The following is a 49,144-nucleotide window of genomic DNA, read 5'->3' as shown; positions in this document are numbered from 1 at the left end:
AGCGGGTGTCGCGGGCTCGGTGATCGAGTGCCCGTGAGGGACGAGCGGGTGTCGCGGGCTCGGTGATCGAGTGCCCGTGAGGGACGAGCGGGTGTATCGAGATTCACCACCACTCGCTGTCGAGCTTGCCCTCCATCGACCGCAGGTGCTCGCGGGAGCAGGTCGGGCAGAAGGTCCGGGTCCGGCCGCGCTCGACGGCCGTGGTCCAGGTGAGCGCGGTGGCCGGGTCGTCGTCCTCGCTCTCCCGGCGGCCGCAGAAGTCGCAGGTCCGCATACCGCCACGGTAGTCCGCCGAGTCAGCACCGCCGGCGCTGACTCGGCGGGAGACGACAGGAGCCGGGCACGACCTCGGTGGTCGTGCCCGGCTCCTGCATCAGACACCCGCGATCAGGGTGCGTCGGGTGGTCGCGTCACAGCGCCCGGGCGAGGGCGAGCCGCGCCTGCTGCGCAGCCTGCTCCGCCTTGCGGGTGAGGCGAGCCGCGCGAGCCATCTGGTGGCCGCGCCGAAGGTGCTGCGCCTCTCCCAGGCGCGCGGACATTTGTGCGCGGGCCAGGTCTTCGTTCATGAGACTCATGTCGGTGCTCCGGTTCAGGTAGGTGAACATGTCGGGTGATGGTCCTTCGGTGGTCAGGCGCTCAGAGCGCGCGGGCGAGGGCGGTACGAGCCTGCGACGCGGCGATCTCCGCGCGGCGGGTCATGCGGTGCGCACGGGCCAGCTGGTAGCCGCGACGCAGCTGCTGCGCCTCTCCCAGGCGCGCGGACATCTGCGCGCGGGCCAGGTTCTCGTGCATGAGGTTCATCTCGGTGGTCCTTCTCGGAGGTGGTACGTCGGGTGGATGGTGGTGCGGATGGTGCTGGCGCCGCTCAGGCGGCGGTCTCGTTCTTGCGGGGCCGGCCCCGGGGCCGCTTGCGCGGGATCACCGCGCCCTGGAGGAAGAGCTGGCCGCCCCAGACCCCCCACGGCTCACGCCGCTCGAGGGCGCCGTCGAGGCACAGGGACCGGACCGGGCACTCCTGGCAGAGGGCCTTCGCGAACTCCACGTCGGCCGGCGACTCGGCGAACCACAGCTCCGGGTTCTTCACCCGGCACGGAAGCAGCTCCTCGTCGACCCGCTCGGCCTCGTCGTGCAGCTGGCCCAGGCTGGCCGCTTCGGTGCGGTCGAGAACACTGATGGTCATGTTTCACCTCCTTCGAATCTGATCGCGTGCGTCTGATGGACAAACAGAAAGGCCGCGTATCCCGGTGTGGGATCCGCGGCCTGGAGGCGAACGACGCAGTGTGTCTCAACTGGTCGGTGGACTCCAGGCAGTGGTCCCCGGGACGTAGGCCGTGGCGAAACCCAGGCCGCCCTTGATCGGGGTGGCGGTGCGCTCGCGCTCCACGGACGTGCCGATGCCGGCAAAGCCGAGATCGGTGCCCCGCACGGACGCGTCGAAGGCGTGGCCGCAGGTGGGCAGGGCGAAGCGCGACGGGGTCTGGACCGTCGTCATGAGCTTGTTGCTGGCCATCGGGAGCCACCTCCTTCGGTGCGTGTCGTGCGCCGGTCTTGCCGGGACCGTGGTGCGCGGTTTGCTTGGTGAGGGAAAGTTACCGTGGGCGCTCGGTAAGGAGCAAACGATTTTATGACTATTTCTGGATTTCTTTTTCAACCGCTCCGACGCAACCTCGCGAGGCCTTCCGGCGTGCGGTCCAGCACGGTCCGGATCCCGCTCAACCACGCGGGATCCAAGGCTCAGACGACCAGCTCGAGGACGTCCTCGCCGTAGCGCTCGACCTTCGAGCGGCCTATACCACTGATGCGCTGCAGTGCCTGGGGCGTGCGGGGCTTGTGCTCGGCGATCAGCTGCAGCGTGGCGTCGGTGAAGATGACGAACGCGGGCACGCTCTCCGCGCCGGCACGGGTCGTGCGCCACTCGCGGAGTCGCTCGAACAGCTCCTCGTCGTACGACGCCGGACAGTCGTCGCAGCGCCCCCGCTTCTTCTCCGCCCCGGTGTCGAGCGGCTTGCCGCACTCGCGGCAGCCCGCGACCTTGCGACTGCGCGGGCGGGCCCGGTCGGCTGTGGCGTCCTCGGGCAGCAGCGGGTCCAGGAAGCGCGAGGGCTTGCGGCCGGCCCGGCCGCCGGGGTTGCGGGCGAGCGCCCAGGAGAGCCCGAGGTCGAGCCGCGCACGGGTCATGCCGACGTAGAGCAGGCGGCGCTCCTCCTCGACCGCGGCCGGGGTGTCGGCGTAGGTGATCGGGAGGGTGCCGTCCTGGAGCCCGCACAGGAACACCGAGTCCCACTCGAGGCCCTTGGCGGCGTGGAAGGTCGCCAGGGTGACGCCGTCGGCCACTGGCGCGTGCTGCTCGGAGGCGCGGCGGTCGAGATCGTCGACGAAGCCGCCCAGGTCGCCTCCTGCCCCGGCGTACTCGATCGCCTGGGAGACCAGGGCCTGCCAGGACTCCCACCGGTCGCGGGTCTGTCCGCGGGTGGTCGGGGCCTCGGAGGTCCACCCCATGCCGGCGAGGGTGCCGTGCACCGTCTCCAGCAGCTCGTCGCCGGTCGCCTCGCCGAGCCCGGAACGGGCGGCTCCCCGGATCCGGGTCACCGCCTCGCGGACCTCGGGACGGTCGAAGAACCGCGCCGCCCCGCGCACGACGTAGGGGATCCCGCGCGCGGCGAGGGCCTCCTCGAACGACTCGGACTGGGCGTTGATGCGGAACAGCACCGCGACCTCGCTGAGCGGCCGGCCCTGCTCGCGCAGGGTCCGGATCCGCGAGGCCACCGACTCGGCCTCGGCCACCTCGTCGGGGTACGGCGTGTAGTTGACCGTCGGCCCCGACGGTCGCTGGGCCTGCAGCCTGACCCCCTGGCTCGACGAGCCGGCCAGCAGCGAGTTGGCCGCCCCCACCACCTCGGGCGACGAGCGGTAGTTGCGCACCAGCTCGACCGAGGTCGTCCCGGGGAACTTCTTGCCGAAGTCGCGGAGGTAGTCGGCGTTGGCGCCGGCGAAGGAGTAGATGGTCTGGGCGGGATCACCCACGACGCAGAGCTCGTCGCGGCCGCCGAGCCAGAGGTCGAGCAGGGCCGACTGCAACGGCGAGACGTCCTGGAACTCGTCGACGACGAACCATTTGTACTGCCGGCGGACCTGGGCCGCGACCCGCTCGTCGTCGGCGAGCAGGCCGGCGGTGAAGAGCAGGACGTCCTCCATGTCCATCCGGCCCTGGGTGCGCTTGACCTCCTCGTAGCTGCCGAAGACCCGCCCGACCGTCTCGGGGTCGTGACCGGTCACCGAGCGGCCCCGCGACGCGGCCACGCGGGCGTAGTCGTCGGGGTGGACGTTGCTGACCTTGGACCACTCGATCTCCGAGGCGAGGTCGCGCAGCAGTGCCTGGTCGGCGGAGATCCGCTGGCGCCGGGCGGCGGAGGCGAGCAGCCCGATCTTGGACTCGATCAGCTGGGGCAGCTCGGTGCCGTGCACCGTCGGCCAGAAGTAGCGCAGCTGGCGCAGCGCGGCGGAGTGGAAGGTCCGGGCCTGGACTCCCCCGGCTCCGAGCTGGCGCAGCCGCCCGCGCATCTCGCCGGCCGCCCGGGTCGTGAACGTGACCGCGAGGACCTCGGTCGGAGCGTAGACGCCGGTCGCGACGCCGTGGGCGATGCGGTGGGTGATCGCCCGGGTCTTGCCGGTGCCGGCTCCCGCGAGGACCCGCACCGGACCGCGCAGCGCCTCCGCGACCCGGCGCTGCTCGGGGTCGAGGGCGGCGAGGAGCTCGGCGGGCGCGGGGGGCATCGAGGGAACATCTCCTGGGGACCGGTGGTTGGATCTGATGGCAGCTCCAGACCCTAGACGCCGGAGGCGACAGTTCGAATGGCCAGCACGTTCACGATGTACTCGACCCCCTGGTGCGGCTACTGCCACCGACTCAAGAGCCAGCTCGACCGCGAGGGCATCGCCTTCGACATCGTCGACATCGAGCAGGTCCCGGAGGCCGCGGCCATCGTCGAGGCGGCCAACAACGGCAACCAGACGGTGCCGACCCTGGTCTACGCCGACGGCACCGCCCAGACCAACCCGAGCCTGATCCAGGTCAAGGAGAAGCTGGCCTCGCTGGCCTCCTGAGCGCTACCACTGGCCGGGCAGCGGCCCGCCGTACCAGTGCTCGACGAGTGAGCGGCTGATCGAGACGCCGCGCGGCAGCACCACCCGACCCGACTCCGCCTCGGCGCGGAGCTCGGCCCGGGTGAACCAGCGCGCCTCCTCGATCTCGTCCTGGTCGACCTCGATCTCGGTGGAGGTCGCCCGGCCGATGAAGCCCAGCATCAGGCTGGCGGGCAGCGGCCACGGCTGGTTGCCGAAGTACTCGACGTCGCCGACGAGCACCCCGGTCTCCTCGGCGACCTCGCGCCGTACGGCGTCCTCCAGCGTCTCGCCCGGCTCGCAGAAGCCCGCCAGCGTCGAGAACCGGCCCGCGGGCCAGACCGCCTGGCGGCCGAGCAGGCAGCGCTCGTCCTCGGCGCCGGGCTCACCCGCGGCGACGATCATGATCACGGCGGGGTCGGTGCGAGGGAACTGCGTGCGGCCGCACTGCGTGCACCTCAGCTCGTGCCCGGCGGCCCGCGGCTCGAGCCCGCCGCCGCAGCGGGGGCAGAAGCGGGTCACGAAGAGCCATTCGGCCAGGCCGATCGCGTGCAGGAGCAGGGCCCCGTCGCCGAGCGTCCCGTCGGCCAGCGGGGCGAGCAGGTCGCGGACCCCGAACCAGTCCCCGCCCTCCTTGGCCAGGCCCGCGTCCGTGACCACGGCGAACCACGCCTGCCCGTCACGCTCCCCCAGCAGCACCCGGACGCCGTCCGGCGCCTCGTCCGGAGCGACCCAGTCGAGCCGCCCGTCGCGCGGCTGCACCCGGGTCCCGGCGACGACGAGCACCCGGGTCGCCCGGTCGGCCCAGCGCTCCTCGAGCCAGGCCTCGTCCTTGCGTCGTACGCCGATGCGGTCGTGGGGGTTCTCGACGATCCGGAGGTGGGGCTGGGTCACGTCCCGAAGGCTATGCCGAGCCCCTGTGGAGAACTCCGCCGAGTCGGCGCACAGGTGCGCCGACTCGGCGGGATCATCCACAGGCAGCCAGTCTTTTTGACAATCGTTCTCATTTTTGTTGAGAATCGTTCGCATGTTGAGAGCGCTGAGCACCCTGCCCCTGGCCGCCCTGCTGCTGACCGCGTGCGGGACCGAGGACGACTCCTCCTCCCCCGCCACCGCCCCCTCGTCGGCCCCCTCGGCCTCCTCGGACGCCGTCGAGACCGCGGGACCCGAGGAGCGCGTCGCCGTGACGTACGACGGCGGCGTGCTCGTGGTGCGCGCGGAGGACGGCGAGGTGCTGCTCGACCAGCCGGTCGAGGGCTACCCGCGGCTCAGCCCCGCCGGCGACGAGCGGCACGTGATGGTCAGCGCGGCCGGCGGGTTCACCGCCCTCGACCTCGGCGCCTGGACCGAGGAGCACGGCGACCACGGGCACTCGTTCACCGTCGACCCGACGCTGACCGACTTCGTGGTCGCGGCCGAGGAGCCTGGACACGTGGTCCCCCACCACGGCCGGACCGCGCTCTTCGACGACGGCACCGGCACCATCACCGCCTTCGACCCGCACGACCTGGCGGACCTCGCCGACGGCGAGCCCGCGCTCGACACCTGGGAGCTGCCCGAGGCCCACCACGGGGTCGCCGTGCAGGACGGCCACGGCAACCTGACGCACACCGTCGGCGACGAGGAGTCGCGCTCCGGGATCCGGGTCACCACCGCGGCCGGGGCCGAGCTCGCGGCCAGCGACGAGTGCCCCGGCGTGCACGGGGAGGCGTTCGCGGGCGACGTCGCCGTCTTCGGCTGCGAGGACGGCGTGCTGGTCGTCGAGGGGCGGGACATCCGCAAGGTCGCGAGCCCGGACGCGTACGGCCGGATCGGGAACCAGGCCGGGCACGAGACGTCGCCGTACGTGCTCGGGGACTACAAGTCCGACCCCGACGCCGAGCTCGAGCGGCCGACACGGGTGTCCCTGATCGACACCCGCGACGCGACGCTGCGGCTGGTCGACCTGCCCGCCAGCTACACCTTCCGGTCCCTGGGTCGCACGCCCGACGGCGACGGGCTGGTCCTCGGCACCGACGGGGCACTGCACGTGGTCGACGCCGAGCGCGGCCGGGTCAGCGCGTCCCTGCCGGTCGTCGACGCCTGGGAGGAGCCCATCGAGTGGCAGGAGGCCCGGCCGACGCTGCGCGTCGCCGGCGACACGGCGTACGTGACCGAGCCCGCGACCAGCGAGCTGCACGTCGTCGACCTGACCACGATGAGGACGACGGCCACCCACGCGCTGCCGGTCGTCCCGGACGAGCTGGTCGCCGTCACGGGCTGACCCTTCCTAGGGTGGGCGTCATGAGCACGCACCTCGGCGCCCACCCCGGCGACATCGCCCCCCTCGTCCTGATGCCCGGCGACCCGCTGCGGGCCCGCTGGATCGCCGACACGTTCCTCGACGACGCCCGGTGCTACACCGAGGTGCGCGGGATGTACGGCTTCACCGGCACCTGGCGCGGCCAGCGGGTCTCCGTGCAGGGCTCCGGGATGGGCCAGCCGTCGCTGGCCATCTACGCCCACGAGCTCTTCAAGGAGTACGACGTGCAGCGGGTCGTCCGCGTCGGCTCCTGCGGGGCGATGACCGAGCGGGTCGCCGTACGCGACATCGTGATCGCGTCCGGCGCCTGCACCGACTCGTCGATGAACCGGCTCCGCTTCGAGGGCCTCGACTACGCCCCGGTCGCCGACTTCGGGCTGCTCCGCGCGGCCCACGACGCCGCGCTGACCGTCGCCGGTGACGCGGGCGTGCACGTCGGGCTGATCTACAGCAGCGACTCGTTCTACCCGGCCCGGCCCGAGCTGTCGGCGCGGCTCGTCGAGCACGGCGTGCTGGCGGTCGAGATGGAGGCCAGCGCGCTCTACACGATCGCGGCATCGTACGGCCGGAAGGCGCTGGCCGTCTGCACGGTCTCCGACCACCTCGTGACCGGCGAGGAGACGACCGCGCAGGAGCGCGAGCAGACGTTCGGGGCGATGGTCGAGATCGCGCTGACCGCGGGCCTCTCCCCCGACCTCAGTCCTGCGTGAACGCCTTGCGGCCCAGCACGACGACCCCGGCGCCGAAGAAGCCCAGGCAGGCGAAGCCGATCCCCTGGTAGTCCTCGTCGCCGACGGCGACCCAGAGACCGCCGACGACGGCGGGGATCGCGCACATCAGCGCGAGCAGGAGCAGCGGCCAGGAGACACGGGAGCGCACGTGTCGAGGATGTCACTCGCCCCGGCGGAAGGCACAGGCGGTCCGGCGCGTTCTCCCGACGTGTCCGATCTGCCCGACGTCCTCGACTCGCTCGTCATCGGCGCCGGCCAGGCCGGGCTGTCGGCGTCGTACCACCTGCAGCGGCGGGGCCTGCAGCACGTGGTCCTGGACGCGGACGCCGCCCCGGGCGGGGCCTGGCAGCACCGCTGGGACTCGTTGAGCATGCACGACGTGCACGGGGTGGCCGCGCTGCCGGACGCGGAGCCGCCCGGGGAGGACACGGGGCGGGCCAACGTCGCCGTACCGGCGTACTTCGCGGCGTACGAGCGGGAGCACGGGCTCCCCGTCGTCCGCCCGGTGCGCGTCGACCGGGTCACCGAGGACGACGGCCTGCTCGTCATCCGGGCCGGCGAGCGGAGCTGGACCTCGCGCACCCTGGTGAACGCGACCGGCACCTGGACCCAGCCGTTCGTCCCGCGCTACCCCGGCATGGACACCTTCGTCGGCGAGCAGCTGCACACCCACGACTTCCCGGGCGCCGAGCACTTCCGCGGCCGGCGCGTCGTGGTCGTCGGCGGCGGCGCCTCCGCGGTGCAGTTCCTCGGCGAGCTGGCACCGCTCACCGACACCCTCTGGGTCACCCGCCGCGCGCCCGTGTGGCGCACCGACGACTTCAGCCCCGAGGCCGGCCGGGCCGCCGTCGCCTTGGTCGAGGAGCGGGTACGGCGGGGGCTGCCGCCGGCCAGCGTCGTGAGCGTGACCGGCCTGGCCCTGCGACCGCAGGAGCGCGAGGCGGAGCGGCTCGGCGCCTACGACCGGCAGCCGATGTTCGCGTCCGTGGAGCCGGACGGGGTGCGCTGGGCCGACGGGCGGTTCGAGCACGTCGACGTGATCCTGTGGGCCACCGGGTTCCGGCCGGCCATCAGCCACCTGGCCCCGCTGCGGCTGCGCTCGCCTGCGGGCGGCATCCAGCTGGACGGCACCACGGCCGTCGCGGACCGCCGGGTGCAGCTGGTGGGCTACGGTCCCTCGGCCAGCACCATCGGCGCGAACCGGGCCGGACGTGCGGCGGCCCGCGGCGTCGCCGAGTGGATCGGCGACACCGCGGGCCTGCGTCCGACTCCGGGCGGAGCCTGAGCTACTTGCCGCCGACCTTCTTGGCCACCAGGCCACCGAGGGCGACGACGGCGATGACGAGGACGAGCTTCTTCAGCATGGCGATTCTCCGATCGGCTGGGGTCAGGTGTGCGGGCCCATTCAACCGGTCGTGAGCAACCGCTCCAGCGCGGCGCGCCCGGGCAGGTCCGGCGGCTCGACCAGCTCGCCGGTGCGGACGTGGAAGAAGGCCGCCCGGACCTGCTCCAACGGGACGCCGTGCAGCTCGGCCCAGGCCACCCGGTAGATGGCCAGCTGGAGCGGCTCCGGCTCCAGGTGACGCCCGGTCTTCCAGTCGACCAGGAGGTAGCCGTCGCCCTCGCGGTAGACCGCGTCGATGCGCCCTCGGACGACCTGGCCGGCCAGCACCAGGGCGAACGGGGGCTCGACCGCGTGCGGGACCCGGTCGGCGAACGGCCCTGCCTCGAAGCTCGCGACCAGCTCGGCGAGCTCCGCGTCGTCGGCGATCCCGGTGTCGGCGCGGCCCGGGAGCTCGTCGGGGTCGAGCAGCAGCTGCTGGCCGAAGCGACTCTCCACCCAGGCGTGGAAGCGGGTGCCGAACCTCGCGGCCGACGACGGGCGCCGCGGCATCGGCCGGGCCAGGTCGCGGGCGAAGGCCTCCGGATCGTCACGCAGCCGGGCCAGGGAGGTCGCGGAGAGACTCGACGGCAACGGGACCTCGACGACCGTGGAGCGGTCGCGGGCAGCCTCCTCGAGAAGGCGGTCGATCTCGGTGTCCCACTGGGCCACCCGGTCGAGGAGGAGCACGTCCCCCAGGTCGTCAGCCGCGGCAGGGTCGGCCGCGCGCACCCGGGCCGCCGCCTCGACCCGGCGCTCGACCTCGCGGGTGTGGTGGGAGATCGGCCAGGCCAGGTCGGTCGCGGCCTCGGCGTACGGGTTCGGGTCGTCCTTGGCGGGCTTGTCGCGCCACGCGTCGGGCACGGCGCCCCAGGTCTCCATCGCCTCACGGGTGAGCTGGAGGTAGCGCGACGGGCCGAGGGCGCCCTTGCGCTGCGGCGCCCAGCAGTACGCCGACACCCAGTGGGTGTGGCGCGCGCGGGTCCAGGCGACGTAGCCGAGCCGGAGCTCCTCGAGCGCCTCGTGCTCCTTGGCCCGCGCGCTCAGCGCCTTCAGGTCGTCGGGCGTGTGACCGGTGAGCGCCGGCAGGTCGCGGGCGTCACCCCGCAGCGCGGTCGGCATCACGAAGGGCACCGTGAGCCAGCTGGACCGGCTGCGGTTGGTGGGGAACTTCTGGTCGACGACGCCGACCAGGAAGACGACGTCCCACTCCAGACCCTTGGCCCGGTGGACGGTCAGCAGCTTGACCGAGTCGGCCTCCGAGGGCGTGGCGACGTCGAGGCCCTGGCCGAACTCGTCCTCGGCCTCCAGCCACGCGAGCAGGGCGGCGAGGGTCACCTGTCCGTCGACGGCCTGGAACTCGGCGACCGCCTGGACGAACAGGTCGAGGTTCTCGCGCCGGGCCGCCGCGGCCGGGCTCACCGAGGCCGCGAGCTCGACGTCGATGCCGGTCACGTCGACGATCCGGCGGACCAGGTCGAGCAGCGGCTCCCCGATCGAGCCGCGCAGGCGGCGCAGCTCGCCGGCGAGCAGCCCGAACCGTTCCCGGGCCTCGGGTGAGTAGTCGAGGTCGCCGGGGTCATCGAGGGCGTCGCAGAGCGCCGCGATCTCGGTCGGGTCGGCCCCCTCGACCGCGGCTCCCAGCTCGGCCTGCAGGTCGCTCAACGTCGTGGCCCGCACCGACGGTCCACCGCCCGCGAGCTCACGGGCGCGGCTCCCCAGCAACGCGAGGTCGCGCAGCCCGATCGCCCAGCGCGGGCCGGCGAGCACCGTCAGGAGGGCGGCGTTGGCCGTCACGTCCTGGACGAGGGTGAGGGTGGCGACCACCTCCGCCACCTCGGGGAGCCGCAGCAGGCCCTTGAGCCCGACGATCTCGACGGGGACCTCCTGGGCGGAGAGCGCGTCGAAGACCGCGGCCGCGTGGGCGTTGTCGCGCACCAGGACGCCGATCTCCTTCCAGGTGGGCTCGTCGCTGCGGGCGGCCAGGGCTCGGTGGGTCGCGACCACCTCGGCGGCCAACCACCCGAGCTCGTCGTCCCAGGTCTCGTGGACGACGGCACGGACCTCGCCCGGGTCGGCCCCGGGCTTGGGCTCCAGCGGGCGCAGCTCGGGGCGGTCGGCGTACAGGCCCTCGGCGAGGTGGTTGGCCGCGGCCAGGATCCGCTCGTCCGAGCGCCGGTTGACGGTGAGCGGGTAGGTGCGGGTCGCCCCGACGGACGACGGGAAGTCCTGGCCGAACTCCAGGATGTTCGACACCGAGGCGCCCCGCCATCCGTAGATGGCCTGGTTGGGGTCGCCGACCGCCGTCACCGGGTGGCCCAGCCCCTGCTCGGGGTCGGGACCGCTGAACAGCCGGCTCAGCATCAGCGCCTGGGCGACCGAGGTGTCCTGGTACTCGTCGAGGAGCACCACCTTGAACTTGCCGCGCTCGAGCTCGCCGACCTCGGGGCAGTCCTGGACGAGCCGGGCCGCCAGGGCGATCTGGTCGGAGAAGTCCATCAGCCCGTGGTGGGTCTTCAGCCGGCGGTAGGCGTCGACCAGCCCCAGCAGCTCGCCCCGCTTGTCGATGGCGGCGATCGCCTTCTCGTTCACCGCGCGGTAGGTCTTGCGGTGCTCGGTGGCGATCCCTGCCTCGAGCAGCGGGCGCTGGACGGCGTCGTGGGCCCGCACCTGGTCGGGCGTCACGAGGTGCTCGCTCATCTCGCCGTCGAGGGCGAGGAGGTACTGGACGACGTGGCTGGGTGAGTCGGTGAGCTGGTCGACGGCCGAGGTGTAGCGCTGCACGGCCCGCGCCGCGAGCTGGTAGCGGCTGGCGTCGGCGATCAGCCGGGTGTCGGGCTCGTGCCCGATCCGCAGGCCGTGCTCGGAGAGCAGGGTCGAGGCGTAGGCGTGGTAGGTCGCGACCGTGGGCTCCTCGAGCTCCTCCGGTTCGTCCTCGGCCGACCCTGGCTGGACGAGACGTACGCCGCGCTCCGGGAGCAGGCCGGCCTGGCGCAGGCTCTCGCGGATCCGGCTCTGGAGCTCGGCGGTGGCCTTGGTGGTGAAGGTCAGGCCCAGGACCTCGTGGGGGCGCACCCGGCCGGTGGCGACCAGCCAGACGACCCGGGCCGCCATCACCGTGGTCTTGCCGGAGCCGGCCCCGGCGATCACGACCACCGGCTCCAGCGGCGCCGTGATCGCGGCGAACTGCTGGTCGCTGAAGGCCCACTCGGCCCCCATCAGCTCGCGGAGCTGCTCGGGGGTGGTGATGTCGTGCACCGGTGGTGCCTGCGTGGCGGTCACGAGAGCACCGATCCCGCCGTCTTGTCGGGGCACAGGGCGTGGAAGGTGCAGCGGTCGCAGTGGGCGCCCGGTCGCGCGACGAAGTCCTCGTCGCGCAGCACGGTCGCGGCCGCCACCAGCTGGTCCTCGACGAAGCCCGGCCCCTCGACGGGCGGCGCCTGCCGCTGGACCTTCGGCAGGTCGGCGCCGTGGCGCAGCTGCACCAGCTCGGCACCCCCGGGCCGACCCGGGCGGTCCGCCTCGGGCAGCCAGGCGTCGGCCGCGCCGTGCTCGACGGCCAGCTGGTAGAGCCCGAGCTGGCTGTGCCGTTCGACTTGGGGGCCGGTGGGCGGGTACTTGCCGGTCTTGAGGTCGATGACGACCACCCGGCCGTCCTCCTCCACCTCCAGCCGGTCGGCGTAGCCGTGCAGGCGGACCAGTTGACCGTCGGGGAGGGTGACCTCGGCCTGCATCCGGGGCTCGGTGGCCAGCACCGGCCGGGCGCCGGGACGCTCGTGCCAGGCCACGAACCGGGCCAGGGCGTCCCGGACCGCGGCGCGCTCCCGGGCGCGCGACCAGGGGGTGCGGAACTCCAGCCGCTCCCAGACCTCGTCGACCAGCGGCATCAGGTCGCCGTCGACGTCGACCGGTGAGGCGATCTCGCCCTTCGCGACCCGGTCGGCCACCGCGTGCACGACCTTGCCGAAGCCCTGGCTGGCCGAGCTCACGACCGCGCCGCCGGCCTCCCGCGTGAGGAACCACTGCGCCGGACAGGTGATCAGGCCCTCCAGGGTGCTCGCCGAGATCGTCAGCGGCCGGTCGGTGGGCCGCACCGGCTGGGCCGCCCGGGTCGGCGCCCGCAGCCCCCACCACGAGGCCGGGTCGGCGGCCGCAGCCACCGCACGGCCCTGCACGTCGGTCGCGGCCAGTCGGCTCAGCCGCCGGGCCGCGGCCGCCCGCAGCGGCTCGGGCTGCTCGGGGTCGGCGAGGGTACGACGAAGCTCCGCGACCAGCCCGCTCATCGACAGCGGACGACGGGGCCGGCCGACCAGGTGGACCGGGTCGCGGCCGAGCTCGTGGAGGAATCGCGACGGCTGCTCGCCCTCGTCGTCGGCCGAGGCGACGGCGGTGACGACCAGCCGCTGACGGGCCCGGGTCGCGGCGACGTAGAAGAGCCGACGCTCCTCGGCCAGGATCGCGCCGCGAGTGAGCGGCGGCAGCAGGCCGTCGCGGCTGATCCGGTCGGCCTGGAGCAGGGTGTCGCGCCGCCGCAGGTCGGGCCAGGAGCCCTCCTGCACGCGGGCCACGACGACCAGGCGCCACTCCAGGCCCTTGGACCGGTGGGCGGTGAGCAGGCGTACGGCGTCACCGCGGACCCCGCGGTCGGCCAGGGTGTCGGCCGGGATCTCCTGCGCGCTGAGCGTCGCGACGAAGGCCCGGACGCTGGTGTGGCCGCGCTGCTCCTCGGCCCGGGCCGCGGTCTCGAACAGCGCGCAGATGGCGTCGAGGTCGCGGTGGGCGAGCCGGGCGCCGTGCCCACCGCCGCGGGTGGCGTGGCGCAGCCGGCGCCCCCAGTCGGAGCCCTCCCAGAGCGTCCAGAGCACCTCCTCGACGGTCGCCCCGCCCGCGAGCTCGGCCCGGGCGCGGGCGACGAGGACCGCGAGCCGCCGGGCCCGGGTGGCCGCGTCACCGGGCAGGTCGGCCAGCAGGCCCGGCTCCAGCACGGCCCGGCGTACCAGGTCGCGCGGGGCCGCCTCCGGGTCGCGCTCGCGCAGCGCGCGGGTCAGGGCGCGCACGTCGGTCGCGTCGAGCGACCCGAGCGGCGAGGTCAGCAGCGCCTCGGCCCGGTCGGCGCCGACGTGGTCCTGGGCGGCCGGGTCGTCGACGTCGGCGTCGCCGACCACGGCCAGCGCGGCGAGCAGCGGGACGACGGCCGGCTCGCGGACCAGCGGGGTCTCGTCGCTCGCGACCTCCACCGGAACCCCGGCCGCGACCAGCGAGCGACGCAGACCGGGGATCTCGGCCCGACCGGACCGCACCAGCACCGCCATGTCCGACCAGGCCACGCCGTCCTCGAGGTGGGCCCGGCGGAGCAGGTCGGCGACGTGCTCGACCTCGGCCCGCGCGGTGTCGAAGGTCAGCGCCTGGACCGTGCCGGGGCCGAGCTCGTGGGCGACCGGGGCCGGGTCGCGGAACGCGGCGTACGCCGACGCCGGGATCGAGCCCGTCACGCCGATGCCGGCCGCGATCGAGCGCGAGGCCCGGAGCAGTCGCGAGCCGAACCGCCGGGTCGTCGCCAGGGCGACGACCCGGGCCGGCGAGCCGTCGGCCTGCGGGAACTGGCGCGGGAAGTCGAGGATGCCGCGGACGTCGGCGCCGCGGAAACCGTAGATCGACTGGTCGGGGTCACCGACGACCGTCAGGTCACGGCCGTCGCCGGCCAGCGCCCGCAGCAGGGCGACCTGGCTGGGGTCGGTGTCCTGGTACTCGTCGACGAAGACGTGGGTGACCTCGCGCCGCAGCTGGTCGCGGTGGAGGTTGGCCTCGATGACCGCGCGCGCGACCAGGTCGGGGTAGTCGACGGCGCTCTGGTCGCCGAGGACGTCGAGGTACTGGCCCAGGAAGAAGCCGGCCGCGGCCAGCTCGGGGGCGTTCTCACGCTCCCCGAGCTCGACCAGCTGGTCGGGGTCGAGGCCCCGCTCGCGGGCCCGCGCCAGCACCGCGTGGACCTCCTTGGCGAATCCCCGGGTGCCCACGGCGGCGCGGAGGCCGGCCGGCCAGCGCACCGACTCGGGGTGGTCGGTCAGCAGCTCCTGCAGCACGACGTCCTGCTCGGGCGCGGACAGCAGGCGCAGCGGGGCGGCGTACAGCTCGGCGGGCGCGAAGCGCCGCACCAGCGCGTAGGCGAAGGAGTGGAACGTCGAGCTGAGCGGCGTCGCCATGGTGCGCCCCAGCCGGGCGGTGACCCGGTCGCGCAGCTGCTCGGCGGCCTTGCGGGAGAACGTCAGCGCCAGCACCTGGTCGGGCCGGGCACCGGCCTCGACCCGCGCCACGATGGCCTCGACCAGGGTGGTGGTCTTGCCCGTGCCGGGGCCGGCCAGCACCAGGAGCGGGCCGCCGGCGTGGTCGACGACCTGCTGCTGGTGCTCGTCGAGGATGGGCGCCGCCGGGACCTCCGACGCGCGGCGCAGCCGGAAGGCCGGCGTCTCGGTCGTGGGGGCGCTCATGCCGGGGTCCCCGCGGAGGCGTGAGCGAAGCGAGCGGCTTCGTGGGGGAGGCTCATGTGTCCATCACAGCACCCGCCGCCGACAGGACGACGCAGCACCCGCGACGATGGGCACATGACGACCAGGACCGTGGCCATCCTCGCGTTCGACGACATGGAGGTCCTCGACTACGCCGGCCCGTACGAGGTGTTCAACGTGGCCGGCGAGCTGGGAGCCGGCCACCCGTTCGAGGTCTTCTCGGTCGGGCTGAGCACGGCGCCCGCGGTCGGGCGCGGCGGGTTCGCGGTGCTGCCGACGTACTCCCTCGAGGACGCGCCGCCCTGCGACGTCCTCGTGGTGCCCGGGGGCGCGGGCACCCGGCCACTGCTGGCCGACGAGCGGCTGCTGGCCTGGCTGCGGGAGCGGGCGGGCGAGGTCGACCTGCTGGTGTCGGTCTGCACCGGGGCACTGCTGCTCGGCGCGGCCGGGCTCCTCGCGGACCGGCCCGCGACGACCCACCACGACGCGTTCGACGAGCTGGCCGCGATCTCTCCGACCACCGAGGTGGTGCGCGGTGAGCGGTACGTGCGCTCCTCCGACGCCGTCCTGACCTCGGCCGGGGTCTCGGCGGGGATCGACTGCGCGCTGCATGCCGTCGAGCTGCTCGCCGACCAGGACACGCGCGACCGCGCCGTCACCGAGATGGAGTGGGGCTGGCGGTCCTGACGCTGCTCGGCGTGGGGACGGCTCGCGGACTCGCGCAAAGGTTCATCGGCTGGCCGATGAAACTCACGCCGGGACGATGAACCTTCGTCGTCCCGGCGGGAGCTTTGTCGGCCAGCCGATGAAACTCTCCGACGACCCCCCTCAGCCCAGGTCGACGATCGCGGCGACCGGACCGCCGCCATCGGGGCCCTGGTGGGCGGCGGAGACCGACACGAAGACGGCCGGGTCGCCGGTGACGGCAGCGGTGACGCCGCCGACGGCCGCCTTGATCTGGCGGTGCCAGTGCACGTCGGAGTCGTCGAGCATCGCGTTGCGGCGACCGCGGACGGTGCCGTCCTGCGAGGCCTCGCACTTGAGGAAGACGTTCACCAGCTTGCCGTCGAGGTCGCTGGTGCGGGGCCGCTCGGGCAGGTCCAGGCCGGCGGAGCGGATGGCCTCCCAGATCCCGTCGGCGTCGAGGGCGTCGGTCATCACCGAGTGGCCGATCCGGTAGCGGCCGCCGACGCCGGTCGCGTTGCCGACCACGACGACCTGGGCCCGGTCGAGCTCGACGCCCGAGGAGCAGGAGGCGACGGAGGAGTAGAGCGAGCGGTCCTTCAGCACGTCCTCGTCGCGCGGCATCTCGATCTCCCCGAGGGCGACGGCGATGCCGAGCGCCGTACCGCCGTTGGAGACGTCCATCGAGTAGAGGGTGTCCTCGGTGAAGACGTCCTTCCCGCGGGACTTGGCGTCCTCGATGGTGCTGAGGGTGAGCAGCGGGGTCTTGGTCTGGACGTAGTGCACGTCGGCGGTGTCGGTGATGCCGGCCCGCTCCATCGCGACCTTCACCGCATCGGCGACCTTGGTGACCATCCCGCTGCGCCCGATGTCCTCGGGCAGCAGCACGTCGCTCATCGCGAAGCCCACGGTCAGCCGGGACTCCTCCGTCGGCTCCGCGTCGACGGTGGCGAAGATCGTGGCGTGCGGGCTGATCACGCCGTCGGTGCCGCCGGACCACACGATCGGGACCTGCTTCACGGCCTCGCCGTCGGCGCCGCCGGCGACCAGCGCCTCGCGGAAGGCCCGGTCGGCGATGATCCGCGTGTAGTCGTTCACGCCGCCGTTGCCCTCGGTCTTGCCGATGATCGCGACCACCCGGCTCGCCTCGAAGACCCCCTCGTCGAGGAGCTTGGTGAGCTCGCTGGCGTCGGCGACGGAGTGGATCGGGACCTTGCGGACCTCGATGGCGCTGGGCATGGGCGTTCCTTCCTCAGGGGAGTACGACGGTGCCGGCGGCACCGTCGAGGGCATCGGTGATGTGCTGCAGGCTGGTGATGACGGCCCGGGACCCGCCGCGCTCGACGAACCGGCACGCCGCGTCGACCTTCGGGCCCATCGAGCCGCTGGCGAAGTGGCCCTCCGCGGCGATCCCGCGGAGCTCGGCCACGCTGACCTGGCCGAGCGGGCGAGCGTCGGGCGTGCCCCAGCCGACCACGGCGTTCGGCACGTCGGTGGCGATGACGAGCACGTCGGCGCGCAGGTCGCGGGCGAGCACGGCCGCGCCGAGGTCCTTGTCGATGACCGCCTCGACGCCGCGCAGCCGGCCGTCCGCGTCGACCACCACCGGGATCCCGCCGCCGCCGTTGGCGACGGTCACGAAGCCGGCCGCCACCAGGGCCTCGACCGCGGCCAGGTCGACGATCTCGAGCGGCTCGGGCGAGGCGACCACCCGCCGCCAGCCGCGGTCGCCGCGGTCCTCCCACGTCTCGCCGTGCTCGACGAGCAGCGCGGCGTCGGCGGCGGGCAGGTAGCGGCCGATCGGCTTCGTCGGCCGGGTGAACCCGGGGTCGTCCCAGGCCACGAGGGTGCGGGTGACCACGGTCGCCGTACGACGGTCCACGCCGCGCTCGCGCAGGGCCGCGTCGAGCGCGTTCATCAGCACGAACCCGAGCGTCGCCTGGGTCTGGGCCCCGCACCAGTCCAGCGGCACCGGGGGTACGACGGCTGCGGCGAGCTCGTTCTTGACCAGCAGGTTGCCGACCTGGGGCCCGTTGCCGTGGGTGAGCACCACGTCGACCCCGCGGCCGACCAGATCGGCGACCGCCGCGGCCGCGGTCGACGCCGCCGCGATCTGGTCCTCCGGCCGGGCTCCGCCGTCCGCGCTGGTCATGGCGTTGCCGCCGAGCGCGAGCAGGACCCTCATGCGACGAACCTAGGCGTCCCCCGACCGGCGGACATTGGCGACATCTGCCAACGGAACGGCCCGATCGCCGTCATCGACCCCCGGCGACCCGCAGCGTCGTCCCCGTGACGTACGACGCCGCGTCGCTCAGCGCGAACGCGACCACCGACGCCACCTCCTCCGGCTCGCCCGCGCGGCCCAGCGGCACGAGCGGCCCGACCCGGTCGACCCGGCCGGCCTCGCCGGCGTCCTCGTGGATGCGGGTGCGGACGATGCCGGGCGCGACGCCGACCACCCGGACCCCGTCGCCGGCGACCTCCTGGGCGAGGCCGACGGTGAGCGCGTCGACGCCGGCCTTGGCGGCGGCGTACTGGACGTACTCCCCCGGCGAGCCGAGCGTGGCGGCGCCCGAGCTGATGTTGACGAGCACGCCGCCGGCACCGCCGTACGAGCGGCCGAGCGAGCGGACGGCGGCCCGGGCCACCAGCAGCGCCGCGGTGAGGTTGAGGTCCACGGTGCGTCGTACGACGTCGACCGGGGTCTCGGCGAGCGGTCCGAGGTGCAGCGTCGCCCCGGCGTTGTTGACGACGCCGGTCAACGGACGCGGCGCGGCGGCGAACAGGTCGTCGACGGCAACCGGGTCGGTGAGGTCGCCGGCGACGAGGGCCACCGACGCGCCGAGCTGCGCCGCCGACGACGCGCACGCGTCCGCCGCGGCCGCGTCGTCGCGGTAGCCGAGCACCAGGTCGTGGCCGTCGGCCGCGAGCCGGAGCGCGACCGCCCGTCCGATGCCGCGGGTGCCGCCGGTGACCAGGGTGAGGGGACGCATGCGCCGATCAGAACACGAAGTAGCGCAGCCAGACGTAGAGCCAGGCCACGGTCAGGGACACGAAGGTCACGACCAGGCCCTTCTTGGTGAACTCCCAGAAGGTGATCGGCCGCCCGGCGCTGTGCGCGATCCCGAGGACGACGACGTTGGCCCCGGCCGCGACCGCGGTCGTGTTCCCGCCCAGGTCGGCGCCGAGCGCGAAGGCCCACCACAGCGGGTTGCCGGACGAGGTGTCGCCGGACGCGGCGACCAGATCCTGCACGATCGGCACGGTGGCCGCGGTGTAGGGGATGTTGTCGACGAAGCCGCCCACCACCGCGGACCCGAAGAGCAGGGTCGTGGACGCCAGCAGCGGCCGGTCGCCGAGCGCGGAGGCGGCCGCCTCCCCGATCGCGCCGATCACGCCGACCTGGACCAGCCCGCCGACCAGCACGAAGAGGGCCATGAAGAACACCAGGGTCCCCCACTCGACCTCCTCGAGGAACTCCTCCGAGGTGGTCCGGGTCAGCAGCACCATCGCCCCGGCGCCCATCATCGCCACGATCGACGGGTCGAGGTGGAGCACCGTGTGCAGCCCGAAGGCGACCATCACCAGCGCCAGCACGACCAGGCAGACCGCGAGGCGCCGCGGGTCGCGGATGGCGGTCGCCGGATCCAAGTCCTCCGGGGTCGCCACGGTGGGCTCCACGCGCAGCTCGCGCCGGTAGAGGAACCGGCACAGCACGACCAGCACGGCCACGATCACCACCGTCACCGGGAGCGTGTGGACCAGGAAGTCGTTGAAGCTCAGCCCGGCCCGGCTGGCGATGATGATGTTGGGCGGGTCCCCGATCAGGGTCGCGGTGCCGCCGACGTTGGAGGCGAAGACCAGCGTCACGAGGTACGGCGTCGTCGGCAGCCCGAGGCGCGCGCAGACCGAGAGCGTCACCGGGGCGACCAGCAGCACCGTGGTGACGTTGTCGAGGAGCGCGCTCGCCGCCGCCGTCACGACCATCAGCAGCGCCATCAGCCGGGCCGGTCGCCCGCGCGAGGCCCGGGCCGCCCAGAGCGCGAGGTACTCGAACAGGCCGGTCTGCTTCAGCACCCCGACGATCACCATCATCCCGAAGAGCAGGAAGACGACGTTCCAGTCCACGCCGGTGTCGTGGTCGAAGAAGGCGCTGTCGGCGTCGACCAGCCCGAGCAGGGTCATCGCGGCGACCCCGCCCAGGGCCGCCGCGACCCGGTCGATCCGCTCGGTGGCGATGAAGGCGTAGGCGACCAGGAAGACCCCGATCGCGGCGGCGGCGATCACCGGCCCGCCACCCCGGCGTACCAGCCGGCGAGCCGGCCGTGGTCGCTCACCGCGCGCAGCCGCGCCTCGATGGCCGGGCCGTGCTCGCGCGGTGCGGCCACGAGCACGTGGTCGCCGTCGCGCAGGACGGTCGTCGGCGCCGGCGCGAAGATCTCGCCGTCGCGGACCAGCAGCGAGACGGCCGCCCCGACGGGCAGCCGCAGCTCGGCGATCTCGACCCCGACCAGTCGGGACCGCTCGGGGACGGCGAACTGCAGCAGCGCGGCGTCGATGTCGTCGAGGGGGGCGGAGTCGATGGCCACGTCGCGGGGGTTGTGCGGGCGGGCCGCGCCCGTCCGGCGGGCGACCCAGGGCAGCGTCGGCCCCTGGAGCAGCGTGAACAGGACGACGAGCAGGAAGACCACGTCGAAGATCCGTTCCGCGCCGGGCAGGCCGACGCTCATCGGGATGGTGGCGAGCACGATCGGTACGGCGCCGCGCAGGCCGGCCCAGCTGATGAAGACCTGGTCGCGCCAGGGCACCCGGAACGGCGTCGCGCACAACACCACGGACAGCGGCCGCGCGACGAGGGTCAGCGCTCCGCCCACCACGAGCGCGGTCGGGAGCGCGTCGAGCAGCCGCGCGGGGCTGGCCAGCAGCCCGAGCAGGATGAACAGCCCGATCTGGGCCAGTCCGGCGAGCCCGCCGGCGAAGCTCTCCGTGGTCGAGCGGTGCGGGAGCCGGGCGTTGCCGAGCACGAGGGCGGCGACGTAGACGGCCATGATCGGGCTGGCGCCGACCACGCCGGACAGGGCGAAGGCCAGGAAGGCGATCGCCAGCGTGGCCAGCGGGTAGAGACCGGACGCCGGCAGCGCGCTGCGCGCCAGCAGCCAGGTCCCGGCGACCGCGACCGCCACGCCCACGAGCACCCCGACCAGCAGCTGGTAGCCGATCTGGCCGGCGATGCCGAGGGCCCCCGCGCTCTCCCAGGCGTCCGAGGTGACCACGGTGACCAGGACGATGACCGGCGGGTCGTTGAAGCCCGACTCGGCCTCCACGGTGGCGCGCAGCCGGCCCCGGACGGGCAGCTGCCGGAGCACCGAGAAGACCGCGGCCGCGTCGGTCGAGGAGGCGACCGCCCCCAGCACGATCGCGGTGCGCAGGTCGACGTCGAGGACGACGTACACGAGGCCCGTGGTGACGGCGACGCTGATGAAGACCCCGACGGTCGCCAGCACCCCGGCCAGCGGCGCCACCGGGCGGACGACGCTCCAGTCGGTGGTGAAGCCGCCCTCGGCCAGGATGACCGCGAGGGCCACGGTGCCGAGCACCTGGGTCAGGTCGGCGTCCTCGAAGTGCAGCCCGAGGCCGCCCTCGCCGATGGCCAGCCCGATCGCCAGGTAGATCAGCAGGCTCGGCAGCCCGGCCCGGCTGACCAGACGGACGGCGGCCACGGCGGCCAGCAGCACCGCGGCACCGACCAGGACGACGACGTTGAGCTCGGCCGTGGTCACCGCAGGACCACGTCGAGCTCGACGACCGCCAGGCCGCCGACCTCCAGGTCGCCCAGGTCGGCGACGTCGCACGCCACGACGGCGGCCACCAGCTCGTCGGCCAGGCCGGTCTCGGCCCGCTCGCGCGCCTGGTCGACGGCGTCGGCCGGCTCCCCCGGGCGGGGCGGTACGACGGGCAGCACCGCCTCGGCCAGCAGCCGGACCTCGTGGCCGTCGCGGGTCGTCGCGCGCACGCTGATGGCGACCGGCTCGGGATCCATCGCGACGACCTCGACGGTGTCCAGCAGCGGCCAGCGCCAGGCCGGCCCACCGCCCACGACGCGCCGTACGACGCCGCGCCGGCTGACCACCAGCAGGTGCTCCCGCGGGGTCCATCTCACGCTGGCGCCGGCGAGCGCGGCCAGGAGGGACAGCACCAGCAGGCCCACGACCACCGTCGCCGCTGGCTCCTCCACATCGCCTCCCGACCGCTCTCGTCCGGCACGCTCGAGTGTTCGCGAGCGAGCGGCCGCGGACCATGGGGGCTACCACCCATCTCGGGCTCGCCGGGTCCGGCCGGACCCGGCCACGTGGGAGGCTGGCGGGGTGCGCACCTGGACGCTCCCCCTCTACTGGCGGGTGTGCCTGATCAACGGCACCGTCTTCCTCGCCGGGACCCTCGCCCTGCTGCTCCTGCCCGTCAGCGTCTCGCGGCGCACGGTGGTCTCCGAGGCGCTCGTGCTGACCCTCGGGCTCGCCGTGATGCTGGTGACCAACGCGCTGCTGCTCCGCGCGAGCCTCGCGCCGATCGACCGGGTGGTGCGGCAGATGGCGACCGTCGACCTGCTGGAGCCCGGGCAGCGGCTGCCCACGGGCACCCGCGGGCCGGGCGCCCGACTGGTCGCCAGCTTCAACGCGATGCTGGACCGGCTGGAGGCGGAACGCAGCGGCAGCGACGCGCGGGCCCTGGCCGCGGAGGAGGAGGAGCGGCACCGGATCGCCCGGGAGCTGCACGACGAGGTCGGCCAGCAGCTGACCGTCGTACTCCTCGGTCTCAAGCAGGTGCAGCGCCGCGCACCGGCCGAGCTGGTCGAGGAGCTGGAGCTGGTCCGGGAGAGCGCCCGCGCGGGCCTGGACGACGTACGACGGGTCGCGCGCGAGCTGCGCCCGGGCGTGCTCGACGACCTCGGCCTGCACAGCGCGCTGGCCGCCCTCGCGACCGGGTTCTCCGCGCACGGCGGCGCGACCGTACGCCGCTCGATCGCGCCCGGGCTGCCCGCGCTGCCGCCGGCGACCGAGCTGGTCGTCTACCGGGTCGCCCAGGAGGCGCTCACCAACGCCGCGCGGCACGCGCGGGCCACGCGGGTCGAGCTGACCCTGCAGCGGCTCGGCGACCGGGTGGTGCTCGGGGTCGCGGACGACGGCCGCGGGCTGGTCGCGGACGCGGCCGGGGCCGGCCTGCGGGGCATGCGGGAGCGCGCCCGCTCGGTGGGCGGGTTGCTCGAGATCGACAGCGCCCCGGGGCAGGGCACCCGGGTCCGGCTGAGCGTCCCGGTGGACCCGTCGTGAGCCCGACGCGGATCCTGCTGGCCGACGACCACGGACTGGTGCGGCGCGGCGTACGACTGATCCTGGACCAGGAGCCCGACCTCGAGGTGGTCGCCGAGGCCGGCGACGGGGCGGAGGCCGTCGCGCTGCTGCGGGAGGTCCCGGTGGACCTGGTCGTGCTCGACATCGCGATGCCGCGGATGACCGGGCTGCAGGCGGCCCGCGAGATCGCCCGCCGCCGCGAGCCCCCGCGGGTGCTGATGCTGTCGATGCACGACAACGAGCAGTACTTCTTCGAGTCGCTGAAGGTCGGGGCCAGCGGCTACGTGCTGAAGTCGGTGGCCGACGAGGACCTGGTCGCCGCCTGCCGGTCGGCCATGCGCGGCGAGGCGTTCGTCTACCCGGGCGCGATGAGTGCCCTGGTGCGCGACTACCTCGACCGGCTGCGCCGCGGCGAGCGCGTCCCCACGACCGTGCTGACCGAGCGCGAGGACGAGGTGCTGAAGCTGATCGCCGAGGGCCTGTCGTCGAAGGAGATCGCGACCGCGCTCACCATCAGCGTGAAGACCGTCGAGCGGCACCGCGCCAACATCCTGGCTCGCCTCGGCATGCGCGACCGGACCCAGCTGGTGCGGTACGCGATCCGGGCGGGGCTGGTCGAGCCTTAGTTGGGGTAGTCCGTCACACAGGGGTTGCTTACTCGCGGGTAACCAACCCCCGTGTGACGGACTACCCGGACGCCAGCTCGAAGTCGGCGAAGTCGAACCCGGGCGACACCAGGCAGCTGACGAGTGCGTCGGCGGCGGACGGGACCGTGCGCTGCCAGACGCCCGCGGGGACCAGGACCTGAGGGTGGGCGGCGTCGCAGACCTCCGCCGTCGGCTCCCCCGGCCGTACGTCGGTGCCGCCCAGCTCGAGCGTCACCGCGCCGGTGTGGGCCAGCCAGATCTCGTCGGAGGCGACCCGGTGCCAGGCCGAGGACTCCCCGGCCGGCAGCAGGAAGTGGATGAGCGTCGCGGTCGGACGGACCCGGCCGTCGGGCAGCGTCACCTCGACCGGGGAGGCCCAGGTCTGGCGGTACCAGCCGCCCTCGGGGTGCGGTTCCAGGCCGAGCACGTCGGCGAGCGGCGGTCGCATGCCACGACGGTAGCGCCCGACAACGCCGGACGGCCGGCACCCCGAGGGTGCCGGCCGTCCGTGGGTGATCAGGTCAGCTGAGCTTGACCTTCGCCGACGCGGAGCTGGCGGAGACCAGGCTGCTGCCGGTGTACGTCGCCCGCAGGGTGTGCGAGCCCTTGCGGAGGCGGACCGTGATCGTCTTGGCCTTGCCCGGGGCGACGGTGACGACGCCGAGGGCCTTGCCGTTGTCGGTCAGCACGATCTTGGCGTTGCCAGGCACGTTCGGGACGGTGAAGGTGATGGTCACCCTCGCCTTGCCGAGCTTGGCCTTCTTGGCGACCTTGACCTTCTTCGCCGAGAGCTTCAGCGTCGAGGACGCCTTGGCGACGGAGACCGTCACCGGGGCGCTCACCGACGGGTCGAAGCCCGCGGCCGACGGCGTGAAGCGCGCGACCAGCGAGGTGCTGCCGGGCTTGAGGCCCGCGACCGAGAGGGTCGCCTTGCCGGCGGTGGTGGTGCCGCTGGCGAGGACCTTCGAGCCCGAGACCAGCTCGACGGTGCCGTCGGTGCTGGTGGTGACCTCGACCTTCGCGACGCCCGGGTAGGTCACCTTGGCGACCGGGGCGACCGTGACCGTGGTCTCCGACGGGGCGGTCAGCCGCTCGCTGGCCGCCGGGGCGGCCCAGAAGATGCCGCGGGCGGCCTGGCTGAACAGGCTCTTCGGGTTGGTCCGGAAGAACACCGACGTGCCGAAGACGATCGACTTCGCCGAGACGGCCGGGTTGGTCCGGGGAGTCACCGAGGAGACCACCGAGGCCTGAGTCGCGGCGACCTCCGGACGGGTGGCCAGCAGGGCCCCCGACGTCGCGTTCGTCGAGCGCCAGAGACCGGCCAGCACCGGGTTGCCCGGGCCGTAGGTCTGCTCGACCGAGACGCCCGCGCCCAGACCGGTGAACCAGGTCGCCGGGTAGATGTACGACGTGTCCTGCGCGTACGGCGCCAGCACGCCGCCAGCGGTGTTGTCGACTTCGACGAGGGCCGTGTTGGAGCCGGCGCCCGTGACGGCGGTGCCGGTCATCAGTCCGAAGTCCCGGGCGGCGTTGAAGCCTGCGGCCGCACGGCCGGTGAGCGCACCACCACGGTCGAGGAGGGCCTGGACCGCACCACGGACCGGGGCGTTGCTGTCGCCGGTCGTCGTGAAGGTCGAGCCGATCCACAGCACGTCGACGTCGGCGAGCAGGGCCGGGTTGGCGTTGATGGAGGCAGCGGTGACCTGGACGAGGTCGTCGAAGCCGAGCTGGCCGAGGGCCAGGCGGTCGTCGGCCGACCCGACGAAGGCGATCTTGAGGTCCTTCAGCGGCTTGGTGGTCGCGTCGTCGAGGGCATCGAGGTCCGCAGCGGTGGCGGGCTCGAAGGCGATGTCGAACTCCTCCGACACGGCCGCGACCGCCGCGAAGGCGGCCTTGTCCACGACGGCCGAGCCGTCGGCCAGCATCGACACGGCGACGCCCTCGTCCAGCAGCGCGTTGAGCGCCTCGAAGTCGCCGACACCGGCCAGGTCGAAGGTGACGTAGTCGGCGGCCGCCGGAACCGCGGCGTTCGACGACGCCGCGGAGACCGGGGTGGTCGCCCCGATCGGCGCGTCCTGGACGACTCCGACCTTGTCGACCGTGGCGCCCCACAGGTACGAGTAGCTCCAGGCACCGTCGGCGTACAGCTGCGGGATCGTGGAGGCGGAGATGTTGTCGCCGAGGTCGAGGAGCGAGTTCGCCATGCCGCGCAGCGGCTGGTCGAGGTCGACGACGTACGACCCGGCCGGGTAGGTCTTGCCGCCGACCGTGGCGGCAGCGTCGAGCGTGCCGACCTCGATGTCGTGCAGCAGCAGCTGCTCGACCAGCGCAGCGGCGTCGCTCTCCGAGCGCTGACCGTCGCCCCGGGGGATGACGTAGGCGTTCGGGAGGACGAGTGGCTCCTGGTCGTCGACCTCGTCCCAGAGCGCTCGCCACTGGGTGGGGCCGGGGACGGTGTTGACGTCGGCGACGGTGAGCTGCTTCTTCGGCTCGCCCGACAGACCGCGACGGAAGGTCTCGATCTGGTTGCCGAGCATCTCGCGCGCCGAGGTCGGATTGTTCATGTACTCGACGATGCTCTCCATCGTCTGGTAGGCGACCGCGACGTTGGTCACGGCGCGGGCGGGGGTCATGTAGGAACCCGTCCGGCCCAGCGGCAGCTCGACGGTCGACGTCGCGGCGCCGTAGAACGCGGCGTACTGCGCGCTGAACACCGGCGGGTAGTCGTCCCAGCCGCCGTTCGGGTCGTCGCGGTACGGGATCGCGATGCCGCCGGCACTCGTCAGCGGGTTGCCGGGGATGGCCGCCGCCACGACGTCCTGCTCGACCTTCAGCGCGAGCGCGTAGTTGTGCGGGATCGACAGGTCGTACTCGTAGTTCGTGCCGTGCGGCGGCCCACAGGGCTCGATCTGGAGGACGCCGGTGTAGCCGTGGAAGTCCGCGGTGTAGATCGGCTGGATGGCCTGCGCCTGCCGGATGTAGGACTTCGTCTCCGGGGTGGCGTTGGTGATCATGTCGCGGTTCGGGTCCAGGCCAAGGGCGGTGGCCCGCGTGGCGTTGGTCCGGCCGTCCGGGTTCAGCGACGGGGAGAAGTAGAGGCGGTTGTTGCGCAGCAGGCTGCCGACCTCGCTGAGCGGCGCGGTGGCGAGCCACTCGATGTACTTCATCGCCGCGTCGGTGCCCTCCCACTCGTTGCCGTGGATGTTGTTGCTGATCCACACGGGGGTCTTGTACTGGGAGAGCAGCGTCGCGTCCGCGGCCGCGGCCGTCGGCTCGTCCTTGATCGTGCTCTTCCACGCGGCCTGGCGCGCGGTCTCGGCCTCGGTCTCCGGGGCGGTCACGGTCACCAGGTAGAGGTCGCGGCCCTGGGTCGACTGCCCCACGACCTGCACCGACACCCGGTCGCTCGCGGCCATCAGCTCCTGGAGCCTGGGCGCCAGGTCGGGGTGGCCGAGCAGCTCGGCGCGGTGGGCCGCGTCGTCCGGGTTGTCCCGGTAGAGCGGCAGCCGCGGCTGGTAGGGGTACGACGTCGGCATCTCGATCGGGTCGCCGGCGACCAGGGTCTCGGCGGCCGCGCGGAAGAGCTTGGCCTGCGCCGTCTGCGGCACGGCCGAGGACGACGAGCTGGTGCCGCGGTCGCTCGCGACGGTGGCCGTCGGAGCCGTCTCGTCGGCCGCCGCGATGCTGCTGCTGGCGAGCACCGACGTCGCGGCGAGGGCCAGGCTGGTCACGCCGATCAGAGCGCGCGATTTCCTCACTGGTGGACTCATTTCTGTGGTGGCGAGTTCGGAACCCGGCCGCCCGCACGGCCGGGGTCACGGTCCTTGTCAGGATGTCTGACAATCCTTCAATTCGGTTCTGTGTAACAGAGCCTTCACAGAACTTCTCGCCCTCTGGATGGAGGTGGACAGGCGAAACACCAGTCTGCTAAGAGCGACGATTAGTCACGTTTCAGACCACGTCGACCTCGGCGTACGACGGGCCGCCCGCCAGCTGGGCGTAGCCCGGGCCGCGGTCGAAGAACGCGGCGGCGGCCGAGGAACGGCCCGCACGCTCGGCGGCCGTCGCGGGAGCGTCGTACGACAGGTCGTCGGTGTCGACCGAGCCGGTCAGCACCACGCCGTACGACGAGAGCGCGGCCGCGGGCGAGACCTTGCGCCAGATGACGTCGCGGACCACCAGCTCCGGCTCGCGCTCGAGCGGGTCGCCCCAGCCGCCCCCGCCGGTGGTGCGGATCCGGACCACCTGGCCGGCCCGGATCGGCTCGGCGTCGGCGAGGGCGTCGACCTCGCGCTCCTCGGGGCCGCCGGGGTCGATGACGACCTGGAACGGCTGCCCGGCCAGTCCGCCCTTGACGCCCCAGCAGGCCAGGATCGACCGGTCCGCGATGGACATGAAGTGGCCGTCCTTGAGCATCCGGATGTGCTTCTCGTAGCCGAGGCCGCCGCGGAACTGCCCCGCTCCCCCGCTGTCGACCGCGAGCGAGAGCGACTCGACCCGGAACGGGAAGCGCGCCTCGGTGAACTCGGTCGGCAGGTTGCGGCTGTCGGGCACCACGTGGATGGTGTCCTCGCCGTCGGCGTAGTAGCGGCCACCGGATCCGCCGCCGAGCACCTCGCGCATGAGGTAGGGCCGGCCGTCGAGGTCCTCGCCGTACACGCCGGTGTAGCGGATCGTCTCCTGGTCGGCCGGCATCCGCCCGTCGACCGCCTTGGCGACCACGCCGGCGAGCACGCCGAGCAGCCGCAGGATCACGAACGTGCGGGCATTGGTCGGGGCCGGGAACACCGGCGTGAGCAGGGTGCCGGGCTCCGGGAAGCGCATCTCGATCAGCGGCACGATGCCCTCGTTGACGTCGAGCTCGGCCATCCGCTCCGGGCTCTCGGCGAGATTGCGCAGGATCGGCGCCAGCCACTTCTTCAGGAAGACGCCGTCGCTGTAGTCGCCGCAGTGGTTGATCGGCCCCTTGGCCTGCGGGCCGGTGCCGTCGAAGTCGAGCACCAGGCGCTCGCCCTCCGGGTCGTCGGCGGGGGTGCGGGTCAGCGTGATCCGCTGGGTGTGCAGCTGGGGCTCGTCGACGCCGTCGTGCTCGGCGTAGTCCTCCCAGGTCCAGGACCCGACCGGGATCTGGCTGAGGATCTCGCGACGGTACGTCGTGGTGGTCCGGTCGATGATCGCGTCGAAGCACGACTCGACGGTCGCGACGCCGTACCGGTCGAAGAGCTCGCCGAGCCGGCGCGCGCCCATCAGGCACGCCGAGCACTCGGCGTCCAGGTCGGCGCTCAGCGACTCGGGCATCCGGCTGTTGCGGGTCATGATGGCCAGCGCCGCGCGGTTGGGGACGCCGGCGTCCCAGAGCTTGATCGGCGGGACCATCAGGCCCTCCTCGAACACGCTCGTGGCGTTGCTCGGCATCGACCCGGGTACGGCGCCGCCGATGTCGTCGTGGTGGCCGAAGGCCTGGACGAACGCGACCACCTGCCCGCCGCTGAAGACCGGCACGGTCACGCAGAGGTCGGGCAGGTGCCCGATGCCGCCCTCGGAGCGGTAGACGTCGTTGTGGAAGAACACGTCGCCCTCCCGCATCTCCTCGATCGGGAAGTCGCGGGCGACCGGGTGGACGAGCGCGGAGTACGACCGGCCGGTCAGCTTGCGCAGCAGCCGGTCGTGGATGCCGGCCCGGAAGTCGTGGGCGTCGCGGATCATCGGGCTGCGGCTGGTGCGCGCGATGGCGGTCTCGACCTCCATCTCGACACTCGCGAGCGAGCCCTGGACGATCTCGACCAGCACCGGGTCGGCGGACGCTCCCCGGTCGTCGGTGAGGAACCCGAACGGGAACTGGGTGGGCGCGCGGCGGCTCATGCGTTGCTCCTGGTGACGATCAGGTTGAGGTACTCGTCGACGCGGGCCTCGAAGCCCGGGTGGATCGGGACGGTCGAGCCGAACTCCTCGACGATCACCGGGCCCGCGACGCTGGTGCCAGGCGGGAGGTCGGTGCGCTGGAGGATCGGGGTGTCGACGTACCCGTCGGCGGCGTCGAAGCAGACGCCCCTCGCCCCACTCGCTGGTCGAGTAGCCCGCGAGGAACGAGCGGGCGTATCGAGACCTCCGTGCCGGGCGATCTCCGGCCGCGTGATCGGCCCGATCCCGGAGACCCGCAGGTTGACCCACTCGACCTGCTGGGTCGGGTCGGCGGCGAAGTCGTAGCCGTAGAGCGCCCGGTGGGCGGCGTGGAACTCCGCCGCGACCGCCGCCGGGTCGAGCGGACCGGCGGCGACCGGGACCCGGACCTCGAAGGCCTGGCCGTAGTAGCGCAGGTCGGCGGTGCGCGCGAAGACGTGCTGCTCGGGGGCGAACCCCTCGCCGCTCAGCGCGGTCGCGGCGCGGGCCGTGAGGTCGTCGTACACGCCCTCGACGACGGCGGGGTCGAGCGCGTCCGCGAGGGCCACGTGGGTCTGCACGTAGTCGTTCTTGACGTCGACCGTGAGCAGCCCGAACGCCGAGACGTTGCCGGGGTTGGGCGGCACCAGGACGGTCGGCAGGCCCAGCACGTCCATCAGCCGGCAGAGCAGGAGCGAGCCGGAGCCGCCGAAGGTGACCAGGGCGAAGTCGCGGACGTCGAGGCCGCGCTTGACCGTCACCTGGCGCAGCGCGTTGGCCTGGTTCCAGGCGGAGATCTCCAGGACCCCGGCAGCAGCGGCCTCCGGTGTGAGTCCGAGCTGCTCCGCGAGCGCCTCGACGCCCGCCCGGGCCGCCTCCACGTCGAGCGGGATCTCGCCGCCGAGCAGGTGGGGAGGGATACGGCCGAGGACGACGTGGGCGTCGGTGATGGTGACCTCGGTGCCGCCCTTGCCGTAGCAGAGCGGGCCGGGGTCGGCGCCGGCCGACTGCGGGCCGACCTTGAGCGTGCCCTCGGGGCTCAGCCAGGCGATCGAGCCGCCGCCCGCGCCGACGGTGACGACGTCGATCATCGGGATCTTGCTGGGGAAGGCCCCGACGCTGCCCTCGGTCGTGAGCGTCGGCTCGCCGTCGATGACCACGCTGACGTCGGTCGACGTCCCGCCGCCGTCGCTGGTGAGCACCTTGTCGAACCCGGCGACCTGGGCGATCAGCGCCGCGCCCAGTGCGCCGGCGGCCGGGCCGCTGAGCACGGTGGTGATCGGCTGGTGCACGACCTCGGCCGCGCTCAGCACGCCGCCGTTGGACTTCATGACGTAGAACGGCGGGGCGCCGTACTCCTGAAGACGCTCGCTGATGTTGCGCACGTACGCCGAGAGCCGCGGCTTGACGGCCGCGTCGACCAGGGTGGTCATCGCCCGCTCGTACTCGCGGTACTCGCGCAGCACCTCGCTGCTGATGCTGACCACCGCGTCGGGGTGCTCCTCGCGCAGGATCTCCAGCATCCGCAGCTCGTGGCGCGGGTCGGCGTACGCGTGCAGGAAGCAGACGCCGAGCGTGTTGACGCCCTGCCGCCGGAACCAGCGGGCCGTCTCGCGGGCGCCGGCCTCGTCGAAGGGCCGCACCTCGGCACCGGTCGGGTCAAGCCGGCCCTCGACGCCCTTGACCAGGTCGCGCGGGACGATCCGGTCGGGCTTCACCCAGAAGTACGAGTTGCCGTAGCCGTCCGGCACCGACTGCCGGGCGATCTCCAGCATCGCCTCGTAGCCGGTGTTGGTGATGAACCCCAGCCGGTCGACCTTGCCCTCGAGCAGCTGGTTGGTCGCGACGGTGGTGCCGTGGCTGACCGCGCTGACGCTGTCGTCGCCGGCCCCGAGCAGGTCGAGCACCTTGGCGATCCCGGCCAGGAACCCGTCCGCGGGATTGCTCGGTGTCGACGGGGTCTTGGTGGTGACCAGCTCCCCGGTCTCCTCGTCGAGGGCCACCACGTCGGTGAACGTGCCTCCCGTGTCGATCCCGATCCGGATCCGGCGCTCAGCTGGCATGCCTCGATCCAACCGGTCCCGCTCGGTCGGGGCCATCGGCACACCCTGACGACGGGGCCGCGCAGATTCTGTGACGCCCGTCCACCGACGCTGGTTGAGGTGCGAGCGAAGCGAGCCTCGAAACCCGTCCTACCGACTGACGGTCTCCATCGATGCCGGCTCTCGGCTCACCAGGTTTCGAGGCTCGGCGCTGGCGCGCCTCGCACCTCAACCAGCGTGGGGAACCGTCAGGCGTCCGGCGCGCGGTCGTTGTAGACGCCCGCCTCCTCCTGGCCGGACAGGGCCTGGATGGCGGTCATCACCTCGTCGGTGAGCTGGCGCCGCGCCTTGCCGAGCGGTACGCCGTCGAAGCGCTCGCCGACGGTGATGGGCGAGCCGAAGGCCACGGTGACCGGCACGACCCGCGGGAGGCGAGCGTCGATGGGCTGCAGCTGGGGGGTGCCGGTGAGCCCGACCGGGACGATCGGGCAGCCGGCGGTGAGGGCGAGGTGGGCGACGCCGGTGCGACCGCGGTAGAGCCGGCCGTCGCGGGAGCGGGTCCCCTCGGGGTAGAGGCCGAACGCCTCGCCACGACCGAGCACCTCGAGCGCGATGTCGAGGCTGCCGAGGGCCGCGCGCGGGTCGTCGCGGTCGACCGGGAGCATCCCGATCCCCTCGAACCAGGTGCGGCTGATCGCCCCGCGGACGCCGGTGCCGGTGAAGTAGTCAGACTTGGCCAGGAAGGCCACCTTGCGCGGCACGATGATCGGGATGACCAGGGAGTCGGCGAAGCTCAGGTGGTTGCTGGCCAGGAGCACCGGCCCGGTCGCGGGGACGTTCTCCAGGCCGATCACGGTCGGTCGCCACACGGCCTTGGCCAGCGGGGCGACGACCGTGTGGACCACCGAGTAGACGTCCATGCGGCCCAGCATGGTGGTTACCGGTCGGTCCACCGATTCCCGCGTATCAGGGAATGGAAGGCGCCCCCGCCTCGTGGGCCACGATGTCGCGGGCCAGGGTCTCCCACTTCGCGTAGGCGTCGGGGTACGCCGAGCGCTGCACCGCCTGGGCCGCCTCGGTGACCGGCATCGACTCCCAGCCGGCGATGTCGAGCAGCCCCGGGTTCGGGGTGTGCGCCGCGACGCCGTAGAACGCCTGCGAGGACAGCACCGGGTCGAGGATCTGCGCCTCGGTGCCCCAGCCCTGGCTGGTCCGCTGCTGGAACAGCCCCAGCGAGTCGCGGTCGCCGTAGTCGACGTTGACCAGCGTGGACTCCTGCATGGCGGTGGCGAGCGCCACCACCCAGCCCTGCTCGGGCACGCCCGCGCCCTTGCCGACGCCGATGATGGTCCGCGCGTGGCCCTTCTGCTCGTCCGAGAGCGAGTCGTACGACGTCCCGGGCACCGACCCGCCTCCCCCGGTCCCGAGCAGCTCCTGCCAGGTGGCCGGCCCGACCACGCCGTCGGCGCCGAGCCCCGCCCCGGACTGGAAGCTGCGCACCGCCGCGTCGGTGGCCGGCCCGAAGTCGCCGTCGGTCGCGACGGACGCCCCGTGCTTGCCCAGCTGCACCTGCAGCGCCTGCACGGCTGGCCCGCTGTCGCCCTGCCGGACGGTCACGACCAGCGCCCCGAGGGTCGCCGGCCCGGCGATGCCGTCCGCGCCCAGCCCGGACGCGGACTGGAACGCGGTCACCGCGGCCGCCGTACCGCTGCCGTAGTCGCCGTCCGCGGTCGTCGCGTAGCCCCGCGCGGTCAGCAGGTGCTGGAGGCTGGTGACGTTGGCGCCGGTGGCCCCCGTCGACAGCGTCGGGTACGACGCCGCCTGCGCCGGGCCGGCGGACCCGAGGAGGGCGACGGCGAGCAGCAGGACGGCCAGGACCGGTCGGAGCAGGTGGGTCATGCCGCCAGTCCAGCAAGGACCGGGCGGCGGCGACTACGGGGGAATCCCTACCGTGCGACGACCTCGCGGATCGACGCGGCCAGGATGTCGACCCCCGCGTGCAGGTCGTCGTCGCTGATGGTGAGCGGCGGGGCGATCCGGAAGATCCCGCCCATGCCGGGCAGCTGGACGATGTTGAGGTGCAGGCCGCGCTCGAGGCAGGCCGCGGTGACCGCGGTCCCGAGTGCGTCCGCGGGCTCCTTGGTGGCCCGGTCGGTGACCAGCTCGATGCCCTGCAGCAGGCCCCGGCCGCGGACGTCGCCCACCACGCCGACGCTCTCCTGGAGGTCGAGCAGCCGCTCGCGGAGCTGCTCGCCCAGTGCGGCAGCCCGGGCCACCAGGCCGTCGCGCTCGACGACGTCGAGGACCGTGCTCGCCACGACGGCGGCCAGCGGGTCCGACACATGGGTCGTGTAGAAGAGGAAGCCGCGCTCCGCGCAGGTCTCCTCGATCGCCGCGGTCGTCACGACGGCGGCGACCGGCAGGCCGGCGCCCAGGGTCTTGGAGAGGGTCAGCAGGTCGGGGACCACGCCGTCGCGCTCGAAGGCGTACATCAGTCCGGTGCGGCCCACCCCGGTCTGCGCCTCGTCCAGGATCAGCAGCATCCCCCGCTCCTCGCACTTCTCCTTCAGCCGCGCGAGGTAGCCGGGTGGCAGCTCGACGATGCCGCCCGAGGAGAGGATCGGCTCGACCAGGCAGGCGGCGAGCGAGCCGGTCGACTGGGCGTCGACGATCGCGAAGCCGTAGTCCAGCTCGGCCTCCCAGTCGTGGGACCCGTCGGCCCGCCGGAAGGGCGAGCGGTAGGCGTTGGGCGTCGGCAGGGTCAGGTTGCCGGGGAGCACCGGGCCGTACCCGCGACGCCCCGCGGAGAACGTCGCCGCGGCCGCGCCGGAGGTCATCCCGTGCCACGAGCGGTCGAACGAGACGACCTCGTAGCGACCGGTGGCCAGCTTGGCCATCTTGATCGCGGCCTCGTTGGACTCGGCCCCGGTCGTCAGCAGCAGCGTCTTGGACAGGCTCTCCGGCAGGGTCGCGGCCAGCCGCTTGGCGAGGGTCACGACCGGCCGCGACAGCATCCCGCTGAACAGGTGGTCGAGCGTCGCCACCGACTCGCTCACCGCCCGGACGACGTCGGGGTGCCCGTGGCCGAGCACCGCGCTCATCTGCCCCGAGGTGAAGTCCAGGATGGCCCGGCCCTCGCTGTCGTAGACGTGGGAGCCCGCGGCCCGCTCGATGATCCGCGGCGTGAAGCCCGGGAGGTAGCGCACCAGGTGCCGCTCGGCGTCGGCCCAGAAGGTCTCGTCGGTCATGCGACCAAGCGAACTAGGCCAATCCGGGCCACGGCAAGCGGTACGGCGCACTCCGTCGACCGGCCCGTCGTTGTGGCCTAGCCGTTCCGCCGACCTGGTGGGCCGCAGCGCCGTACCGTGTCGCCATGGTCGCGATCCGGGTCAGCGCGCAGTCGGAGCTGCCGGTCTACCGGCAGATCGTGGCGCAGCTGCGGCACATGGTCGAGACCGGTCAGCTGCGCGACGGCGAACGGCTGCCGGGCTCGCGGATGCTCGCCGACAACCTCGGCATCAACCGTCACACCGTCGCCCACGCGTACGGCGAGCTGCGCGACCTCGGCCTGGTCGAGTCCCGTGGTCGCAGCGGGATGGTCGTCGTCGGTGCGCAGCAGGCCCGGGCGACGTCGGCCGCCCGCGATCGCGCCCGCGAGGTGCTGGAGGCGGCCGCACGCGAGTGCCTGCGGCTCGGCCTGCCGCCGGCGGAGATCCAGGAGCTGGCCCTGGCGGTGGCGGTCCGGGCCGCGGGGACCGACCCCCGGATCGCGTTCGTCGAATGCAACGCGGGTCGGTCGTCGTACTTCGCCGAGGAGATCGGACAGGAGCTCGACCTCCCTGTGACGGCCCTGGTGCTGGGCCGGTTCGCGCCGGAGGAGGTGGAGGCCGACCTGGTCCTCACGACCTTCTTCCACCTGGCCGAGGTCCGGGCGCTGCTGCGTCGGCCGTCGACCGACGTGGTCGCGCTCAACGCGGCGCCGCACGTGCAGACGCTGGTGGAGCTCGCGCAGGTCCCGCGGGACCAGGTCGTCGGGCTGTGGTTCGAGACCGAGGAGCAGACGGCGAGCGTGCGCGACTCGCTGACCCAGGCGGGCGTGACCCACGTCCGGACCCTGGTCGGCACGACCGCGGACGACCTGCGAGGCGTCGACGTGGTGGTGGTGCCGAGCGGGCTGCCGGAGCACCCGGAGTCGCTGCGCGGGCGGCGGGTGGTCGAGTTCGGCAACGTGCTGGACGCGGCCTCGATCCGGATGGTGCACGAGGTGGTCCGCGACCTGCGGATCGCGCGGACCTGACCTCAGCGTCCCCGCAGCACCAGCAGCGCGACGTCGTCGCCGGCCACCCGTCCCACGCTGTCGAGCAGGTGCTCGCAGAGCTCGTCGGCGTTCCGGCCCGCGGCGCCGACGACCGTGCGGAGCCACTCCAGGCTGTCGGTGATCGGGACCCCGCGCCGCTCGACCAGGCCGTCGGTGTAGAGCAGCAGGGTCGCGTCGGGCGTGATCGCCAGCTCGTGATCGGTGCGCACCGCGGCGGGATCGAGGCCGAGCAGCAGGTCGGGCACGTGCTCGACCAGCACCGCGCCGTCGACGTCGCTGAGGACCGGCGGCGGATGTCCGGCGCTGGCCCAGGTGAGGGCGATCCCGCCGTCGGCGGCAGGCCGGGCCTGGGCGACCAGGGCGGTGGCCACCGTCCCGACGGCCAGACCGGCCATCGCACTGTCGAGCGCGCTGAGGACGGCGGCCGGGGTGCCGAGCCCGGTGTAGGCGATCCCCCGCACCAGGCTGCGCAGCTGGCCCATCGCCGCGGCCGCGCTCTCGTCGTGGCCGGCGACGTCGCCGACCACCAGCGTGAGGGTCCCGTCGGGCAGCGTGAAGGCGTCGTACCAGTCCCCGCCTACCTGGGCCGCCTCGGCGGCCGGCTGGTAGCGGACCGCGACGTCGGCCCACGCGCTGGCCGGGGGCGCGGTGAGCAGGCTGCGCTGCAGCGCCTCCGACAGGGACCGCTCGGCCTCGCGGGTGCGGACCCGGTCGATGGCCTGGTCGATCGTCGAGGCCAGCAGGCTGAGGAAGCCGAGGTAGTCGGTGTCGGCGGGCAGCAGGGGGTGCAGACCGATCACGAGCGCGCTGCCGGGCGCCCCGAGCCCGCTCCCGAGCGGCAGCCAGGCCACCCGGTCCCCCGCTGTCTCCTCGAGCACGTAGTCGCGGTTGTGGAACGCGCTGGGCGCCTCGCGGACCTCGGCCCACGCGAGGTCGTCGGTGGCCTCGGCGAGGACCTGCAGCGCGTGCGGGAGGACGTCCTCGGCCCGGTCGGCCGAGACCAGGACGTCGCCGAGGCGGGTCAGCAGCCGCAGCCGACGGCCCACGATCACCTGGGCCGTGGTCTCGGTGACGATGTCGATCACGCCCTCGACCGCACCGTCGGCGCCGTGCACCGGCGAGTAGGCGAACGTGTAGTAGGCCTGCCCGAGGAAGCCGTAGCGGACCAGCGGCACCAGCGCATTCTCGATGTAGACGGCCTCGTCGTCGCCCATCACCTGCCGGTGCAGGCCGCCGACGTAGTCCCAGGCCTCCGCGAAGACCTCGCGCGCCGGTCGGCCGAGCGCCCAGGGGTGCTTCTCGGCGAGCACGTCGACGTAGGCCTCGTTGTAGACGAGCACCGCCTCGGGGCCCCAGAGCAGGGTGATCGGGAAGCCGGTGTTGAGCGTCAGGTCGACCGCGGCGCGCAGCGCCGGCGACCAGTCGTCGACGGGGCCGAGCGGGGTCGCGGCCCAGTCGACCGCGTCGTACGCCGACCGGAGCGAGCCGGCGCGGGCGAAGAGGTCGGGCACGGGAGTCATCCTCCCCTACGCAGCGCTTCTCCCGGTCCCCGGTCGCGGTCAGCCGCGGTCGAGGCTGCCGACCCGTTTGAGTACCGGCACCGCCAGCACCCCGTGCAGCAGCACCGAGGCCACGATGGTGAACCCGACCGTGGACCACAGCCAGTCCAGCCCGAGCGAGGGATCCTCACCGGAGGCGTAGGCCAGGTAGTAGATCGAGCCGACCCCACGCACGCCGAAGAACGCCGCGGCCGCCTGCTGGCCCCGATCCAGCCCTCCGGTCTGGTGGGTGCGGCGGGCGAACGCCGCCAGCGCGACGAACCCCGACACCGGCCGGACCACCAGCAGCAGCGCCAGCCCGATCGCCACCCCGCGCCAGTCGAGCGCGTCCAGCAGCCCGCGGGTCAGCGCGATGCCGAGCACCAGCAGCACGAAGAGGGTGAGCAGCCGCTCCAGCCGCTCGGCCACCTCGTGCATCGCCGCGTGGTAGTCGTGCGAGCGCTCCGCGGAGCGGAAGGTCATCGCGCAGGCGACCACGGACAGGAAGCCGTAGCCGTGCGCGACCTCCCCGACGCCGTACGCCGCCAGCAGCGCCGCCAGGGCGAGCAGCGACTCGCCCCGCTCGGCGACCCGCAACGAGGCGCTGCGCGACCGGAACGCGACCAGCGACAGCAGCCGGCCCACGCCGATCCCGACCGCGACCCCGACGACGACCTTCAGCACGACGTACAGGCCGAACCACTCCAGGCCGAACGCGTGCAGCGTGCCCTCGGTGGCGAGCAGGATCGCCAGGTAGACGAACGGGAAGGCCAGCCCGTCGTTGAGCCCGGCCTCGGAGGTGAGGGTGAACCGGAGCTCGTCGTGCTCGTCGACCTCCTCCTCCAGCCCGGTCTGCGGCCCGGCGACCTGCACGTCGCTGGCCAGCACCGGGTCGGTCGGGGCCAGCACCGCCCCGAGCAGCACCGCCGCGGCCACCGGCAGGCCGGCCCACCAGCCGAGCAGCGCGATCGCGCCGATGGTCAGCGGCATCGCGATGCCGAGCAGCCGCCAGGTCGGGGCCCAGCCGCCCCAGGTCCTGGGGTCTCGTACGGCGAGCGGCCGGTCCAGGGCCAGCCCGACGCCCATCAGCGCCACGATCACGACCAGCTCGGTCACGTGCTCGATGGCCGCGCGGTTCTCCTGCGGGTCGAGCGGCAGGCCGTCGGGCAGCGGCGTCAGGCCCAGGAGCATCCCCACGCCGACCAGGACCATCGGCGCCGAGACGGCCCACCGGCTCAGCAGCGCGGGGAGCACGATCGCGAGGAGGAGGCTGCCTCCGGCGACGACGTACACGAGGTCGGCAGTCACACCTGCCGGTACCCGGTGCTACTCCCGGGCGGCCGCCTCGAACGCCGCCGCGACCTCCAGCAGCCTCCGGTCCGACCCGTGCGGGGCGACCAGCTGGACCCCGACCGGCAGGCCCTCCGGCGTCCGCCCGGCGGGTACGGCGATCGCCGGGCAGCCGGTCACGGTGATCAGGTAGGCCGAGCGCATCCAGTCGAGGTACGTCGCCTGCGGCCGGCCGTTGATCTCGGCGGGGTACTCCTGGTCGGCCGGGAACGGCGGCACCTGCGAGACGGGCAGCGCGAGGACGTCGTACTCGGTGAAGAACAGGCGCATCCGCTCGGCGAGCGTGGTGCGCTGGGTGTAGGCGCGGGCGACGTCGGCGCCGGTGAGGTCCGCGCCGAGCCGGATGTTGTCGGCCAGGCTCTGCTTCATCCCGTCGGGGTGCTCGGCCAGCAGCGGTCCGAGCTTGGCCTGCAGGTGCCAGGCGCGCAGGGTGCGGAAGGTGTCGTCGGCCTCGCGGAGGTCAGGGTGGGCGCCGACGACCTGCGCCCCGGCCCGGCTGAAGGTGGTCCCGGCCGCCTCGACGACCGCCGCCACCCGGTGGTCGACCTCGAAGGCGCCACCGAGGTCGACGCTGAGTGCGACGCGCAGCCCGTCGAGCGCGCCGGTGCCGGTCGGCAGCGGCTCGGCGAAGACCCGGCCCGGGTCACCGAGCGCGTGCGGGACCCGCGGATCGGGGCCGGCGAGCACCCCGAGCAGCAGGGCCAGGTCGTCGACGGTGCGGGCCATCGGGCCGCCGACCGAGGTGGTCTCCCACTGGTTGTAGAGCGGCCACTCGGGCACCCGACCCAGGCTCGGGCGCAGGCCGACGACGCCGCAGAACGACGCCGGGTTGCGCAGCGAGCCGCCCATGTCGGAGCCGTCGGCGAGCGGCACCATCCCGGACGCGAGCGCTGACGCCGCTCCCCCGCTCGACCCGCCCGCGCTGCGGCTCGGGTCGTGCGGGTTGCGGGTGGTGCCGAAGACCGGGTTGAAGGTGTGCGAGCCGGCCGCGAACTCCGGCACGTTGGTCTTGCCGACGACGACGACGCCCGCACGGCGGGCCCGCTCGACGATCAGCTCGTCGGTATCGGGGACGTGGTCGGCGCGCAGCGGTGAGCCGTACGTCGTCCGCCAGCCCGCCGTGGCGTGGGTGTCCTTGGGGGCGTACGGCAGCCCGTGCAGCGCGCCGAGCCGACCGCCGCCGGCCTGGTAGCGGTCGGCCGCGTCGGCCCCCGCCCGCGCCCGGTCGGCGTCGAGGCTGACGACCGCGTTCAGCTCGGGGTTGCGCTCGGCGATCCGCTCCAGGTGCAGCTCGAGGAGCTCGCGCGCGCTGATCCGGCGGTCCCGCACCGCGGCGGCCATAGCGCGCGCGGTGGAGTCGGGGGTGATCGTGCTCATCCGCGCCGGTCCCGGGACGGCGGCGAGCCGTCCACCGTTCGAGCCGACCGATCGGTGGCCAGCTCACCGCGGGTACGGCGGGCCGCCGGGCGGCGGTGGGCCAGCCACCGTTCGCCACGCCCGATCGGTGGCCAGCTCACCGCCGCCGCCCGAACAGCGAGCCCACGACCACGCCCAGCACGACCAGGCCGGCACCGACCGCCACCCCGCGGAGGAAGTCGTCCGGCGAGGACGCCTTCGCGGGCGCGGTGAACACGGTCGGCGCGGGAGCAGCGGCGGAACCGGCGACCGGAGCAGCGGCGGGCGCAGCGGCGGCGGGAGCCGGGTCGGTGATGGCCCGGCCGACGTTGCCGAAGAACTCAGCCGCCATCCGCTTCGAGACGCTGGTCAGCATCCGCTGGCCGACCCCGCCGACGGGCCCGCCGACGGTGGCGTCCGCGTCGTACGAGACCTGGGTGCCGCCGTCGACCGCGGTGAACGACACGGCCACCCGGGCGTCGACCGTGCCGGGGGCGCCCGCGCCGGAGAGGGTCATCGTCAGCGACTGGCGCTCGACCAGGTCGGAGAGCGCGCAGCTCCCGGCGTAGGTGCCCTTGATGGCGGCCACCCCGGCGGTGACGGTCATGTCGTAGGCGTGTTCGCCGGTGGAGGCCAGCCGCTCGCAGCCCGGGATGGTCGCGACCAGGACCGACGGGTCGAGGAGGGCGGCCCAGACCTGGTCGACCGGTGCGTCGATGACGTTCGAGCCCTGGATCTTCACGGCTGGTGCTCCTGTCGCAGGTGGAAGAGCTCGGACGGCGAGATCGGCATCGCGGTGATCGGGATCCGCTCGGCGTCCTCGATGGCGGCGGCGAACACCGCCGCCGAGGGGATCACCCCGGCCTCGCCCGCGCCCTTGATGCCGAGCGGGTTGAGGGGCGAGGGGGTCTCGAGGTGGTCGATGTCGATGCCGTCGGGGATCTCGGTGACGTAGGGCATCAGGAAGTCCATGAAGGAGGCGTTCTGCAGCTGGCCGTCCTCGTCGTACGCCATCCGCTCGTAGAGCGCGCCTCCGACGCCCTGGGCGACGCCGCCGTGGATCTGGCCCTCGACGATCATCGGGTTGATGAGCCGGCCGCAGTCGTGGACGACGGCGTACTTCAGGATCTTGATCTCGGCGGTGTCGGGGTCGGTCTCGACGATGACGGCGTGCATGCCGGAGGCGAAGGTGGCGCGCTCGGGGCTGTAGAAGTCGCGGCCCTCGAGGCCGGGCTCCTCGTCCTCCGGCACCGGCGGCTTGCCGGGGTCGCCGACCGAGAACTGGGTCGCCGCCTTGGACGCCTCGTCGAAGGCGTAGCGCAGCGGGTTGGAGAGCACCGAGATCGTGCCCAGGTCGAGCGAGGTGCCAGGCGATCCCTTCACGCTGACCACCCCGTCGACGATCTGCAGGTCGTCCTCGGACGCCTCGAGCGCGTCGGCGGCGATCTTCAGCACCTTCTCCTTGGCCCGCTTGGCGGCCAGGTGGATGGCCGAGCCGCTCATCACCGCGGCGCGCGAGGCGAAGGTGCCGACGGCGTACGGCATCCGTCGGGTGTCGCCGGTGACGACCTCGACGTCCTCGAACTTCACGCCCAGCTCGTCGGCCACCAGCTGGGCGAAGACCGTGGCGTGGCCCTGGCCCTGGGTGGTCAGGCCGGTCGCGACCTTCACCTTGCCGGTCGTCTCGATGTGCACGTGGGCCCCCTCGTAGGGGCCGACGCCGGTGCCCTCGACGTAGCAGGCCAGCCCGATGCCGACCTTCCGCCCGAGGGCCGCCATCTCCTTCTGGAACGCCGGGAACTCGTCCCAGCCGACCAGAGCCTTGATCTTCTCCAGCGAGGCCGGGTAGTCGCCGGAGTCGTACTCCAGCTCGCGGCCGTCTTGGAAGATCAACCCCTGGTCGAAGGGGAACTCGTCGGGCTGGATGAAGTTGCTGGCCCGGACCTCGGCCCGGTCCTTGCCGAGGTACGCCGCGATCGCGTCCATGGTGCGCTCCATCGCGAAGCAGCCCTGCGGCCGGCCGGCGCCGCGGTAGGGCGTGACCATCACCGTGTTGGTGTAGAGCGACTCGAAGACGACCCGGTAGACCTCGGGCTTGTAGGGCCCGAGCAGCTGGGTCGAGGTGATGATCGGGACGATCAGGCCGTACGGCGTGTAGGCGCCGTGGTCGTGCCAGAACTCGACGTCCAGCCCCAGCAGCCGGCCGTCGTCGTCGAAGCCGACCTCGATGTGCTGGACCTGGCCGCGCTCGTGGGCGCTGGAGATGAAGTGCTCGCGACGGTCCTCGGTGAACTTCACCGTGCGGCCGAGAGCGCGGGCCGCCAGCGGGACCAGCAGCTCCTCGGGCCAGGGGTGGTTGATCTTGACCCCGAAGCCGCCGCCGACGTCGGGCGTGATCACGTCGACCTGACCGAGGTCGAGGCCGAGCTTGACCGCCACGACGGCCCGCACGCCGGTGGAGCTCTGGGTCGAGGTCCACACCTGCATCCGGTTCGTGTCGGGGTCCCAGCGGGCGACCGTCCCGCGGCCCTCCATCGGCGTACAGGCGCTGCGCTCGACGGTCAGGTCGAGGGCGAGCCGATGCGGCGCCTGCGCGATCGCCGCCTGCGCGTCGCCGGTGCTCTGCTCCATCCGGGCACCGATGTTGCCGGGGACGTCGTCGTGGACCAGCTGGTCGGCCGCGCGGGCCGCGTCGATCCCGACGACCGGCGGCAGCACGTCGTACGTGACCCGGATGGCGTCGAGGGCGTCCTCGGCGACGTAGCGGTCGTCGGCGACGACGAAGGCGACCGCCTCGCCGGCGTAGTTCACCTCGTCCTTGGCCAGGGCGTACTGGGTGCGGCCGTGCGTCAGCGTCGGGTGCGGGATGAGCAGCGGGAGCGGCTCGGCCATCGGGCCGGTCAGGTCGTCGTGGGTCCAGACCGCGTGCACGCCCTCGAGGTCGAGCACCGCGTCGACGTCGATGTCGACGATCCGGGCGTGCGCGTGCGGGCTGCGCAGCACCGCCGCGTGCAGGGTGGCCGGGTCGACCGCGACGTCGTCGACGTAGCGGCCCTGACCGCGCAGGAAGCGCTGGTCCTCGACCCGCTGGACGCCCTGGCCCATCAGCTTGGTGGTCATGAGCCGTCCTCGGGGGTCTCGATACGGGTCTCGATACGCTCGCTGCGCTCGCTACTCGACCTCCGAGGATCGCTGGCGCTCGCTACTCGACCAGCGACATTCGTCGCTTGAGCAGCCCCCGCGGGCGGTGCTGCTTCCGTTGGTCGAGTAGCCCGCGAGGAACCAGCGGGCGTATCGAGACCCAGCTCGGCCGCACGCTCCACGGCCTTCACGATGTTCTGGTAGCCCGTGCACCGGCAGAGGTTGCCGGCGACCATCTCGCGGCACTCCTCGTGGGTCGGCGTCGGGTTGTCGCGCAGGCCGGCGGTGATGGTGGTCAGGAAGCCCGGCGTGCAGAAGCCGCACTGCAGGCCGTGGCACTCCGCGAACCCCTGCTGGACGTTGCTGAGACTGCCGTCGGGCCGCGTGAGGCCCTCGACCGTGGTGACCTCCTGGCCCTGCACGGAGACCGCGAACAGCAGGCAGGCCCGGACCGGCTGACCGTCGAGCAGCACCGTGCAGGCCCCGCAGACGCCGTGCTCGCACCCGACGTGGGTGCCGGTCAGGCCGAGGTCGTGGCGCAGCGCGTCGGACAGCAGGCGGCGGGCCGGGACCCGCAGGTCGTGCGCCGCTCCGTTCACCGTCAGGCGTACGTCGTGCAGCTCCTCGCTCATGCCACCCCCCTGTCCTGGACTGCCGACTCAACCACGCGCTCGGTGAGCACCCGCACCAGCTGGGAGCGGTACGCCGCCGTCGCGTGGATGTCGGCCTGCGGCTCCAGCTGCGCCAGCGCCGCCTCGCCGCGCTCGCCCGCCGGCACGCCGGTCAGGTCGACCACGGTCGGCACGTCGCTGACCGAGACGAACCCCGCCCTGATGGTGTCGCCGTCCGCGACCGCGGCCACCCCGCACAGCGCGTAGTCGCCGTGCCGCCGTGCCACTTCCTCGAAGGCCACGCCCGCGCCCGTGGGCAGCACCGGGAAGTCGGCCGACACCGCGATCTCGTCGGGCGCCAGCGACGACTCCAGCGGGCCGAGGAAGAGCTCGGCCGCCGGGATGTCGCGCTGCCCGCGGACCGACGCCACCCGCACCGAGCCGCCGAGCAGGGTCAGCACGACCGGCATCTCCGCGGCCGCGTCGGCGTGCACCAGCGAGCCGACCGTGGTGCCGCGGTTGCGGATCGTCGCGTGGGCGACGTGGGACAGGGCGAGCGCGACGAGCGGCTGCGCCCGTCGTACGGCGGGGTTGGCGAGGACGTCGGCGTGCCGGGCCAGCGCCCCGATCCGGACGACGCTCTGGTCGACGAGGATCGTGTCGAGCTCGGCCAGCCCGTTGATGTCGACCAGCGCGCTCGGCTGGGCCAGCCGCATCGACAGCAGCGGCACCAGGCTCTGACCGCCGGCCAGCACCTTGGCGTGCGGGTCGGCGGCCAGCGTCGCGAGCGCCTCGTCGAGGGTCGAGGGGCGGTGGTACGCGAACGGGGCGGGCTTCACAGGTTGCGGGTCACCTCGCCCGAGGTCGTGCTCTTGTTGCGGGCCACCAGGTGGTAGAAGACGATCACCACGATCGTGCCGAGCGCGATGCCGGTGAGGGTGAAGTCGTCGGTGATCTTCAGGCTGACGTCGCCGACGCCGATGATGATGCCGGCGGCCAGGCCTACGAGGTTGACCGGGTTGGCGAAGTCGACGCGGTTGTCGACCCAGATCTTGGCGCCCACCAGGCCGATCATCCCGTAGAGGACGACCGTGATGCCGCCGAGGACGCCACCCGGGGTCGCGTTGACGATCGCACCGAACTTCGGGCACAGCCCGAGCAGGATCGCGACGGCCGCCGCGGCGTAGTACGCCGCCGTCGAGTAGACCTTGGTCGCGCTCATGACGCCGATGTTCTCGGCGTACGTCGTGGTCGGGCTGCCGCCGAACAGGCTGGCCAGCGCGGTCGCGGCGCCGTCGGCGCCGAGCGCCCGGCCCATGTAGGGGTCGAGGTTGTCACCGGTCATCTCGGCCACGGCCTTGACGTGTCCGGTGTTCTCCGCGATCAGGGCGATCACGCCCGGCAGCACGAGAAGGATGAAGGTGAGCGAGAAGCTCGGGCCGTGCACGACGTCGACGCCGTCGCGCAGGACGCCGCTCGGCAGGCCGAACCAGCTCGCGTCGCCGACCGCGCCGAGATTGACCCGGTCGTGGGCCTCGACCGTCAGGTTGTTGGCCTGGTTGGGCGAGTTGATGGTCCCGAAGACGCCGTCGAAGAGCCACGACAGCAGGTAGCCGAAGACGAGGGCGAGCAGAACCGCGATGCGCGACCAGAATCCGGGGAGCAGCACAGCGGCCAGCACCATGAAGGTCGCGGTCAGAAGAGCGACCCACTGGTCCTGGGGCCAGTAGGTGTCGGCCACCACCGGCGCGAGGTTGAACCCGATGAGCATGACCACCGCGCCGGTGACGGCAGGCGGCAGCACCCGGTGGATCAGGGCCGCGCCTGCGAAGTGGACCAGCACTCCCACCGCGAGCAGGACGAGGCCCGCGATCAGGATGGCTCCGGTGACGTCGCTCGAGTCGCCGCCCTGAGCCCGGATCGCGAAGACGCCGCCGACGAAGGAGGCGCTGGTGCCGAGGTAGCTCGGCACCCGGTTGCTGCACACCAGCAGGAACAACACCGTGCAGAGCCCGGAGAAGAGGATGGCCAGGTTGGGATCGAGGCCCATGACCAGCGGGAAGACGAACGTCGCCCCGAACATCGCCACGACGTGCTGGGCGCCCAGGCCCACCGTCTTGCCCCAGCTCAACCGCTGGTGCGGCGCGACGGCCACCCCCGGAGCCGGATCGACCTTCTCCCACGAGAACAACGACATGCCGCACCCTCCCTCGCCGGCGGCCACTCGGCCGCGGAGAACCCACAACGTAGTGAGCCCCATGACACACCCTCGACGGCGACTCGTGCCGAAGGAACACCGGATCCCCTGGCACCAGTTGTGAGAAGTCGCCAGCCGACACGCCCCCGCAACCCGTCCGCAACGCCGAGCCAGCAGCAATCGTGGGCCGAGTCAGCACTACTAGTGCTGACTCGGCCCACCACTGGTGCTGACTCGGCGAGGAGGGCCCTAGGTCAGGTGGCGATCTCGAGGACGCGGAGGGCGACGGCGACGTCGAGGCGCAGGTGCGGGTCGGAGGACAGCGGTCCGAGGAGCCGCTCCAGCTTCGCGACCCGGTAGCGCATCGTGTTGTAGTGGAAGAACTGGACCCGGGCGGCCTCGGCCACGTTGAAGTTGGTGTCGAGCAGCACCTGGAGGGTCTCGCGCAGGTCGGCGGCCTCCGTCGTGGAGGTCGCCAGCGGGCCGAGCACGTCACGGGTGAAGGCCTGCAGCTCGCGGTCGTCGGTGATCAGCGCGATCAGCCGGTGCAGGCCCAGCTGGTCGAAGAACGTCGTCGAGCCGCCGCCGTGCACCCGGCGGCCGACCTCGACCGCCCGACGGGCCTGGGCGTAGGCGCCCGGCAGGTCCTCCAGGTCGGCGGCCACCCGGCTGACCCCGACGGAGAACGGCCGGCGGCCGCCGCCCTTGTCACCGGCGACCCCCGTCACCATCCGTCGTACGACGGCCTCGCCGGCCACCGTCTCGTCGGCGCCGGTCGGGACCGGGAGCAGGCTGACCACCTCGGAGGAGAAGTCGACGCAGGGGATGCCGGCGTCGACGCCTCGGCCGACCTGGCGCCACGCGGCCGCGAACCGCTCCTGCCACTGCCGCCGGACCGCCCGCGCGACCGGGGCGTCGTCCGGGCCGGGCGGGTCGATCTCGGCCGCCACCACGACGACCGGCCGGCGCAGGTCCCAGCCGAAGGTGTCGGCGTGCTCGGCGACGTACTCCTCGCCGCCCGCGCGCCGGAGGAACACATCGCGCAGGAAGTCGCCCTGGTACTTGTTCTCGACCGCCGACACCGCCTGCTCGCGGGTGATGACCAGCGCGGCGATCGCAGCCGCCCGCTCGAGCGCGTGCACGTCGTCGGAGGAGATGGGGGCGCCCGGCCGTACGCAGACCAGGCGGGCCAGGTCGGTGCCGGCCGCCGCGACCCGCAGGGTGCGCACCTCGCCGTCCCCGACGACGACCCCGTGGCCGCCGATCCGCTCCACCCGGACCCGCCCCGAGGGATCGACCAGGTCGTGCGCGGCCAGCTGGGCCCGCTGCTCGTCGACCAGCGCGCCCGCACGCTCGCGACCGTCGGTCGAGGTCACCAGGATGCCGACGTCGAGGACCCGCGCGACCTCGGCGGCGATCCCGCGCAGGTCGCCTCCCTCGAGGGCGATCTGGGTCAGCCCCGTGTGGAGCGCGTCGACCCGGGCCAGCGCCTCGGCGGCGCCGCCGTCTCCGTTGCCTATCAACATGTGCACCCTTCCGCTCGACGCGTTGGCACATCCTCACATGGGGCCACCCTAGAGCGACCCGCTAGCGTCGTCCGGGTGAGGCCCCTTCCGGTCAGTGCCCCGCCACGTGTCCACGAGCGCCTCCGCGCCGCGCCCGACGGCCCGGTCCCGGTGCTCCACCGCGGCCCGCACGCCGTCTACGTCGACCTGCACGGCTGGTGCACCGGCGTCGTCGACGCCCGCGCCGCCCTGGTGCCCTGCGCGATGCGCACCCCGACCGGGGCGCTCGCCGAGCTGCCCGCCCGCTCGGCGGAGGTCCGCGACGGGGTGCTCCACCTCGACGACCGGCCCCTGGCCGTGGGGCGCTTCGCCCGCGTCACCGTCCCGCGGATCGCGCTCGACGCCGATCGGCCCGCCCCGCTCGGCACCGCCGAGGTCCGCACGCTGGTCGGGGCCGGCGACGGCCTCACGCCGTACGGCGACGACCAGCTCTGCGGCTGGCTGGCCGTGCACCGCGCGGCCGGGGTCCCGACCCCGGAGGTCGACGCGGCCGTGCGGGCGATGGCCTACCGCACCACCCTGCTCTCCGCGACCCTCCTCGACTGCGCCCTGCACGGCGAGGTGCTGCCCGAGTTCGGCGACTGGCTGCAGGTCGTCGGCACCCCCGCCGAGCGCGGCCGGGCCGCCGCCCTGGCGGCGATCGGCCACACCTCCGGTCGGGGGCTGCTGACCGGCGGCCGCCGCGCCCTCGCCGGCCTCGGCCGCCGCTCGGGGACGGCCGCATGAGCAGCACGTACGTCGAGCTGCGCCCCGGCGCCTACGCCGACTCGGTCGCTCTGCTCCAGGTCAGCCGCAGCGTCCAGCAGGTCGACGGCGTGCTCGCCGCCCAGGTCGCGATGGCCACCGCGCTCAACCTCGAGGTCCTTGCCGAGATGGGCTTCGACGTCCCGTCCGAGGCGACGACGAACGACCTGGTGGTCGCGGTCCGGGTCGAGGACGAGACGGTCCTCGAGCGGGCCCTGGCCGCGGTCGCCGAGGCGCTGGCCGAGACCCGCCGTCGTACCACCGGCGGCGACGTCGACCTCGCCCCCCACCGCACCACCGCGACCGCGCTGCGCGAGCAGCCCGGTGGCCTGGTCCTGGTCTCGGTCGCCGGCCGGCACGCGCTGGTCGAGGCCATGGACGCCCTCGACGCGGGCAGCGACGTCATGGTCTTCAGCGACAACGTCCCGCTCGACCACGAGCTCGCCCTCAAGCGGTCCGCCGCCGAGCGCGGGCTGCTGGTCATGGGACCCGACTGCGGCACCGCGGTCGTCGACGGCGTGGGCCTCGGCTTCGCCAACGTCGTCCGTCCCGGCCCGGTGGGCCTGGTCGCCGCCTCCGGCACCGGCTGCCAGCAGCTGCTCGCCCTCCTCGACCACGCGGGGGTCGGGGTCTCCTCCGCG

General features: G+C 73.4%; 43 protein-coding genes (1 of these 43 only partly in view). 10 read left to right on the top strand and 33 right to left on the bottom strand.

The annotated features are described in order from the left end of the window. Positions 1–103 precede the first annotated feature (103 nt). The 6 genes from BLT76_RS25575 to BLT76_RS03515 all read right to left on the bottom strand — a co-directional run bounded on the left by BLT76_RS25575 (position 104) and on the right by BLT76_RS03515 (position 3,774). A complete protein-coding gene (locus BLT76_RS25575) occupies positions 104–274 on the bottom strand; it encodes a hypothetical protein (protein WP_170866923.1) in 171 nt (56 codons plus the stop codon). 136 nt (positions 275–410) lie between these two features. After that, entirely contained in the window at positions 411–605 is a 195-nt protein-coding gene (locus BLT76_RS03530; protein WP_090850769.1) for a hypothetical protein, read from the bottom strand. A 31-nt stretch (positions 606–636) separates the two neighbouring features. Then, on the bottom strand, positions 637–801 hold the full coding sequence (locus BLT76_RS25570) for a hypothetical protein (protein ID WP_170866922.1): 165 nt from the start codon (positions 799–801) through the stop codon (positions 637–639). 64 nt (positions 802–865) lie between these two features. Continuing rightward, positions 866–1,180: a WhiB family transcriptional regulator gene (locus BLT76_RS03525; protein ID WP_090850767.1), complete on the bottom strand. Its 315-nt coding sequence runs from the start codon at positions 1,178–1,180 to the stop codon at positions 866–868. A gap of 105 nt (positions 1,181–1,285) precedes the next feature. Then, positions 1,286–1,510: a hypothetical protein gene (locus BLT76_RS03520; RefSeq protein WP_090850764.1), complete on the bottom strand. Its 225-nt coding sequence runs from the start codon at positions 1,508–1,510 to the stop codon at positions 1,286–1,288. Between the two features lie 224 nt (positions 1,511–1,734). Beyond that, a complete protein-coding gene (locus BLT76_RS03515) occupies positions 1,735–3,774 on the bottom strand; it encodes an ATP-dependent DNA helicase UvrD2 (RefSeq protein ID WP_090850762.1) in 2,040 nt (679 codons plus the stop codon). A gap of 78 nt (positions 3,775–3,852) precedes the next feature. Between BLT76_RS03515 and BLT76_RS03510 the strand changes: the two genes are divergently transcribed. Beyond that, positions 3,853–4,104 carry a mycoredoxin gene (locus BLT76_RS03510; protein WP_090850760.1) on the top strand — a complete coding sequence of 84 codons (252 nt, stop codon included), beginning with the start codon at positions 3,853–3,855 and terminating at the stop codon, positions 4,102–4,104. 3 nt (positions 4,105–4,107) lie between these two features. Here the strand turns inward: BLT76_RS03510 and nudC are convergent, their stop codons facing one another. Next, positions 4,108–5,016 (bottom strand): NAD(+) diphosphatase, encoded by a 909-nt coding sequence (gene nudC / locus BLT76_RS03505; protein ID WP_090850757.1) that lies wholly within the window; start codon positions 5,014–5,016, stop codon positions 4,108–4,110. Between the two features lie 133 nt (positions 5,017–5,149). Between nudC and aztD the strand changes: the two genes are divergently transcribed. Both aztD and deoD read left to right on the top strand, forming a co-directional pair. Then, positions 5,150–6,385, top strand: a complete 1,236-nt coding sequence (aztD, locus tag BLT76_RS03500; protein ID WP_090850755.1) for a zinc metallochaperone AztD — start codon at positions 5,150–5,152, stop codon at positions 6,383–6,385. A 20-nt stretch (positions 6,386–6,405) separates the two neighbouring features. Beyond that, positions 6,406–7,134 (top strand): purine-nucleoside phosphorylase, encoded by a 729-nt coding sequence (gene deoD / locus BLT76_RS03495; protein WP_090850883.1) that lies wholly within the window; start codon positions 6,406–6,408, stop codon positions 7,132–7,134. Here deoD and BLT76_RS03490 read toward each other — a convergent pair. After that, the gene (locus tag BLT76_RS03490) at positions 7,121–7,303 is read right to left on the bottom strand and encodes a hypothetical protein (RefSeq protein WP_090850753.1); all 183 of its coding nucleotides are present in this window, start codon (positions 7,301–7,303) and stop codon (positions 7,121–7,123) included. The genes deoD and BLT76_RS03490 overlap by 14 nt on opposite strands. 60 nt (positions 7,304–7,363) lie before the next feature. Here BLT76_RS03490 and BLT76_RS03485 point away from each other — a divergent pair, with 60 nt between their 5' ends. After that, a complete protein-coding gene (locus BLT76_RS03485; RefSeq protein WP_244509228.1) occupies positions 7,364–8,440 on the top strand; it encodes an NAD(P)-binding domain-containing protein in 1,077 nt (358 codons plus the stop codon). Between the two features lies 1 nt (position 8,441). Here the strand turns inward: BLT76_RS03485 and BLT76_RS26510 are convergent, their stop codons facing one another. From BLT76_RS26510 to BLT76_RS03475, 3 genes are read right to left on the bottom strand one after another with little or no spacing between them, the layout of a single operon-like run. Beyond that, the gene (locus BLT76_RS26510) at positions 8,442–8,564 is read right to left on the bottom strand and encodes a hypothetical protein (RefSeq protein WP_257024063.1); all 123 of its coding nucleotides are present in this window, start codon (positions 8,562–8,564) and stop codon (positions 8,442–8,444) included. Beyond that, the gene (locus BLT76_RS03480; protein WP_244509227.1) at positions 8,561–11,818 is read right to left on the bottom strand and encodes an ATP-dependent helicase; all 3,258 of its coding nucleotides are present in this window, start codon (positions 11,816–11,818) and stop codon (positions 8,561–8,563) included. The genes BLT76_RS26510 and BLT76_RS03480 overlap by 4 nt, the downstream gene beginning before the upstream one ends. After that, positions 11,815–15,024, bottom strand: a complete 3,210-nt coding sequence (locus BLT76_RS03475; protein WP_090850749.1) for an ATP-dependent helicase — start codon at positions 15,022–15,024, stop codon at positions 11,815–11,817. The genes BLT76_RS03480 and BLT76_RS03475 overlap by 4 nt, the downstream gene beginning before the upstream one ends. A 114-nt stretch (positions 15,025–15,138) precedes the next feature. Between BLT76_RS03475 and BLT76_RS03470 the strand changes: the two genes are divergently transcribed. Next, positions 15,139–15,729 carry a DJ-1/PfpI family protein gene (locus BLT76_RS03470; RefSeq protein WP_218856217.1) on the top strand — a complete coding sequence of 197 codons (591 nt, stop codon included), beginning with the start codon at positions 15,139–15,141 and terminating at the stop codon, positions 15,727–15,729. A gap of 141 nt (positions 15,730–15,870) precedes the next feature. Here BLT76_RS03470 and bar read toward each other — a convergent pair whose 3' ends face one another. From bar to BLT76_RS26285, 6 genes are all read right to left on the bottom strand, one after another. Next, entirely contained in the window at positions 15,871–16,965 is a 1,095-nt protein-coding gene (gene bar, locus BLT76_RS03465) for a barbiturase (protein ID WP_090850747.1), read from the bottom strand. A 13-nt stretch (positions 16,966–16,978) separates the two neighbouring features. Beyond that, positions 16,979–17,911: a carbamate kinase gene (locus BLT76_RS03460; RefSeq protein ID WP_090850745.1), complete on the bottom strand. Its 933-nt coding sequence runs from the start codon at positions 17,909–17,911 to the stop codon at positions 16,979–16,981. 70 nt (positions 17,912–17,981) lie between these two features. Further along, a complete protein-coding gene (locus BLT76_RS03455; protein WP_090850743.1) occupies positions 17,982–18,719 on the bottom strand; it encodes an SDR family oxidoreductase in 738 nt (245 codons plus the stop codon). 7 nt (positions 18,720–18,726) lie between these two features. Continuing rightward, complete coding sequence (locus BLT76_RS03450; RefSeq protein ID WP_090850741.1) at positions 18,727–20,013, bottom strand: ArsB/NhaD family transporter; 1,287 nt, start codon at positions 20,011–20,013, stop codon at positions 18,727–18,729. Further along, positions 20,010–21,506, bottom strand: a complete 1,497-nt coding sequence (locus BLT76_RS03445; protein ID WP_090850739.1) for a potassium/proton antiporter — start codon at positions 21,504–21,506, stop codon at positions 20,010–20,012. Before BLT76_RS03445 ends, BLT76_RS03450 begins: the two co-directional genes overlap by 4 nt. Beyond that, positions 21,503–21,961, bottom strand: coding sequence for an SPFH domain-containing protein (locus tag BLT76_RS26285; protein ID WP_244509226.1), 459 nt, complete (start codon positions 21,959–21,961; stop codon positions 21,503–21,505). Before BLT76_RS26285 ends, BLT76_RS03445 begins: the two co-directional genes overlap by 4 nt. Positions 21,962–22,091: 130 nt before the next feature. Here BLT76_RS26285 and BLT76_RS03435 point away from each other — a divergent pair, with 130 nt between their 5' ends. Together BLT76_RS03435 and BLT76_RS03430 are read left to right on the top strand one after the other, a co-directional pair. Beyond that, positions 22,092–23,054, top strand: a complete 963-nt coding sequence (locus tag BLT76_RS03435; RefSeq protein ID WP_218856830.1) for a HAMP domain-containing sensor histidine kinase — start codon at positions 22,092–22,094, stop codon at positions 23,052–23,054. Next, positions 23,051–23,701 carry a response regulator gene (locus BLT76_RS03430; protein WP_090850732.1) on the top strand — a complete coding sequence of 217 codons (651 nt, stop codon included), beginning with the start codon at positions 23,051–23,053 and terminating at the stop codon, positions 23,699–23,701. The genes BLT76_RS03435 and BLT76_RS03430 overlap by 4 nt, the downstream gene beginning before the upstream one ends. A gap of 61 nt (positions 23,702–23,762) precedes the next feature. On the opposite strand, the gene BLT76_RS03425 is transcribed toward BLT76_RS03430, so the two are convergent. The 7 genes from BLT76_RS03425 to BLT76_RS03395 form a co-directional block, all read right to left on the bottom strand. Further along, positions 23,763–24,170: a cupin domain-containing protein gene (locus BLT76_RS03425; RefSeq protein ID WP_090850730.1), complete on the bottom strand. Its 408-nt coding sequence runs from the start codon at positions 24,168–24,170 to the stop codon at positions 23,763–23,765. Between the two features lie 73 nt (positions 24,171–24,243). Then, positions 24,244–27,480 carry a M14 family zinc carboxypeptidase gene (locus BLT76_RS03420; RefSeq protein ID WP_170866920.1) on the bottom strand — a complete coding sequence of 1,079 codons (3,237 nt, stop codon included), beginning with the start codon at positions 27,478–27,480 and terminating at the stop codon, positions 24,244–24,246. A 193-nt stretch (positions 27,481–27,673) separates the two neighbouring features. After that, complete coding sequence (locus BLT76_RS03415) at positions 27,674–29,584, bottom strand: hydantoinase B/oxoprolinase family protein (RefSeq protein ID WP_090850724.1); 1,911 nt, start codon at positions 29,582–29,584, stop codon at positions 27,674–27,676. Further along, entirely contained in the window at positions 29,581–31,665 is a 2,085-nt protein-coding gene (locus tag BLT76_RS03410; RefSeq protein ID WP_090850722.1) for a hydantoinase/oxoprolinase family protein, read from the bottom strand. The genes BLT76_RS03415 and BLT76_RS03410 overlap by 4 nt, the downstream gene beginning before the upstream one ends. A 227-nt stretch (positions 31,666–31,892) precedes the next feature. Further along, positions 31,893–32,564, bottom strand: a complete 672-nt coding sequence (locus BLT76_RS03405; protein WP_090850720.1) for a lysophospholipid acyltransferase family protein — start codon at positions 32,562–32,564, stop codon at positions 31,893–31,895. Between the two features lie 46 nt (positions 32,565–32,610). Further along, positions 32,611–33,543 (bottom strand): peptidoglycan-binding domain-containing protein, encoded by a 933-nt coding sequence (locus BLT76_RS03400; RefSeq protein ID WP_090850718.1) that lies wholly within the window; start codon positions 33,541–33,543, stop codon positions 32,611–32,613. 47 nt (positions 33,544–33,590) lie between these two features. Continuing rightward, positions 33,591–34,892 carry an aspartate aminotransferase family protein gene (locus tag BLT76_RS03395; RefSeq protein ID WP_090850716.1) on the bottom strand — a complete coding sequence of 434 codons (1,302 nt, stop codon included), beginning with the start codon at positions 34,890–34,892 and terminating at the stop codon, positions 33,591–33,593. A gap of 125 nt (positions 34,893–35,017) precedes the next feature. Between BLT76_RS03395 and BLT76_RS03390 the strand changes: the two genes are divergently transcribed. Continuing rightward, positions 35,018–35,941 carry a GntR family transcriptional regulator gene (locus tag BLT76_RS03390; protein ID WP_090850714.1) on the top strand — a complete coding sequence of 308 codons (924 nt, stop codon included), beginning with the start codon at positions 35,018–35,020 and terminating at the stop codon, positions 35,939–35,941. A 2-nt stretch (positions 35,942–35,943) separates the two neighbouring features. Here the strand turns inward: BLT76_RS03390 and BLT76_RS03385 are convergent, their stop codons facing one another. The 9 genes from BLT76_RS03385 to BLT76_RS03345 form a co-directional block, all read right to left on the bottom strand. Continuing rightward, positions 35,944–37,473, bottom strand: coding sequence for a PP2C family protein-serine/threonine phosphatase (locus BLT76_RS03385; protein ID WP_090850712.1), 1,530 nt, complete (start codon positions 37,471–37,473; stop codon positions 35,944–35,946). Positions 37,474–37,521: 48 nt separating this feature from the next. Next, positions 37,522–38,808 (bottom strand): cation:proton antiporter, encoded by a 1,287-nt coding sequence (locus BLT76_RS03380; RefSeq protein WP_090850710.1) that lies wholly within the window; start codon positions 38,806–38,808, stop codon positions 37,522–37,524. Between the two features lie 18 nt (positions 38,809–38,826). Further along, positions 38,827–40,227, bottom strand: a complete 1,401-nt coding sequence (locus BLT76_RS03375; protein WP_090850708.1) for an amidase — start codon at positions 40,225–40,227, stop codon at positions 38,827–38,829. A 136-nt stretch (positions 40,228–40,363) separates the two neighbouring features. Beyond that, positions 40,364–40,987 carry an SRPBCC family protein gene (locus tag BLT76_RS03370; RefSeq protein WP_090850706.1) on the bottom strand — a complete coding sequence of 208 codons (624 nt, stop codon included), beginning with the start codon at positions 40,985–40,987 and terminating at the stop codon, positions 40,364–40,366. Continuing rightward, entirely contained in the window at positions 40,984–43,365 is a 2,382-nt protein-coding gene (cutA, locus tag BLT76_RS03365; protein ID WP_090850704.1) for an aerobic carbon-monoxide dehydrogenase large subunit, read from the bottom strand. Before cutA ends, BLT76_RS03370 begins: the two co-directional genes overlap by 4 nt. After that, positions 43,362–44,018, bottom strand: coding sequence for a (2Fe-2S)-binding protein (locus BLT76_RS03360; RefSeq protein WP_090850701.1), 657 nt, complete (start codon positions 44,016–44,018; stop codon positions 43,362–43,364). The genes cutA and BLT76_RS03360 overlap by 4 nt, the downstream gene beginning before the upstream one ends. Continuing rightward, the gene (locus BLT76_RS03355) at positions 44,015–44,836 is read right to left on the bottom strand and encodes an FAD binding domain-containing protein (protein WP_090850699.1); all 822 of its coding nucleotides are present in this window, start codon (positions 44,834–44,836) and stop codon (positions 44,015–44,017) included. Before BLT76_RS03355 ends, BLT76_RS03360 begins: the two co-directional genes overlap by 4 nt. Beyond that, the gene (locus BLT76_RS03350; protein WP_090850697.1) at positions 44,833–46,194 is read right to left on the bottom strand and encodes a uracil-xanthine permease family protein; all 1,362 of its coding nucleotides are present in this window, start codon (positions 46,192–46,194) and stop codon (positions 44,833–44,835) included. Before BLT76_RS03350 ends, BLT76_RS03355 begins: the two co-directional genes overlap by 4 nt. 254 nt (positions 46,195–46,448) lie before the next feature. Further along, positions 46,449–47,720, bottom strand: a complete 1,272-nt coding sequence (locus BLT76_RS03345; protein ID WP_090850695.1) for a PucR family transcriptional regulator — start codon at positions 47,718–47,720, stop codon at positions 46,449–46,451. 75 nt (positions 47,721–47,795) lie between these two features. Here BLT76_RS03345 and BLT76_RS03340 point away from each other — a divergent pair, with 75 nt between their 5' ends. Beyond that, positions 47,796–48,485, top strand: coding sequence for an oxamate carbamoyltransferase subunit AllH family protein (locus tag BLT76_RS03340; protein WP_139175395.1), 690 nt, complete (start codon positions 47,796–47,798; stop codon positions 48,483–48,485). After that, positions 48,482–49,144: the start of an AllF/FdrA family protein gene (locus BLT76_RS03335; RefSeq protein WP_090850691.1), read on the top strand. It continues 726 nt past the right edge of the window; the window shows 663 of its 1,389 coding nt (coding positions 1–663); it begins with the start codon at positions 48,482–48,484; its stop codon lies off the right edge, out of view. The genes BLT76_RS03340 and BLT76_RS03335 overlap by 4 nt, the downstream gene beginning before the upstream one ends.

The sequence above is a fragment of the Nocardioides lianchengensis genome (genome assembly GCF_900101465.1).
Taxonomy (GTDB): Bacteria; Actinomycetota; Actinomycetes; order Propionibacteriales; family Nocardioidaceae; genus Nocardioides; species Nocardioides lianchengensis.
The sequence above is the reverse complement of the archived record's forward strand: the minus strand, read 5'-3'. Positions and strand labels throughout refer to the sequence as shown.

Excerpts from the sequence above, each read along its gene's own strand:
- BLT76_RS25575 (WP_170866923.1), bottom strand. The coding sequence starts at position 274 with ATGCGGACCTGCGACTTCTGCGGCCGCCGGGAGAGCGAGGACGACGAC.
- BLT76_RS03530 (WP_090850769.1), bottom strand. The coding sequence starts at position 605 with ATGTTCACCTACCTGAACCGGAGCACCGACATGAGTCTCATGAACGAA.
- BLT76_RS25570 (WP_170866922.1), bottom strand. The coding sequence starts at position 801 with ATGAACCTCATGCACGAGAACCTGGCCCGCGCGCAGATGTCCGCGCGC.
- BLT76_RS03525 (WP_090850767.1), bottom strand. The coding sequence starts at position 1,180 with ATGACCATCAGTGTTCTCGACCGCACCGAAGCGGCCAGCCTGGGCCAG.
- BLT76_RS03520 (WP_090850764.1), bottom strand. The coding sequence starts at position 1,510 with ATGGCCAGCAACAAGCTCATGACGACGGTCCAGACCCCGTCGCGCTTC.
- BLT76_RS03515 (WP_090850762.1), bottom strand. The coding sequence starts at position 3,774 with ATGCCCCCCGCGCCCGCCGAGCTCCTCGCCGCCCTCGACCCCGAGCAG.
- BLT76_RS03510 (WP_090850760.1), top strand. The coding sequence starts at position 3,853 with ATGGCCAGCACGTTCACGATGTACTCGACCCCCTGGTGCGGCTACTGC.
- aztD (WP_090850755.1), top strand. The coding sequence starts at position 5,150 with ATGTTGAGAGCGCTGAGCACCCTGCCCCTGGCCGCCCTGCTGCTGACC.
- deoD (WP_090850883.1), top strand. The coding sequence starts at position 6,406 with ATGAGCACGCACCTCGGCGCCCACCCCGGCGACATCGCCCCCCTCGTC.
- BLT76_RS03475 (WP_090850749.1), bottom strand. The coding sequence starts at position 15,024 with ATGAGCGCCCCCACGACCGAGACGCCGGCCTTCCGGCTGCGCCGCGCG.
- BLT76_RS03470 (WP_218856217.1), top strand. The coding sequence starts at position 15,139 with ATGACGACCAGGACCGTGGCCATCCTCGCGTTCGACGACATGGAGGTC.
- bar (WP_090850747.1), bottom strand. The coding sequence starts at position 16,965 with ATGCCCAGCGCCATCGAGGTCCGCAAGGTCCCGATCCACTCCGTCGCC.
- BLT76_RS03460 (WP_090850745.1), bottom strand. The coding sequence starts at position 17,911 with ATGAGGGTCCTGCTCGCGCTCGGCGGCAACGCCATGACCAGCGCGGAC.
- BLT76_RS03455 (WP_090850743.1), bottom strand. The coding sequence starts at position 18,719 with ATGCGTCCCCTCACCCTGGTCACCGGCGGCACCCGCGGCATCGGACGG.
- BLT76_RS03425 (WP_090850730.1), bottom strand. The coding sequence starts at position 24,170 with ATGCGACCGCCGCTCGCCGACGTGCTCGGCCTGGAACCGCACCCCGAG.
- BLT76_RS03415 (WP_090850724.1), bottom strand. The coding sequence starts at position 29,584 with ATGAGCCGCCGCGCGCCCACCCAGTTCCCGTTCGGGTTCCTCACCGAC.
- BLT76_RS03410 (WP_090850722.1), bottom strand. The coding sequence starts at position 31,665 with ATGCCAGCTGAGCGCCGGATCCGGATCGGGATCGACACGGGAGGCACG.
- BLT76_RS03405 (WP_090850720.1), bottom strand. The coding sequence starts at position 32,564 with ATGGACGTCTACTCGGTGGTCCACACGGTCGTCGCCCCGCTGGCCAAG.
- BLT76_RS03400 (WP_090850718.1), bottom strand. The coding sequence starts at position 33,543 with ATGACCCACCTGCTCCGACCGGTCCTGGCCGTCCTGCTGCTCGCCGTC.
- BLT76_RS03395 (WP_090850716.1), bottom strand. The coding sequence starts at position 34,892 with ATGACCGACGAGACCTTCTGGGCCGACGCCGAGCGGCACCTGGTGCGC.
- BLT76_RS03390 (WP_090850714.1), top strand. The coding sequence starts at position 35,018 with ATGGTCGCGATCCGGGTCAGCGCGCAGTCGGAGCTGCCGGTCTACCGG.
- BLT76_RS03375 (WP_090850708.1), bottom strand. The coding sequence starts at position 40,227 with ATGAGCACGATCACCCCCGACTCCACCGCGCGCGCTATGGCCGCCGCG.
- cutA (WP_090850704.1), bottom strand. The coding sequence starts at position 43,365 with ATGACCACCAAGCTGATGGGCCAGGGCGTCCAGCGGGTCGAGGACCAG.
- BLT76_RS03360 (WP_090850701.1), bottom strand. The coding sequence starts at position 44,018 with ATGAGCGAGGAGCTGCACGACGTACGCCTGACGGTGAACGGAGCGGCG.
- BLT76_RS03350 (WP_090850697.1), bottom strand. The coding sequence starts at position 46,194 with ATGTCGTTGTTCTCGTGGGAGAAGGTCGATCCGGCTCCGGGGGTGGCC.
- BLT76_RS03345 (WP_090850695.1), bottom strand. The coding sequence starts at position 47,720 with ATGTTGATAGGCAACGGAGACGGCGGCGCCGCCGAGGCGCTGGCCCGG.